Origin of the sequence: Butyricicoccus faecihominis (assembly GCF_024462775.1) — a bacterium.
Lineage (GTDB): Bacteria > Bacillota > Clostridia > Oscillospirales > Butyricicoccaceae > Agathobaculum > Agathobaculum faecihominis_A.
Genome location: NZ_JANGCE010000032.1, coordinates 1 through 40,626 on the forward strand (window position 1 = coordinate 1; position 40,626 = coordinate 40,626).

48 protein-coding genes and 1 other RNA gene are annotated in these 40,626 nt (G+C 56.5%); 42 read left to right on the plus strand and 7 right to left on the minus strand.

Features of this window, described 5'->3' with window-relative positions:
• Positions 1-282: 282 nt before the first annotated feature.
• On the minus strand, positions 283-1,095 hold the full coding sequence (locus NE562_RS14255; protein WP_280963102.1) for an alpha/beta fold hydrolase: 813 nt from the start codon (positions 1,093-1,095) through the stop codon (positions 283-285).
• 113 nt (positions 1,096-1,208) lie between these two features.
• On the opposite strand from NE562_RS14255, the gene NE562_RS14260 reads away from it, so the two are divergent.
• Positions 1,209-1,790 (plus strand): sugar O-acetyltransferase, encoded by a 582-nt coding sequence (locus NE562_RS14260; protein WP_280963103.1) that lies wholly within the window; start codon positions 1,209-1,211, stop codon positions 1,788-1,790.
• A 7-nt stretch (positions 1,791-1,797) separates the two neighbouring features.
• Here NE562_RS14260 and NE562_RS14265 read toward each other — a convergent pair whose 3' ends face one another.
• A complete protein-coding gene (locus NE562_RS14265) occupies positions 1,798-1,974 on the minus strand; it encodes a DUF6472 family protein (RefSeq protein WP_280963104.1) in 177 nt (58 codons plus the stop codon).
• Between the two features lie 81 nt (positions 1,975-2,055).
• On the opposite strand from NE562_RS14265, the gene NE562_RS14270 reads away from it, so the two are divergent.
• The 7 genes from NE562_RS14270 (at position 2,056) to NE562_RS14300 (ending at position 6,128) form a co-directional block, all read left to right on the plus strand.
• Positions 2,056-2,271 (plus strand): hypothetical protein, encoded by a 216-nt coding sequence (locus NE562_RS14270; protein ID WP_280963105.1) that lies wholly within the window; start codon positions 2,056-2,058, stop codon positions 2,269-2,271.
• Between the two features lie 299 nt (positions 2,272-2,570).
• Positions 2,571-3,056 (plus strand): hypothetical protein, encoded by a 486-nt coding sequence (locus tag NE562_RS14275; protein WP_280963106.1) that lies wholly within the window; start codon positions 2,571-2,573, stop codon positions 3,054-3,056.
• A gap of 219 nt (positions 3,057-3,275) precedes the next feature.
• Entirely contained in the window at positions 3,276-3,785 is a 510-nt protein-coding gene (locus NE562_RS14280; RefSeq protein ID WP_280963107.1) for a helix-turn-helix domain-containing protein, read from the plus strand.
• Between the two features lie 179 nt (positions 3,786-3,964).
• Entirely contained in the window at positions 3,965-4,258 is a 294-nt protein-coding gene (locus NE562_RS14285) for an ArsR/SmtB family transcription factor (RefSeq protein ID WP_280963108.1), read from the plus strand.
• On the plus strand, positions 4,258-5,256 hold the full coding sequence (locus NE562_RS14290; protein WP_280963109.1) for a permease: 999 nt from the start codon (positions 4,258-4,260) through the stop codon (positions 5,254-5,256). The genes NE562_RS14285 and NE562_RS14290 overlap by 1 nt, the downstream gene beginning before the upstream one ends.
• Before the next feature lie 22 nt (positions 5,257-5,278).
• The gene (locus NE562_RS14295) at positions 5,279-5,620 is read left to right on the plus strand and encodes a thioredoxin family protein (protein ID WP_280963110.1); all 342 of its coding nucleotides are present in this window, start codon (positions 5,279-5,281) and stop codon (positions 5,618-5,620) included.
• A 25-nt stretch (positions 5,621-5,645) separates the two neighbouring features.
• A complete protein-coding gene (locus tag NE562_RS14300; protein ID WP_280963111.1) occupies positions 5,646-6,128 on the plus strand; it encodes a hypothetical protein in 483 nt (160 codons plus the stop codon).
• 802 nt (positions 6,129-6,930) lie between these two features.
• On the opposite strand, the gene NE562_RS14305 is transcribed toward NE562_RS14300, so the two are convergent.
• Positions 6,931-7,227 carry a helix-turn-helix domain-containing protein gene (locus NE562_RS14305; RefSeq protein WP_280963112.1) on the minus strand — a complete coding sequence of 99 codons (297 nt, stop codon included), beginning with the start codon at positions 7,225-7,227 and terminating at the stop codon, positions 6,931-6,933.
• 131 nt (positions 7,228-7,358) lie between these two features.
• The gene (locus tag NE562_RS14310) at positions 7,359-7,655 is read right to left on the minus strand and encodes a helix-turn-helix domain-containing protein (RefSeq protein WP_280963113.1); all 297 of its coding nucleotides are present in this window, start codon (positions 7,653-7,655) and stop codon (positions 7,359-7,361) included.
• Positions 7,656-7,888: 233 nt separating this feature from the next.
• Between NE562_RS14310 and NE562_RS14315 the strand changes: the two genes are divergently transcribed.
• A complete protein-coding gene (locus NE562_RS14315) occupies positions 7,889-8,914 on the plus strand; it encodes a hypothetical protein (protein WP_280963114.1) in 1,026 nt (341 codons plus the stop codon).
• A 177-nt stretch (positions 8,915-9,091) separates the two neighbouring features.
• Positions 9,092-9,979: a fumarylacetoacetate hydrolase family protein gene (locus tag NE562_RS14320; protein ID WP_280963147.1), complete on the plus strand. Its 888-nt coding sequence runs from the start codon at positions 9,092-9,094 to the stop codon at positions 9,977-9,979.
• A gap of 63 nt (positions 9,980-10,042) precedes the next feature.
• Here the strand turns inward: NE562_RS14320 and trxB are convergent, their stop codons facing one another.
• Positions 10,043-10,954 (minus strand): thioredoxin-disulfide reductase, encoded by a 912-nt coding sequence (trxB, locus tag NE562_RS14325; RefSeq protein WP_330646025.1) that lies wholly within the window; start codon positions 10,952-10,954, stop codon positions 10,043-10,045.
• Positions 10,955-11,161: 207 nt separating this feature from the next.
• Between trxB and smpB the strand changes: the two genes are divergently transcribed.
• From smpB to NE562_RS14340, 3 genes are all read left to right on the plus strand, one after another.
• The gene (smpB, locus tag NE562_RS14330; protein WP_280963115.1) at positions 11,162-11,629 is read left to right on the plus strand and encodes an SsrA-binding protein SmpB; all 468 of its coding nucleotides are present in this window, start codon (positions 11,162-11,164) and stop codon (positions 11,627-11,629) included.
• A 52-nt stretch (positions 11,630-11,681) separates the two neighbouring features.
• Positions 11,682-12,040: a transfer-messenger RNA gene (gene ssrA / locus NE562_RS14335) on the plus strand.
• A 265-nt stretch (positions 12,041-12,305) separates the two neighbouring features.
• Positions 12,306-13,013: a DUF6291 domain-containing protein gene (locus NE562_RS14340; RefSeq protein WP_280963116.1), complete on the plus strand. Its 708-nt coding sequence runs from the start codon at positions 12,306-12,308 to the stop codon at positions 13,011-13,013.
• A gap of 543 nt (positions 13,014-13,556) precedes the next feature.
• On the opposite strand, the gene NE562_RS14345 is transcribed toward NE562_RS14340, so the two are convergent.
• A complete protein-coding gene (locus NE562_RS14345; protein ID WP_280963117.1) occupies positions 13,557-14,054 on the minus strand; it encodes a hypothetical protein in 498 nt (165 codons plus the stop codon).
• A gap of 679 nt (positions 14,055-14,733) precedes the next feature.
• Between NE562_RS14345 and NE562_RS14350 the strand changes: the two genes are divergently transcribed.
• From NE562_RS14350 to NE562_RS14480, 27 genes are all read left to right on the plus strand, one after another.
• The gene (locus NE562_RS14350) at positions 14,734-15,141 is read left to right on the plus strand and encodes a hypothetical protein (RefSeq protein ID WP_280963118.1); all 408 of its coding nucleotides are present in this window, start codon (positions 14,734-14,736) and stop codon (positions 15,139-15,141) included.
• A gap of 166 nt (positions 15,142-15,307) precedes the next feature.
• Complete coding sequence (locus NE562_RS14355; RefSeq protein WP_280963119.1) at positions 15,308-15,793, plus strand: hypothetical protein; 486 nt, start codon at positions 15,308-15,310, stop codon at positions 15,791-15,793.
• Between the two features lie 107 nt (positions 15,794-15,900).
• Complete coding sequence (locus NE562_RS14360; protein WP_280963149.1) at positions 15,901-16,389, plus strand: terminase small subunit; 489 nt, start codon at positions 15,901-15,903, stop codon at positions 16,387-16,389.
• Positions 16,373-17,542 (plus strand): PBSX family phage terminase large subunit, encoded by a 1,170-nt coding sequence (locus NE562_RS14365; RefSeq protein WP_280963120.1) that lies wholly within the window; start codon positions 16,373-16,375, stop codon positions 17,540-17,542. Before NE562_RS14360 ends, NE562_RS14365 begins: the two co-directional genes overlap by 17 nt.
• 2 nt (positions 17,543-17,544) lie before the next feature.
• Positions 17,545-18,918, plus strand: coding sequence for a phage capsid protein (locus NE562_RS14370; protein WP_280963121.1), 1,374 nt, complete (start codon positions 17,545-17,547; stop codon positions 18,916-18,918).
• 92 nt (positions 18,919-19,010) lie between these two features.
• Positions 19,011-19,589, plus strand: coding sequence for a phage scaffolding protein (locus NE562_RS14375; RefSeq protein ID WP_280963122.1), 579 nt, complete (start codon positions 19,011-19,013; stop codon positions 19,587-19,589).
• Between the two features lie 3 nt (positions 19,590-19,592).
• Positions 19,593-20,465, plus strand: a complete 873-nt coding sequence (locus NE562_RS14380) for a hypothetical protein (RefSeq protein ID WP_280963123.1) — start codon at positions 19,593-19,595, stop codon at positions 20,463-20,465.
• A 155-nt stretch (positions 20,466-20,620) separates the two neighbouring features.
• Positions 20,621-20,971: a hypothetical protein gene (locus NE562_RS14385; RefSeq protein WP_280963124.1), complete on the plus strand. Its 351-nt coding sequence runs from the start codon at positions 20,621-20,623 to the stop codon at positions 20,969-20,971.
• Positions 20,965-21,297, plus strand: a complete 333-nt coding sequence (locus tag NE562_RS14390; RefSeq protein WP_280963125.1) for a DUF6751 family protein — start codon at positions 20,965-20,967, stop codon at positions 21,295-21,297. Before NE562_RS14385 ends, NE562_RS14390 begins: the two co-directional genes overlap by 7 nt.
• A gap of 55 nt (positions 21,298-21,352) precedes the next feature.
• Positions 21,353-21,778, plus strand: coding sequence for a chloramphenicol resistance protein (locus tag NE562_RS14395; protein ID WP_280963126.1), 426 nt, complete (start codon positions 21,353-21,355; stop codon positions 21,776-21,778).
• 3 nt (positions 21,779-21,781) lie between these two features.
• Positions 21,782-22,288: a hypothetical protein gene (locus NE562_RS14400; RefSeq protein ID WP_280963127.1), complete on the plus strand. Its 507-nt coding sequence runs from the start codon at positions 21,782-21,784 to the stop codon at positions 22,286-22,288.
• A 102-nt stretch (positions 22,289-22,390) separates the two neighbouring features.
• Entirely contained in the window at positions 22,391-22,846 is a 456-nt protein-coding gene (locus NE562_RS14405) for a hypothetical protein (protein ID WP_280963128.1), read from the plus strand.
• Positions 22,843-23,436: a bacteriophage Gp15 family protein gene (locus tag NE562_RS14410; protein WP_280963129.1), complete on the plus strand. Its 594-nt coding sequence runs from the start codon at positions 22,843-22,845 to the stop codon at positions 23,434-23,436. The genes NE562_RS14405 and NE562_RS14410 overlap by 4 nt, the downstream gene beginning before the upstream one ends.
• Positions 23,437-24,541: 1,105 nt before the next feature.
• Positions 24,542-28,060: a hypothetical protein gene (locus NE562_RS14415; RefSeq protein WP_280963130.1), complete on the plus strand. Its 3,519-nt coding sequence runs from the start codon at positions 24,542-24,544 to the stop codon at positions 28,058-28,060.
• Positions 28,057-28,431, plus strand: a complete 375-nt coding sequence (locus NE562_RS14420; RefSeq protein ID WP_280963131.1) for a hypothetical protein — start codon at positions 28,057-28,059, stop codon at positions 28,429-28,431. The genes NE562_RS14415 and NE562_RS14420 overlap by 4 nt, the downstream gene beginning before the upstream one ends.
• Positions 28,428-30,110 carry a hypothetical protein gene (locus NE562_RS14425; protein ID WP_280963132.1) on the plus strand — a complete coding sequence of 561 codons (1,683 nt, stop codon included), beginning with the start codon at positions 28,428-28,430 and terminating at the stop codon, positions 30,108-30,110. The genes NE562_RS14420 and NE562_RS14425 overlap by 4 nt, the downstream gene beginning before the upstream one ends.
• Positions 30,103-30,612, plus strand: a complete 510-nt coding sequence (locus NE562_RS14430) for a hypothetical protein (protein WP_280963133.1) — start codon at positions 30,103-30,105, stop codon at positions 30,610-30,612. The genes NE562_RS14425 and NE562_RS14430 overlap by 8 nt, the downstream gene beginning before the upstream one ends.
• Complete coding sequence (locus NE562_RS14435; RefSeq protein ID WP_280963134.1) at positions 30,609-31,979, plus strand: hypothetical protein; 1,371 nt, start codon at positions 30,609-30,611, stop codon at positions 31,977-31,979. The genes NE562_RS14430 and NE562_RS14435 overlap by 4 nt, the downstream gene beginning before the upstream one ends.
• 11 nt (positions 31,980-31,990) lie before the next feature.
• Entirely contained in the window at positions 31,991-33,217 is a 1,227-nt protein-coding gene (locus NE562_RS14440; RefSeq protein ID WP_280963135.1) for a hypothetical protein, read from the plus strand.
• 9 nt (positions 33,218-33,226) lie between these two features.
• On the plus strand, positions 33,227-34,045 hold the full coding sequence (locus NE562_RS14445) for a hypothetical protein (RefSeq protein WP_280963136.1): 819 nt from the start codon (positions 33,227-33,229) through the stop codon (positions 34,043-34,045).
• A 12-nt stretch (positions 34,046-34,057) separates the two neighbouring features.
• A complete protein-coding gene (locus NE562_RS14450; RefSeq protein ID WP_280963137.1) occupies positions 34,058-34,843 on the plus strand; it encodes a hypothetical protein in 786 nt (261 codons plus the stop codon).
• Positions 34,844-34,854: 11 nt separating this feature from the next.
• Positions 34,855-35,001, plus strand: coding sequence for a hypothetical protein (locus NE562_RS14455; RefSeq protein ID WP_280963138.1), 147 nt, complete (start codon positions 34,855-34,857; stop codon positions 34,999-35,001).
• Between the two features lie 139 nt (positions 35,002-35,140).
• Positions 35,141-35,392: an S-layer homology domain-containing protein gene (locus NE562_RS14460; RefSeq protein ID WP_280963139.1), complete on the plus strand. Its 252-nt coding sequence runs from the start codon at positions 35,141-35,143 to the stop codon at positions 35,390-35,392.
• The gene (locus tag NE562_RS14465; protein WP_280963140.1) at positions 35,392-35,838 is read left to right on the plus strand and encodes a phage holin family protein; all 447 of its coding nucleotides are present in this window, start codon (positions 35,392-35,394) and stop codon (positions 35,836-35,838) included. Before NE562_RS14460 ends, NE562_RS14465 begins: the two co-directional genes overlap by 1 nt.
• Positions 35,825-36,523: a peptidoglycan recognition family protein gene (locus NE562_RS14470; RefSeq protein ID WP_280963141.1), complete on the plus strand. Its 699-nt coding sequence runs from the start codon at positions 35,825-35,827 to the stop codon at positions 36,521-36,523. Before NE562_RS14465 ends, NE562_RS14470 begins: the two co-directional genes overlap by 14 nt.
• A gap of 208 nt (positions 36,524-36,731) precedes the next feature.
• Entirely contained in the window at positions 36,732-37,064 is a 333-nt protein-coding gene (locus NE562_RS14475; protein WP_280963142.1) for a helix-turn-helix domain-containing protein, read from the plus strand.
• Between the two features lie 390 nt (positions 37,065-37,454).
• Complete coding sequence (locus NE562_RS14480) at positions 37,455-38,162, plus strand: DUF6291 domain-containing protein (RefSeq protein WP_280963143.1); 708 nt, start codon at positions 37,455-37,457, stop codon at positions 38,160-38,162.
• Between the two features lie 113 nt (positions 38,163-38,275).
• On the opposite strand, the gene NE562_RS14485 is transcribed toward NE562_RS14480, so the two are convergent.
• Positions 38,276-38,488 carry a cold-shock protein gene (locus NE562_RS14485; RefSeq protein ID WP_280963144.1) on the minus strand — a complete coding sequence of 71 codons (213 nt, stop codon included), beginning with the start codon at positions 38,486-38,488 and terminating at the stop codon, positions 38,276-38,278.
• Between the two features lie 891 nt (positions 38,489-39,379).
• On the opposite strand from NE562_RS14485, the gene NE562_RS14490 reads away from it, so the two are divergent.
• Positions 39,380-39,697 (plus strand): helix-turn-helix domain-containing protein, encoded by a 318-nt coding sequence (locus NE562_RS14490; protein WP_280963145.1) that lies wholly within the window; start codon positions 39,380-39,382, stop codon positions 39,695-39,697.
• 625 nt (positions 39,698-40,322) lie between these two features.
• The gene (locus tag NE562_RS14495; protein WP_280963146.1) at positions 40,323-40,532 is read left to right on the plus strand and encodes a hypothetical protein; all 210 of its coding nucleotides are present in this window, start codon (positions 40,323-40,325) and stop codon (positions 40,530-40,532) included.
• The last annotated feature ends 94 nt before the right edge of the window (positions 40,533-40,626 follow it).

The window sequence follows — 40,626 nt, forward strand, 5'->3', positions numbered from 1 at the left end:
CAGTCACGGCTTCGCCGTGCCAGCTTCCCCTCGTCGGGGGAAGCCCAAAGAGCGCGCTATGCATACGTTGCTTAAGTTTACGCATATGCCCTCGTTGGGGGGAGCCCAAAGGGTGCTTGCCGACCTTTTGTTATATAAACCATTTGCCATGGAGCCGTACCGGGTGCCATGGGATTCAGTGGATAGGCGATCGCCCATGTTGTAGGGCGGCGTGACCCACGCCGCCGTACGCGGCTACCGCGTTTGCTGTGCGCAGTTTGGGCGGGCGGTGAAAGGGGCGGTTCAGTTCATCAGCCCGTCGAGGAAGTACTTGTTGAACAGTTCAAGCTGGTCGTACATGATGCCGTGGCCCGAGCAGTCCAGCGTGTACAGGCGCGAGCCGGGAATGGCTTCGTGCTGGTACGCGGCAAGCTCGCTGGAAACGACCACGTCCTTGTCGCCGTGGATGATGGTGGTCGGCACATGTACGCAGTCCAGATCGCGGCGGCCGTCCTCGTCGCGCAGCGCGAAGGCGCTTTGCACCGTGCCCACGCCCGACGCGGAAAGCGCGATCTGCTCAAACCAATCTTTTACCGAATCCGGGTGCGGGCTGGCGAACAGCTGCTCGTGGCTGAACCGGCAGGCGAGCTGGGGCCGGTCGGTCTGCGCCAGCTCGATCAGTTCGTCCACCGCCTCGCGCGTCATGCCGTAGGGGAAGCCGGGGCGCTCGGTCCAGCTCGGCGCGGCGGCGGCAAGCAGCAGCAAACGGCATACGCCGTACCCACGGAATTTGCGCATGTAACGCAGCACGATCGCGCCGCCCATGGAAAAGCCGACCAGCGCGAAGCAGCACAGGCCGAGCGCGCGGACGACGCAGTACAGATCGGCCGCCATCTGATCGTAGCAGTAGCCGTGCGCGGGCGCGTCCGATTCGCCGAAGCCGCGCAGGTCGATGGCGATCACGCGGTAATCGTGCCGGGTGAGCAGTTCGATCTGGTATTCGTAAATTTTGTGGGAAAGCGGCCAGCCGTGAACGAGCACGGCCGTGCGCCGTCCGCAGGGGTTGTATTCAAAAACGGCGATTTTTACGCCGTCCGTCGATCTGACATAAAACATAGGGGGTTCCTCCTTTTTGCGTTTCCCTTCATACTATGCACCCGCGGCAAAAGGCTTGCATCGCCGGGCGGGGCGTGGTATTATCGTTGCAACGGCCAAAAGGAGGAATTTTTATGACGGAAAAAGAAAAAGCAGCCCTAGGGCTGCTTTATGACGCGAATTACGATCCGCAAATACTGGCGGACCGCGCACGCGCGCAGGATATATGCCTTGATTATAACCAAACGCGCACCGCGCAGGCGGGGGAGCGCCTTCGTATTTTGCAAGCGCTGCTCGCGCGCTGCGACGAGCATATTATCATCGAGCCGCCGTTTTTCGTGGATTACGGCTACAATATGCGGGTGGGCAAGCATTTTTACGCCAACCACAACCTGACCGTGCTGGACGGCGCGCCCGTTACCTTTGGCGACCATGTGTACCTCTCGCCGAACTGCGGGTTTTACACGGCGGGCCACCCGCTGGACGCCGCCGAGCGCAACGCCGGGCTGGAATACGCCAAGCCCATCACCGTGGGCAATAACGTTTGGATCGGCGCGCACGTTTGCGTGCTGCCCGGCGTGACGATCGGGGATGGCAGCGTGATCGGCGCGGGCAGCGTGGTCAACCGGGATATTCCCGCCGGGGTGCTCGCCGCGGGCAACCCCTGCCGCGTGCTCCGCGAAATCGAGCCCAAGCCCCGCCGCGTCATTCTGTAACGCCGCGTCAGTTTTGGCGGCGCACGATCGCGTAATCGTCGTCCGACCGGTAATAGGGGCAGGCCTTCACATGGCCCGCTTGCAGGCGGTATAGCTCGTCCTGATCGATATAGGCCTCGCAGAAATACGCGTCCGCTTCGTCGTCATAGACGTTCAGGGCGCAGGTATCACAGTTTTGTTCCATAGGAAAATCACCTCGCTCCTATTGTAGCACAGAGCGGCGTCCGGGGCAAATGCATAGAATGCCCACGGAGGTGAGAAACGAATGGATCTAAGAAACGGCCGCGTGACCGTGGGCGAGCTGATGCAAAACGCGCGCGTGCGCGCGCTGCTGATGCAGGAATTTCCCATCCTGCGCGACGCGAACGTGCGCCGCCGGGTGTACGGCATGCCGCTTTACCGCATTTTGCAGATGGGGCGGCGGTTTGTGCCGCAAAGCCGTATCGACGGCCTGCTGCGGCAGGTGCGGGACATGAAATAAGAAAATTAAGCCTGAATGGGGCGCTTTTTGACCGTTTTCAGCCGATGCGTCGGCGTGTCGACCGGTCGGGAAGCGCCCTTGTTGCCGTTCGAGCGCCGCTGTATTTCATCAAGGCGCCGATGAAATACGCGGAACTGCTTGACAGACGGAGCGCTTTTCAGTTAGTGTATAGAAAAGCGCGGATCATGCGCGTTCGCGCACGCGGGCAAAGGGAATGGAGGGAAACCGATATACTGGTGGTTTCCCCCGAACCGGATAAGACGTACCCGACAAATCGGAATTTGAGGGAGAAATAGATAATGGCAAAAGAAAAGGGTTCATTCAAGGAGTTTCTTTCGGCAGTTGCGCCAGAATATCAGGCGTTTGTCGAGAAACTGAATAACCAACTTATGCAGCAGGGCTGTGATCTCGTAATCAAAGAAGCGAAAAGCGGTTATGCTGCGTCCTATCAACTGAAGAAGAAAACAGTAATGAATTGGGTATTTCGCAAGTCGGGCATTCTGGCACGGATTTACGGCGACAATGCGAGCAGATATGAGGATATCATCGCTTCCCTGCCCGCCGATATGCAAAAGAAAATGACTGCTTCCCGTGACTGCAAGAGGCTTATTGATCCGAATGCTTGCAGCGCTACCTGTGTGAAAGGTATTGTTTATACCTTGAATGGCAACACGCATAAAAAATGCCGGAATGATGGAATGTTCTTCCTGCTGACGAATGAAACAGCGGAGCATATAGCAAAATTGGTTTGTGCAGAGGTGAATGTGCGTAAGGCGGATTCATAGTAGCGAATGAGAAGTTGTATGGAGGGGATGGGGGGAAGCAAGATACTGTAATGAAATCGGGTTACCAAGCGCGCCTTTTGGGGAAAAGGCGTACTCGATAAATCGAAAATTGTCTTTCATGACGGCCACAAAGCGTGAATGTTAATATGCGTTGCTTGTAGCAACGGGCGGTTTCTCATACAATAGGGACAACAACTGAAAGAAAGGAGGTTATCCCGCATGTTAAGCGAAAACATAAAAGCACTCAGAAAGTCAAAAGGACTTTCGCAAGAAGAGCTTGCGATTAAGCTGAATGTGGTACGGCAAACAATCTCTAAATGGGAGCAAGGCTTGTCAGTTCCTGATTCTGATATGTTAATTGCCCTATCAGAGGCGCTTGAAACATCCGCAAGCACGTTACTTGGAGAAACTGTTACCGAGTCGAAGGTTGACGACATAAAAATGCTTTCCGAAAAACTGGAGATTATAAACTTACAGCTTGCGCGAAGGAAAACCACAAGAAGAAAAATCCTTCATGGGCTGCTGATCTCTTTGTGTATTGTCATAGGAATCCTCGCTGCGGCCTTATTCGTATGCAAGAGTCCTTACTTGGGTTGGAATTATCATGACCCTGAAACCGCCATTGTCGGAGTAGCTTTTCACGCATTTGAATGGCTGTTTGTCAGGTTAGCGCCGATTGTCCTGATAGGGGCGATCGTTGGAATTTTCTTGACACGGAAAAAAGCATAAAACAGCTCTACTTTGCAGTTACAGTAGTGGGAGAAGGCGCGCTTGACAAATAGGCGTTCTCCTAACATGAAAACGGGGTCAATGATGAATTGGCTCCTGTTTTTTTCTCAACGCATTGACATTTATCTATGTATTGCATATAATAACACATAGACGATTGTGAATGCGAGGTGTTGCTTATGAATACGATCGACGTAGCGTTACTTTGCAAGGCGCTGGGAGATTCCAACCGACTGCAAATTGTACAAATGCTATCTGATGGCGAAAAATGCGCTTGCAAGCTGTTGGAACAATTTGAAATTACACAGCCGACTCTTTCCCACCACATGAAAATTCTATGTGAGTGCGCGCTTGTGGAGGTGCGGAAAGAGGGCAAGTGGAACTTCTACTCCTTGAATTGTGAAACTCTGGCCGAGTTTAAGCAATTTATTGAAAGTTTATCCTGCTCTCAGGTAAACGGAGGGTGCTGCTGATGATTTGGGATTTCATTCAAAATCAAATTCTGGGTATGAAATGGCTTAATGAGCTAATAGGTATGGGCCTTTCTAAACTGGGGTTGGATATGAGTGGCCGCATAAGCGGCAGTATTCAGTTTTTTCTTTACGACACAGTAAAGATTACCATTCTGCTCTGCTTTCTGATTTTCTTAATCAGCTACATCCAGAGCTACTTCCCCCCGGAGCGGAGTAAGATGATTCTCGGACGGTTTCACGGCATGGGGGCAAACTGCGTTTCGGCCCTGCTGGGAACGGTAACGCCGTTTTGTTCGTGTTCATCCATCCCTCTTTTTATCGGTTTTACCAGTGCGGGCTTGCCGCTGGGCGTGACATTCTCGTTCTTGATTTCCTCTCCCATGGTGGATCTGGGGAGCCTTGTTCTGCTCATGAGTATTTTCGGATCAAAGGTCGCCATCATTTATGTGTTGGTGGGGCTGGTTATCGCTGTGGTAGGCGGAACCGTCATTGAGAAGCTGCACATGGAAAAATATGTGGAGAGCTTTATCCTCACAGCGGGCAACGTGGACATTGAATCTCCTGACTTGACGAAGAAAGAACGGCTTGTTTATGCTAAAGAGCAAATGCTCGCCACCCTCAAAAAGGTGTTTCCCTATATTCTCGTGGGCGTTGGTATAGGCGCATTGATTCACAACTGGATTCCTGAACACTGGATCGAGGCCGCATTGGGCAGCGACAATCCCTTAGGCGTTATACTCGCCACACTGGTTGGAATCCCTATGTACGCCGATATTTTTGGCACCATCCCCATTGCCGAGGCCCTGCTTTTTAAGGGCGCGCAGCTCGGCACGATCCTAGCTTTTATGATGGCTGTCACCACGCTGAGTTTGCCGTCCATGATTATGCTGAAAAAGGCTGTGAAGCCAAAGCTGCTGGGACTGTTTATGGGCATTTGCGCCGTTGGCATTATTCTGGTTGGCTATTTCTTTAACGCAATTCAAGCGTTTATACTATAAACTTAAAAAGGAGCGTTTGACGATGGGACTGTTTAGAAAAAAGAAAGAAGAAACCACTTCTTGCTGCTGTGGGGGAAGCTACACCCCCGAAAACATGGAGAAAGCGGAAACCGCTAAGAGCGAAGGCGCATCCGTAAAAATTCTCGGTTCCGGCTGTGCGAAGTGTAACCAGTTGGAAGGCGCGACCCGTGAGGCCCTTGCCCAGCTTGGCATGGACTGTGTCATTGACCATGTAACGGACTTCGCGCAGATTGCCGGATATGGCGTAATGACCACTCCGGCGCTGGTGATGGATGGCAAAGTAGTGTCCTACGGTAAAGTTCTCAAAGCTGAAGAAATAGTGAAAATTTTGCGTAAGGCGTGAGGAATAGGAGCGGAGGAATTAACAAATGCAGGACTTTTTAAAAACGTTGACAAGCGAACATAGGAACGCGGCGCTGCCTGAGGAATATGATTATTTCGGGAAGCTGGTCGGCAGTTGGAAGATCGACTATATTGACAACAGCAATGGTCGATCGATTAAGGGCGAATGGCATTTTTCATGGGTGCTGGAAGGCATGGCGATTCAGGATATTATCATTTTGCCCGATTTTGAACGCGGAACGACGCTTCGCCTCTATAATCCCGGCACGCATGCGTGGGATATCGCCTATGGCTTTACTGGAAAGATCATACGGCTGGAAGCAAGGAAGCAAGACGGCTTGATCGTGCTCACGAACATCGAAAATGAACGGCGTAAATGGGTCTTTGCCAAAATTGAGGAAAACTATTTTCACTGGCAGGATGTAACGGTTCAAGACGACGGCGCATGGCACGTCGATTATGATCTATATGCCGAGCGTATGGTTGGAGGCTCGCTTTGCTCGCAATAAAAAGCGCGGCGGTAGCCGCGAGGGGTGATGCGCCGCCCGGCGCGGGGGACGGTGCGCCGCCCGGCGCGGGGGCAAAAGGGCAAGGAACACCTAGCGGTTTTCCTCGCCCTCTTGACTTCTACTCTTTTCCCTAACCCTGTCCGGGGGCGGCGCTTGCCGCCCTTTTGTTATATCAACAATTTGCCGTGAAGTCGTATCGGGTGCCAAGGGATTCGTCGGTGGCTCGCTTTGCTCGCAATAAAAAGCGCCGCGGTAGCCGCGAGGGACGATGCGCCGCCCGGCGCGGGGGCCAAGGGGAGGGGAACACCTTACGGTTTTCCCTTCCCCTTGGAACTCCATTCCTTTCCCTTGCTCCTGACTTGGGCGGCGCTTGCCGCCCTTTTGTTATATCAACAATTTGCCATGGAGCCGTATCGGGTGCCAAGGGATTCAGTGGACGGGTTGCTTCGCTCGGCCGGACCGGCCTGCTTTGCGCGCCCACATATCCCGGCGCTTCGTTTGATCGGTGGTTCGCTTCGCTCACAATTTCATGCGCGGCGGTAGCCGCGTACGGCGGCGTGAGTCGCCAAGTTTGTAGGGCGCGACGCCCTCGGCGCGCCGAGAGCGAAGCACCGGGATAAGTGATAGCATCAAACAGGCCGGTACGGCCGAGCGAAGGGACATGGTTTTTCAGCAAGTGTTACGTCCCTTCGAGACGGCGCGCCGAGGGCGTCGCGCCCTACTTGCTCGGTGAATCCCTCTATAAAACGAGGGCTACGACGAAACGCGTTTCGTCGTAGCCCCTTTTGGCGTTATTAAAATATCACTTGATGAATGTATCGTCAATAATTCTTAAAATATCATCAATAGCCTTTTCTTGTTTTTTATTCTTCGCGTCAATGACAATGACTTTTCGATTCTCCAAGCCTAAGAGGTAGTCGGTCGTAACTCTAAAAAGCAATGCCAATTCCTTTAATACTTCTGATGGAGGCATTGCTATATTATTTTCGTAACCACTGACACTAGCGCCGGATACGCCTATTCTTTTTCCAACTTGATCCTGCGTCAAATGGTATGAATCGCGTAGCTTACGCAATCGTTCACCCATATCATAGACCAAAGTAAATTCCTCCCTGTGGAGTATTATACTTATAGTCTACAGCATGCAAGTCTTATAAGATTTGAGAAATTAAAGATTTATTCAAATTATACTTGATTTTTGGTAGAGAAATGGTAATATATAAATGGAAATTACTTTATAAAAGCTTTTTTAATAATATCTATGATCTCTTCTATCGCTTTCTCTTGTTCAGCGGTTTTGGTTTCCACAATAACGGCTTTTCGATCTTCCAAGCCTAAAAGGTAATCTGTAGTAACACCGTAGAGTAAAGCCAAGCGTTTCAAAATATCAAGTGGGGGCATAGCTATATTATTTTCATATCCGCTAATGCTGGCACCTGTAAGTTCAAGCCTTTTTCCTACTTGATCTTGTGTTAAATTCTTATTTTCGCGCAATTCTTTTAGGCGTTTTCCAAAATCATAGATCAAATCTATTTCCCCTTTGTGGAGTATATAACAATATCATACTGCCAACTTGTCTTATAATATTTGATATTTTAAACAAAAAATAAAATAATATTAGAAAAACGCGGATATATGTTAGAGAATATTTGTAATAACCAAAACGAAAAGTGAGGGAATGACCAATGACAACATGTACTTTCCTCTGTGATGATCCTGTAATAGACACGTATTTTTATACGCGCTTGCAACAAGCCGTATTGGAGATCGCAGAGGTTCACGATGATATCAATTTCCTGTTCCCTTCTGAAACGGGCGAATGCATGTTATTATGCCTGTGTGCTGTGGTGGAAGCTAAAATGGCCTATCCTCATAAATGTATCGAAATAACAACCGTGGCAAATAAATGGCGGCAGAAACGATCGGTGGATGAGGATTGGTATTTTCCGGATTGTATCGTCGACCATCTGGTTGTATCCTCCGCTTTAATGGCATGTGAAAACAATCGTAAATATATACGGCTGCGCAATCGTATAGACCGCTGGGTGATTGACCGCTCCGACTATGCGATTTGCTATCACTATACCGATCTCGCCTCTGACAACCAATTATATCGATACGCCCATCTTTCAAAAGCAAAGCTAATTGATCTTGTACAACAAGATACCTTGCGCTTCATACAAAACTGTATTCCCTGCCTGACGCCTGCGCAACAGCAGCTAAAACAACAGCGCGATTGCGGTGCAACCCTTTTGGAACTTGCGAATTGCTATAGCCGGTCCACAACAACGATAGGATTACGCCTGAACAAAATCGCGCACGCGCTAACGGGCTATGCAAAATCAAGGGTAATGGAGCGCAGTAGGATAGACGTGGTGTCGCAGCCGGTTATTTGCAGTTTGTTTTTAGATCATACGGTGATTACCGATGAAATATTGTATCATCTAAAACAATTTGTGGGGTTTATCTTACAGCGCTGCAATAGTGCGCTGTTTTTGGTAGATCAGGCAATGGCTGTTTCGGAGCCGGTGGCAATTTTGTCACGCCTCATCAAAAGACATCGATACGCGAAAATGAAGCCGGCGCACATAAGCGTATTTGGCAGGCCGATTCTATGGTCTGAAATACTCGCGGTATCAGATTTTGTAATCTATAACACAGAGCAGCAGGAACGACTGATTACGTTGCACCAAGAATCGATCGCGCTGGAAAGGCAAAACATCGTGCCACGGCTGAAGGCGTTCAACATAAGCGGCCCCGCGCCCCACATGATAAGTATAGAGTAGGGGGGACGACCGCCCTTTCCCAACGAGCCGCATAAAAAACAAGTTAAGTTTTGCAAAGGGCGCTTTTAAGAAAGCGTCCTTTGTGCTATGATAAGGTCGATTGATAAAACGCGGAAAACGGCGGGGGAGCAAACGCTCCGCGCCCGTTTCCGTAACAGCAGAAAGGAAACGGTAACTATGAAGCTTTACACCTATCAAACAGAGGAGGGGAGGGATCAGCTCGGCGTGGGCTATGCCCAGTGGCCCGGGCTGCTTTGGCCGGTGGAGGCGTTCGGCTTTTCCTTCACCGATATGCTCGACCTGATCCGCCGCATCACGCCCGCGAAGCTGGAACGCTTGCGCGACCCTGAAACGGCGACCGGCGCGCCGCGCCGCATCGACACCGTGCGCCTGCGCGCGCCCATTCCGCGCCCGGAGCAGGATTTGATGTGCCTTGGCATCAACTACGCCGACCACGCGGTGGAATCCGCCCGCTTTCATGAGGACGCGTTTTTGGTCGACCGGAAAAAGCCGACCTATTTCGGCAAGCGCGTTTTCGAGGCCACCGGCGACGGCGACCCCATCCCCGCCTACGAAGAACTGGTGGACAGCCTTGACTACGAAGCAGAGCTGGGCGTGGTCATCGGGCGGGACGCGAAAAACGTTTCGATAAAGGACGCGCCCGACTATATTTTCGGCTACACGGTTGTAAACGACGTGTCCGCCCGCAATTTGCAGACCACCTATAACCAGTGGTATTTCGGCAAAAGTCTGGACGGCTTCACGCCCATGGGGCCGTGCATCCTGACGGCGGACGAAGTCGCGTTCCCGCCCGCGCTGGCGATTTCCAGCACGGTAAACGGCGAAATACGGCAAAGCAGCAACACGGACCACCTGATCCACGGCGTGGACGAGGTGATCGCGGAGCTGTCCTCCGGCATGACGCTCCGGGCGGGCGCGGTCATTGCCACCGGCACGCCCGCGGGCGTGGGCATGGGCTTTACGCCGCCGCGCTTTTTGAAAAAGGGCGATACCGTTGTCTGCGAAATCGGGGAGATCGGTTCGCTGACAAACCGCGTGGAATAAAAAAGCGCCGCAAGGCGCGGCAAAAGAGCGAGGAACGCCGTTGTACGTTCCTCGCTCTAATATTTATTGCGCGTTGATATAATTCGCCGCTTGATAGGCGGCCACCGCGCCGTCCGAAGCGGCGGTGACGATTTGGCGCAGCGGCTTCTGCCGCCCGTCGCCCGCGGCGAACACGCCGGATAGGTTGGTATGGCAATCCTCCCCGGCGACGATATAGCCCGCCTCGTCCACCGTTACCTGACCCGCGATCAGCGCGCTGTCCGGCTCGTAGCCGATGGCGATGAATACCCCGGCGGCGGGGATGCGCGCGGTCTGCCCGGATGCTAGATTCGTGATCTCGACGGCCTCCACATGGCTTTCGCCCAAAATGCGGGTGACGGCGCTCGAATACCGCACGTCTACATTATCGCGCGCGAGCACCGCGTCGGAAAGCTGCTTTTCGCCGCGGAAGCGGTCGCGCCGGTGGACCAGCGTCACCTTTTCGCACAGGTTGGAGAGGAACAGCGCGTCCTCCAGCGCCGTGTTGCCGCCGCCGACCAGCACCACCTGCTTGCCTCGGAAAAACGCGCCGTCGCAGGTGGCGCAGTAGGAAACGCCTTTGCCCGCAAGCTCGGCTTCGCCCGGGCATCCAAGCTCCCGCCGCTTGACGCCGCCGGCCAGTATGACCGTGCGGCCCTCGTATGGGCCTTGCTCGGTCGAAAGAATTTTCACCGTGCCCGAAAGCTGCGCGCGCCGCACCTCTTCATTTTTGAACGCCGCGCCGAGCGATACCGCCTGTTCGTACAGCCGCTGCGAAAATTCAGGGCCGGAAATAGAGGCGATCGCCGGATAATTCTCTATTTCAGGCGTGATGATGGTCTGCCCACCGGCAAACCCCTTGTCGAATACGGTGGCGGTCAGGCCCGCGCGCCGTGCGTAAATGGCGGCGGTCAGCCCGGCGGGGCCCGCGCCTAGGATCAATACATCGGTCATCATGCACACACTTCCTTCTTTGCGTTACGGTTAGTATATGTCCGTCCGCCGTGCGCCATGCGGACCGGTTTGTGGACCCAGTATAGGCTATTTTTAAACAAAGCGCAAGAGTATTTCGGCATTTTTACGCGAAATTTGTAACACAGATGACGCTTTACATTATCGCCCGCCCGTGGTATTATAAAATGTACCACGGAAAAGGAGGCTGCCATGGCTGAAAAACAGGGCACAAAGCAAGTCACCGCCAATAAAAAAGCATGGCACGACTACTTTGTGGAGGAAAAATACGAGGCGGGCATCGAACTGGCGGGAACAGAGGTAAAATCCATCCGCCAAGGACAGGTGAACCTCAAGGACTCGTACTGCTCCTTTAAAGAGGGCGAACTGTTCGTGCGCGGCATGCACATCAGCCCCTACGAAAAGGGCAATATCTTTAATAAGGATCCCCTGCGCGTGCGGCGTTTACTCATGCACAAGCGGGAAATCGCGGGTCTGTACGGCCGCACCAAGCAGGAAGGGTACACCCTTATTCCGCTTGCCGTGTATTTTAAAAATTCGCGCGTCAAGATTCAGCTCGGCCTATGCCGCGGCAAAAAGACGTACGACAAGCGCGACAGCATTGCCGCGCGCGACGCAAAGCGCGAGATCGACCGCGCGATGAAGATGAGAAATCGTTGATCAAAGAAAAATCACCTGCGCTCCGCGCAAACCGGTTTGCCCCACTTTATATGGGGCCGTAACGGGTTCGACGGGGGTGTTGAAGCAGGGATAGCGGGCCGCAGCGGGGCGCTGCGTAAAAAGCTCCAATTTAATTTTTATAAATTAAACAACAACAATTCTAAACTTCTGGCTGCCTAATTAAGGCTTAGCCCGTCAGCCCCGGGAGGACCACGGCCCGGGTGTCTGGCGTCGATTAGTGGTGAACGTGTACGGGGTAAGAGTTGCCCCCGTCATGTAAAATGACTCTACTGAACCTGTCAGCCTGTTTGTCGGCGGACAGCAGAGGGAATGCCAAACGACAAACTGCGCCCGGAGAAGTCACTGTGAATGCGCTTTCGGACAGGGGTTCAACTCCCCTCGGCTCCACCAAATGGCGAGCTGTACGAACACCCGCCAGCTATTTATATGGTTGGCGGTGTGTTTGTACTGGTTTGCTCACTATCATCTAAAAAGTAAAAAAGGCTACCGTTGAGAGTTTCTCAATGGTAGCCTTTTTTTCGTTATTATCTAACAGAATACGTGATTGCGTAAATTTACGTTGACAAGTAAAAAATGTTGTCGTACAATAGAGATATAAATACTTGATAAAGTAATTTCGGCCGGTTTTACTGGCAATAGAAACGAGGGAGACATAATGGCGGGACGCAAGGCATTTATGCTGTATTTCGATTACCGGGAGCATTTGGAGCTGCTGACCGACGCGGAGCGCGGCGCGCTGCTGACGGCGCTTTTTGAGTACGCGGAGCATGGCAGGGAGAGCGAACTTGCCGGGGCGGCCAAGATGGCGTTTTCCTTCATTCGGGCGCAGCTCGACCGCGATGCGGACAAGTACAGCGAGCGGTGCGAACGAAACCGGGAAAACGGAGCCAAGGGCGGCAGGCCGCCGCACGGCGACGGCAAGCCGGAGAAACCCAAAACAAACGAACGCTTTTCCGAGGAACCCCAAAAACCTGATACAGAGAAAGAGACAGATACAGAAAAAGAAACAGAAAATAAGAATCCCCTTACCCCCTTGGAAGATCGCTCGCCAGCGCTTTTGGAGGCGGCGAACGAGTGGCTGCGCTACAAGCGGGAGCGCAAGGAGGACTACAAGCCGACCGGCCTAAAATCGCTGGTGACCAGCATCCAAACGCACGCGGAGCAGTACGGCAACGAGGCGGTGGCCGCGCTGATCCGCGAGTGCATGGCGGCGGGCTGGAAGGGGATCATCTGGGACCGGCTGGACCAGCGCGGCAGGGACCAGCCCGGCGCGCCGCCGCACAAAACGGCCCAACTGGCCGACTGGGAGAACGAGTGGGCGGCGCGGGTCAAGGCGCACAGGCGGGAGGCGGGCCATGACTGACACGCTATGCGGGCGCCGCGGCCCATGCGCTGCGATCGGAAGGTAAGACCTATGCCGAGATCGCCTGCGCGCTGGGCCGCACGACGCAGTCCGTGGCGTCAAAGCTCAAGCAGGAGAGGACCGGTTTTTCGTGGACAAGAAGAACCCGAGGATCGAGGTGCAGATCTGGGAGTGCGAGGAATGAACAATCCGTGTGAAACCTGCAAAGGCTTAAATCGATGCGATAGCATCATACAGTCTGTGTGCCCAGCATATCGGCACTACCGGTGGGGGATGGGCGATGGCTACCAGAATGGAGAGAAAACAATGGAAACGATAATCTGTAAAAAGGGCCGGTACATGCAACCCTGCTACTGCACCGTCGGACGAAACATATTTTACTGCTGCCATCTGGCCGCAAAATCCAAATATGGACCAGATCGTATCATTACACGGAGCCGGGAGTAAAAGATCCCGACGAAGACGGCTCCGCAGTGGTGTCCACTAAAGCAGAAACAGTCTGAATAAAACAAAACCGCCCCGGTTATGGGGCGGGAGAGGATGTTACAGAAGGTCAGAGGATGGCAGTACAAGCTGGCGAAGGATATTGACTTCAAGCTCTAAAAGAAAATCGTCGGTTCCTTTTAAGCGGGATGTCTTGTAAATGGAGTAGGCATACCACAATAGTGTACCCACGATAATGAGGGAAAAGAGTATCACACTACAAAAATTAATGACCTGCACCAAAATGCTGTTATGTGTGCTTCCGGTATTCATTATTTGATCGCTGACTGTCCATAGAGCAGTCGACAACAAGCCGGAAAGAGCGCCGATGAAAAACGGGAGAAGAAACTCGCTCGTTACATGAGACGTTTGCTCAAGTTTACTGAGACGCTGAAACAAAAGATCGACATCAGGATAGGTGGCGTATAAGTCATAAAGCTTGCGGGATGCAAGTGCAAGATACTCTTTGTGATTGGACGCTTGTGCCTTTGCATCCTGCTTTCTCCAACGGGCGCGAAGAGCGAGCACGTCCAGTTTGAATTGATTCTGTTTATTCATCAGCGCACCTGCTTTAACTCAGTATATGTTAATTCTATCAATAAGAATGAATATTGTCAAAAGCAAAGGAAGTGATGAATACGCCTGAGAATGGATAGGGAGAGGAGCCGTTGGATGCCTATTACGAAACAGTGCCCGTTTTATCGGGCAGACCAACTGCCGCAGAGCTGTAGCACATGGCGCGGCTTGCATGACAGGTACTACCGCCGCAAGCAGGAAGGGGGAGTGAAATGAACATGATAACAGTCAGATGGTTTGATGGCTACCTAGAAGAATTTGCAGCATCAGAAGTGCGCTTTGGGTGTGACCTCCTTTGGATGCGGCTTGTAAACGGTCAGAACCGCCACATACCTCTGCGTCAGGTTCGATGGTTTGGTATGAGCAAAGAGAGCCATTAAAGCAATGCGGCGTTACCGGAACAATACAATAAACCCGCCCCGGTTAGGGGGCGGGAGGATCACACGTCGTTGTTTTTGACCGAATGCTTCTTGGCGTTGCGGTTTTGGTTTTGGTTTTCACGTGTGATGGGCGTCTGGCCGTTGCACTTTTCCATGCGGGCTTTTTTATTGTCGGGTTGGCTATCCTTTGGCATAGTTTTCACCTCGGCCGTAGTTTGTCCGCGGGCGGTGTTTCGTATGCAAGAGGCCGGGATAGGGTAAAAGGAAAGGAAGTTGATATCTTGAGCAGATACCGTGAGGATTGGTGGGAATATACAAAGCGCATCATACGGTCTTACCCGGCGCTGAAACGCAAGGCCGAGAGCGTCGGCGCGCAGAGCGTCACTGCTGCTTATGGGCTGTCCGGCGGGCATGGCAGCGGCGGCATCGGGCGGCCGGTGGAGCGTGCGGTCGTTGACCGGCTGACGGACAAGGAGCAGCGGCGGTATGACGCGGTGAGCGCCGCGATTGCCGAGACCGAGCGTATGAATCATGGACGGCACCGGTTGGAGCTGATACGACGGGTGTATTGGGACCAGTCGCACACGCTGTGTGGGGCGGCGCTGTGCGTGCCGATTAGTGAGCGGACGGCCCATACATGGAGCTCGGAGTTTATCCGATGCGTAGAAAAATTTTTGGACTTGCCATAAAGTTTGCCTAACGCGACCCTATGCAAGGGGTTATACTGGTACCATGGATTGATGGACAAAGGAACCGTAACCGGGAAAGCAGCTTCGGAGACGGGGCTGCTTTTGTTGTTGTAACATCTGCCATTCTACGGTATTATGGAGAAAATAGGATTGCGGAGTGGTAGTCATGATGTGGCGCGAGAGGATCAAAATCCGATTATCAGAATTTCATTACGAAAAAGAGCGAGAAGCGTGCGAGAAGCTCTGCAAAAGTAAATCAAAACGCGATCTGGAAAAATACTTATTTGAGCAGGAAGAAAAATTGCACTGCTTGGAACACGGATTTGCTGGACAAGTGTTTGCTATCGTGTTGTCCGGGATAGCGCTTGAAATTGCGCTACTGAATATACCTGCGGCGCTAATGTCGTTTCAGGCGAGCCTTCCGGATGCATGGGAAAACGAAGAAAACGTAAACCAAATGGCCAATCAATTACAATCTATAGCGGATAATTATCATGTGCTCATTATCATGATAACAGCGATACTTTTGATAATTGGCTTATGGGCCATTGTGAACGTTTTGGACTATTGCAAAAGTCATAGCAGATGCAAGCTGGCGATCCTATGCGCAAAGGAACGGCTTGAAAAGAAAAGTAAACGCGGATCTCATTAAAAATGACAATGGACAAGTTCTAGCACAAAGGAAATATGGTAAAGAGGATACAACCGTCCGCGGATTCCGTGGGCGGTTTTGTTATGCCTGAAAGGGGGTGAGGGTTTATCACCAAGAAGCAGCAGCTATTTGTCGATGAATATCTCATCGACCTGAATGCGACGCAGGCGGCTATCAGGGCGGGGTATTCGACAGACGGTGCGGGGCAGCAAGGGTACGCGTTATTGAAGAACCCAAATATTCGCGCGCGTGTAGACAAGGCGATCGCTGAACGAAGCCGCCGGACGGGCGTCAATGCCGACCGCGTCGTGCGGGAGCTGGCGCGGCTGGCCTTCGTCGACCCGACGCAGCTTGTGGATTTCAAAAGCGGCAAGGTGTTGCCGGATGCAAGCGAGGACGACCGGGCGGCGCTGGCCGGGATCAAGATCAAAAAGATGGATACCGGCGTCGAACGTGAGGTCAAGCTCGCGGATAAGATCAAGGCCCTCGAGCTGCTCGGCAAGCATGTCGGGCTGTTCAATAAGGGCGCGGACACCGACGCGCTGGAAAAGCTCGACAGGATATTGGAGGGGATCGACGATGCGGCTCAGTCCTAAACAAAAAGAATACTGGACGCACGCGACGCACCGCTGGAACGTCAAGGAGGGCGCGACGCGCTCGGGTAAAACGTATCTGGATTATTTCATGATTCCCAAGCGCATCCGGGCTTGCCATAACGGCGGACTGATCGTCATGCTGGGCAACACGCAGGGCACGCTGCGGCGCAACCTGCTCGATCCCATGCGCGAGATATGGACAGACCGGCTTGTAGGCTCCACGATCAGCGACAACACCGTGCAGCTTTTTGGTAAGACGGTTTATGTGCTGGGCGCGGATAAGGTCAATCAGGTATCGAAGATTCAGGGCGCGGGCATCGAGTATTGCTATGGCGACGAGGTGACGACGTGGCACGAGGATGTGTTCTCGATGCTGAAATCTCGACTGTCGTACCCCAACAGCACCTTCGACGGGACGTGCAACCCGGACGCGCCCACGCACTGGTTTCTGGATTTCCTCAAGGGCGACAGCGACATCTATCGGCAGAGCTACACGCTGGACGATAATCCCTTCCTTGACTCGCGTGTTGCTGCCGAGATTAGGCGGGATTATGCCGGTACGGTCTACTATGACCGCTTTGTGCTTGGGCGCTGGGTGCGCGCGGAAGGACTTGTCTATCCGGCGTTTAATGCGGACGAGCATATCGCGCGCACGTTGCCGACTGACGGCTTGTGGTACATAAGCTGTGACTACGGCACCATGAACCCGTTTTCGGCGGGGCTTTGGTGCGTGACGCCGGAGCGGGCCGTGCGCGTGGCCGAGTATTACTACGACGGCCGCAAGGAAAAACGGCAGCAAACCGACGAAGAATACTATGCCGCGCTGGAAAAGCTCGCGGGTGACCGGGTGATACAGGATATTGTCGTCGACCCATCCGCGGCCAGCTTTATCGAGACGATCAGGCGGCACGGGCGCTTCCGGGTGCAAAAGGCGAATAACAGCGTGCTGGACGGCATACGGCACACGGCGCGCCTGCTCGCGGCCGGCAAGGTGCAGGTGGCCGAAAACTGCGCGGACAGCATCCGCGAGTTTGGGGCGTATGCGTGGGATGACAAGGCCGGAGAGGATCAAGTAATCAAGGAGAACGATCACGCGATGGACGATATGCGGTATTTCTGCATGACGATCCTGCGCGGCGTTTACAGGTGGTAGAGATGAGATTTTTAGATTGGATAAGGCAGGTGGTAGCGAAAGTGTTCGGCAAACAGGATATCAATAAGGCGGTCGGCATCGACGTTGCGGTCAGCCAGACGATGGCCGAAGCAATCGATCTTTGGGACCGGCTGTACTGCAACAAACCACCGTGGAAGTCGGAAACGACGATCCCGCTCGGCCTGCCCGCCGCGGTGGCCGGAGAGCTGGCGCGGCTGGTGACGCTGGAGATGGACGCGAAGATCACGGGCGGCGCGCGGGCGGAATGGCTCGCGGCGCAGCGGGCGCCGTTTTTGACGGGGCTGCAAGCCAAGGTGGAGCAGGGCGCGGCGCTGGGCGGGATGGCGTTCAAGCCGTATCTTTCCGCGGGCGGCCTCGCGATCGACTGCACCCCGGCGGACCGCTTTTTCCCAACCGGCTTTGACGGCTCGGGGCGCGTGATGGGCGGCGTGTTCGTCGACCGGTTCACGCAGGGCAAACGCTATTACACAAGGCTGGAAACGCACAGCCTTGGCGACGACGGGTTATACAGGATACGAAATCAGGCGTATGGATCGGATAATCCCGACGCGCTGGGTCAGCCTGTGGCGCTTGGCGCGGTGCAGCCTTGGGCGGCGCTGGATGAGGAAGTGACGCTGGCGAATATCAAACGGCCGCTGTTCGGCTACTTCCGCGTGCCGCTTGCGAATACAGTGGACCGGGGCAGCCCGCTGGGCGTGTCGGTGTACGCGCGCGCAGTAGAGCTGTTCCGGCAGGCGGACGAGCAATGGGCGCGGCTGATGTGGGAGTTTCGGGGCACGGAGCTGGCGGTCGATATCTCGGCGCGCGCGTTCCGGGCCGACCCGCAGACCGGCAGGCCGCTCATCCCGCAGGCGTGGAAGCGGCTGTTCCGCGCGCATGAGCTGGGCGAAACGGAAAAGCCCTTGTACGAAGTGTTCTCGCCCGCGATCCGGGAAGAGCCGCTGTACCGTGGCTTTCAGGACATTCTGCGGCGCATCGAGTTCCAGTGCTGTCTGGCGTACGGCACGCTGTCCGATCCGCAGACGGTGGAAAAGACCGCCGAGGAGATCAGGAGCGGCAAGCAGCGCAGCTACGCGACCGTGGCTTCGATGCAGCGGGCGCTTGAGGCCGCGCTGGATGATCTGACCTACGCCATGGACGTATGGGCGACGGTGGCGAAGCTCGCGCCCACGGGCAAGTACGAGACGGCCTACATGTGGGACGACAGCGTCATCACGGACACGGACAAGGAATTTGCGCAGCGGATGCAGCTCGCGCAGGCCGACATGCTGCGGCCCGAGATCGTGCTGGCGTGGTACTTTAATTGCAGCGAGGAGGAGGCCGCGAAGATGCTGCCCGCGCGGCGGGCGTTTTGAACCATCTATTTTTGACCGCGCCGAGGTCGTAAAACTACGGCGCCGCAGGGGAGGCGACCCCCGGAAGCAAAGCGGAGCGGAGAAAGGAAGCTATGAAACGCGAATTTATCACGAACCTGCTGCCCGATATTGACAAGGCGGTGCTCGACCAGATCATGGCCGAACACGGCAAAGACATCGAGGGGCAAAAAAAACTTGTGGCCAGTCTGACCACCGAGCGCGACACGCTGCATACCCAGCTTGAGCAGGCGGGTGAAACGATCAAGGGCTTTGAAAAGCTCGACGTGGACGGTATCAAGATCAAGGCGGCGGAATGGGAAACCAAGTACAACACCGACACGCAGGCGCTAAAAGACCAGCTTGCGGCTAAGGAGTACGAATATTCCGTGAACGGCGCGGTGGCCGGCCTGAAGTTTACCAGCGAATCGGCGCGCAAGGCCTTCGTGGCCGATCTGACGGGCAAGAAACTGCCGGTGCAGGAGGGCAAGCTGCTCGGCCTTGAGGACTTCGTGAAGGGCTACAAGGAGAGCGACCCGAACGCATTCGCACCAGAGGACGACGGCGAACCCGCCCCGCACGTTGTCAGTAAAACAAGCGGCGGCAATACGGGCGGCGCGGGCGCTGTGCTGCGCGCGGCGTTTGGGCTGCCCACGAGTGAAAAGGAGTTATAAATTATGGCAAACGCGATTGAACTGGCAAAGGCCTATGTGCCGCTGCTGGACGAGGTTTACAAGCTTGCGTCCCTTACGTCCGAGCTGGACGGCGCGCCCGAGCTGGCGACGCAGGGCGCGAACGCGAACGAGTTAATCATCCCGATGCTGGACATGCAGGGCCTTGGCGATTATTCGCGCAACGACGGCTACGTCAAGGGCGATGTGACGCTGAAAAACGAAACGATCAAGTGCAACTTTGACCGCGGCCGCATGTTCACCGTCGATTCGATGGACGATCTGGAAACGGCGGGTATTGCCTTTGGCCGTCTGGCGGGCGAGTTCATCCGCACCAAGGTGGTGCCGGAGCTGGACGCGTTCCGCTTTGCGTGCTACGCGGGCAAAGCGGGCATTACCAAGGTAAGCGGTACGCTGGCGGACGGCGCGGCGGTCATCGCGGCGCTGCGCGCGGCGACCACGGCCATGGACGAAGCCGAGGTGCCGATCGAAGAGCGCTACCTGTACATCACGCCCACGCTGCACGGTCTGGTGCAGGACATGGACACGACCAAGAGCCGCGAGGTGTTCCAGCGCTTCGCCGCGATCAAGGACGTGCCGCAGAACCGTTTTTATACGGCGATCGAGCAGCGCTCCGGCAAGGCCGGCGAGGAGGCGGGCGGCTACGCCAAGGCCGCGGGCGGCGCGGAAATCAACTTTATGGTCATCCACAAGCCCGCCGTGATCCAGTTCCCCAAGCATATCGCGCCGAAGATTATCACGCCCGACGTCAATCAGGACAGCGACGCTTATAAGTTCGGGTACCGCAACGTCGGCATCGCGGACACCTACGCGAACAAGGTAGCGGGCATTTACCTGCACCATAAGGCGACGGCGTAGAAAGGAGAAGCGCCATGGGTAAAGTAATCGGTTTGACGTTCCCCGGAAAAGGGAATAAGCGGGACGGCAATAAGCCGCCCGAGCGAGAGAAACCGGAAGGCACAAAAGCCGAGGATGACCCCCCTAAGGGTTGACGAGAAAGGAGAGGCCGCGCGATGGTCTATGCGGATTACGGCTACTATACGGACAGTTACGGCGGCACGCTGATCGCGGAGAGCGCCTTTGCGCGGCTGGCTTGTCTGGCATCGGCCTACATTGACAGCTTGACGTTTGGTAACGCGGCCAAGGATACGGAGCACGCGGAGCAGATCAAGACCGCGTGCTGCGCGCTGGCCGAGGAATACGGGCGGCAGGATAGTGGCGGCGAGGTGGCGAGCGTGAACAATGACGGGTACAGCGAAAGCTACGTCGCTTCCGGCAAGACGCCGGATCAGCGGCTGCGGGATACCGCTATGCTGATTCTAGCCCCCACGGGCTTGCTGTATGGAGGTGCGTACCCATGCTGATGTGCAGCGAGACCGTGACGCTGGTGCGGCTGGACGAGAACGACGAATATCAATGCACGGTGATCGAGGGCGCGAGCTGGTATGGCAAAGCGCAGATCACCCAGCAGCAGGACGGCTTTGTGGGCGGTATGGTGGTCAAGGTACGCATCCCGGAAGAACATATGCCGGACGGCGTAACGCCGGGGGCAAAGGACGTGCTGGCGCGCGGCCGGGTGGAAACCGTAAACACGCTGCAAGACCTCAAACGCGTCGAGCACTTCAAGATCATGGCCGTGGGCGACAACCGGCGCGGACGCAACCCGCATTGGGCGGTGAGCGGCGCGTGATTTCCGAGCGGGCCGTAAAAGCGCGCTTGACCCACTACATAGGAGGTAGCCTAAAATGAGCATTACAGAAGCGGTGCGGCAGTTCGTCCGCACCTATCCGCCGCTCGCGGACAACAGAATTAATGTGGACTACCTACCCGACGAGGTGGGCAGCTATTCGATCGGCGTAACGCCGTGCAAGGAGTGGGTCAAGCGGTATGTGGACGGGTCGGGGACAAAGCAGTTCCTGTTCGTCCTGACCTCCCGCGAGGCGTTTGGCGAGCAAGTGCGGCAGCAGCTTGACAACCTTGGCTTTTACGAGGCGTTCTCGGACTGGCTCGACCGGCAGACGGCGGCGCGGACGCTGCCCGCGCTGGGACCCGGACGCACGCCGCTGGCGGCCGAAGCGACGACCAGCGGCTATGCGTTCATCCCCGGCACGGAGACCGCGCGTTATCAGATTCAATGCAGATTGACCTATACACAAGAAAAGGAGAGTTAAAATATGGCAGATACCGTAATGAGATATCAGGTGGCCGACTATCTCGGCATCGAGAGCGGCGACGCAACCACCTATGCCCTGATGGGCGTGGGCTTTAACACGCTCGACGAGAACCCCTCCGCGCAGGCGGACAGCAAGACCTATATCAGCCAGAAGGCGCAGTCGAACCAGATCAAGGGCTATCAGCCGTCCTTCCCGTTCGATACCGATCTGGTAAAGGACGAGGAAGCGGTCATGGCGCTGTACGCGGTGGGCCGCAACCAGCTTACCGGCACGGCTGCGGAAAAGGACTATGTGCGCGTCGAGCTGTTCGAGCCAGTGGCGAGCAAGGAAAACACCTTCAAGGCGCGCAAATTCCGCGTGGCCGTGCAGGTGGAGAACGTGACCGGCGAGGGCGGCGGCGCGATGAAGTGCACCGGAAACCTGCTGGGCGTGGGCGATTTCGTGGACGGCGAGTTCAATACGCAGGCCAAAACGTTTACCGAGGCGGGCGCGCCCGCAAACCCTTAAACGCGGCCCTTTTAGGGCTGGAAAGCGAGCCGCAAGAAGAATCCCCCGTGGATGAAACCACGGGGGACAATGGAACAGCCGAAACGATGGAGGATGAAGCAAATGGCGAAGTTTGAATTTCAGGAGCACGGTTATCCGCTGGAGCTGGATATCGCGGGCCATGCGTTTACGCTGAACGTGACCCGGGAGACCGCGAAAAAGCTGGAGGCCTACGGGAAAGAGGCCCAGCGCATGGGCGCGGAACTGACAGGCGCCCCGCATGGCGTGGAACAGGCTTGGCGGTTTATGCAAAGCACGTTGGACGGGCTGCTGGGCGAAGGCGCCACCGACGCGATTTTTGGAGACCGTGATCGCGACCTGATGGATATCGTGGACGTGATGTCGTACATCTGCGGCGAGATCGAGCAGGCCGCGCAAAAGCAGACCGTGCGAAAAATGGCGTCTGCACCCGCTATGGAGCTGCCGCAAGCAAAGCAGCAGACCGTGGAGCAGGCGCTTCGCATCATGCAGGCGCCCGAGGTCGTGGCGGCGATCAGCAAGGCGATGGAACAGGCATGAGCCTGCTGACCGAACGCCCGCCGTGCATGGTGGAGATCCGCGGCGCGGATGTGCCGGTAAACGCGGATTACCGCGTGGTACTGCGCATAGACGAGTTGGCCGGGCAAGGAACCGGAGACGCGGAGAGGGGCCTTATGGCGCTGCGGCTTTTCTACGGGGCGATCCCGGCGGATATGGAGGCCGCGACCGAGCGCATGCTCTGGTTCATGCGGTGCGGCGAAACGGAAAAGCCGGGCGGGGACGGAAAACCATCCAAACCCGACTTCTCTTTTTCGTTCGACGCGCCGCTGATCTACGCGGCGTTTCTCGACCAGTACGGGATCGACCTTGTGAACGTGGAGTTTTTGCACTGGTGGACGTTCCGCTCGCTGCTGAACGGGCTGCGCGGAGATCACCGCTTTTGCGAGGTGCGGCGCTGCCGGGCGATCGACCTGTCGAGCGTCAAGGACAAGGAGCAGCGCAAGTATTACCGCGAGATGAAGAAGCTGTACGCGCTGCCGCTGCCCGAAAACGAGCGGGAGCAGCTCGACGCGATCACCGACGCGCTGCTGCACGGCGGGGACGTGGCGGGGCTGTTGGGCCGAGATTGACAAGTGGGCGCGCCGATGGTATACTGAAAACACAAAGGGACACTGTCGGCAGACGGTTAGCCCTGAAAGTTAAAGGTTCATAAGAAATGACCGCTTACTTTGCAGGTAGGGCGGTCATTTCGCGTATATGGTCAGTATGTAAAGCAAAACTGCTGTGCATACAAAAAGCCGAAAAGCTTTGTCCACAATCGCGTCACCCCCTTTCATCAAGGGAGTGGCTAACCGCCTGCCGTCTGTGACAGTGCCCAAGGACAGTATAGCATATATCGACAAGGGCGGCAACGGCAAACGACGGCACTGACGGATTGCGGTACGGCGCTGGTTGGCGCGGGCGTTCACGCGCTGCTGCACGGCGGGGACGTGGCGGGGCTGCTGGGCCGAGATTGACAAGCGGGCGCCGCAATGGTATACTGAAAACACAAAGGGACACTGTCGGCAGACGGTTAGCCCTCAAATGTCTTTAGTCGAAATGACCGCTAACTTTTGCAGGGTTGGGCGGTCATTTTGCATTTATCGTAAGTATGTAGAGCGAAAACGCTATGCACACCAGAAACCGGAAAAGTTTCATCCGCAAATGCTATCACCCCCTTTCATCAAGGGAGTGGCCAACCGCCTGCCGTCTGTGACAGTGCCCAAGGACAGTATACCATATTTCGACAAGGGCGGCAACGGCAAACGACGGCACTGACGGATTGCGGTACGGCGCTGGTTGGCGCGGGCGTTCACGCGCTGCCGCGCGGCGGGAATGTGGCGAGAGCTGCTGGGCCGAGATTGACAAGCGGTCGCGCCGATGGTATACTGAATATACAAAGGGACACTGTCGGCAGACGGTTGACCCGAATCAATTACTTACAAAGTAACCGCTTCATTTGGTCGTGAGGGCGGTTACTTTGCATTTATGGTCAAAATATGTAGCAAGACTGCTGCACATAAGAAAACCCGAAAGAGTTTTCTGCCCATAAGCACCACCTCCCTTGCAGGAGAGTGGCCAACCGCCTGCCGTCTGTGACAGTGCCCAAAAATAGTATAGCATAACCAATAAAATACGACAACCACCTTACAAAAGTAGGGTGGTTTTTTGATACCCAAAACGAGGTGAACAGCATTGGCAAACGATGGTTCGGTAGAAATTAAAATAATCGGTGACGACAGTGACCTGAAAAAGAAGCTCGGCGGTATCGGCGCGGCGGCGCAAAAGGCGGCAGGGACGATTGAGAAAGCCTTTCAGGCCGTCGCATCGTTCGATAAGCTGGTAAAGGGCATTCAGGAGGCGTCGTGCGCAGTAGAGCTGTTTAACATGCGGCAATCGGCCTCCGCGGTGCAGTCGGGCGTCACGGCCGGCGCGCTGACGGCACAGGAAGCTATTGTCGGCGTGCTGACCGGACAGATCGGGCTTGCCACCGCCGCGCAGGCGGCGTGGAATACGGTGATCGCCGCGAACCCGGTCGGCGCTGTAGTCGTTGCCGTTACCCTGTTGACGACCGGACTGGCGGCGCTATACGCGGCGACCGATACGGAGACGCAAGCGGAAAAGGCGGCGCGTGAGGAACGGGAGAAGCTGATCCAGTCGATCGACGACCGGACAGAGGCAACAAAAGAGCTGCAATCCGCTGCACAGGATCAGCTGAACGCCAGCTTGTCCGAGATCGACATTACCGCAGCGCAGGTGCGGGAGTTTGAGGGCCTGATCGACGCTAACGGCCGCGTAAAAAGCGGCTATGAGGGCCGCGCGGCCGTTCTGGAAAAGCTGATAAACGAAGCGATCCCCGGCGCGATATCCAAGACCGAGGACGAGACCGGGACCTATTATGAGCTTTCGGACGCGATCGAGGAAACGATCCGCATGAAACGCGCGCAGGCGGTCTTAGACGCAAATCAAGAACAGTATAATGCTGCGCAGGCGGGCATTGTCGACGCGGAAAAGGAACGGTACCAGATTCAGCAAAAGCGCAATGACGCGCTGGAAAAGCAAAAGCAGATCGAAAGCGAGATCGAGGCGTTCAAAAGCGCTTCCACATTCAACGAAGCTGATTACGAGCAGATGAAGCTGGCGCTGGAAGAGCAGAAGCAACTGGTTTCCGATCTGGACGGTGAGTACGCGAAAGCGGACGGCACGGTAAGCGGCTACTACAAAACGATCTCGAACTACGAGGGTGTTTTAGCGGCCATGGAGCAGGGCGGCGAAGCGCTGGAACAGGCGCTGAACAAGGTACAGTACTCCTTTAAGACGGCGGGAACTGCCACCGTGGGCGAGCTGCAAGCCCAAGCGGACGAACTGGGCGGGATCTATCAGGATATGTTTGCGAGATACCGGTCCGGCGAAAGCGATATCACGGAAGCCCAAGTAAACAATATGCGGGCCATGTGGGAATCGGCCGGCACGGAGCTGAAAACCGCGCAGGAAAACTTGATGACCGAGTGGTCCGCAAGCATAGCGGCGGGCCAGCCGCAGGTCGACGCAGCGGTCCAGTTGGTCGCGCAGGGGGTCGTTTCGGCAGCGGACGTCACGGCGCAGATGCAGGAAAAGGGCTACACGGTCACCGCTGAGTTTGCAAGCGGCATTGCCGCGGCGGAAGCCTTGGCAAGCGGCAACGCGGCGCAGGTGGAGGCCATGTGCGAGGCGGCGCTGGACGGCGACACCACGACATATGGCTATGACTTTATGCAGGGCTTTTTGGAGGCTATTCTCGCCAGCAATCCGTCCGAAGAGGTGCGCGCCATGGTGCAGGCCGCGCTGGACGCGATCCCGGAGACACAGCAAAGCCATTCCCCCAGCGCGCTGACAATGGAGCAGGGCGGATATTTTGCGGAGGGCTATGCCGAGGGGATTGCAAACGGCGCGGGCGCGGCGGAAACGGCGGCGGGCAGTATGGCCGGGCAGGCCATTGCAAAGCTGCTCGGCATCGCGCCGCAGGCGCAGGAGGGCGGCGCGCAGGCGGCGACGCAGTACAGCACGGGTATGCGTTCCGGTGTGGCTGGCGCGGTGGAGGCCGCGATCCTTTTGGCGACCGGCGCGAGCGGCGCGGCAAAGGGCAAGGCCGGTGAGTTTAGCACGGTCGGCGGCGAGCTGTCGGCAAGCCTGAAAAGCGGCATTGATGGCGGCGCGCAGGCAGTCAGCACGGCGATGGACACGGTGGCCGCGGGTGCGAAGGGTTCCGCCGCCAAAGTGGCAAGCACTTTTCGTGCGGTCGGCGTAAACATGGCGCAAGGCCTGATGAACGGCATTTCCAGCATGGCGCGCAGCGTGGCGAACGCGGCGGCTTCGCTGGCGAAAAACGCGCTGGACGCGGCGAAACATGCGGTGGGCATTCAGTCGCCGTCGCGCGATTTCCGCGAAAAGGTCGGCCGCATGATGGGCATGGGCATGGCGCTCGGCATCGGGGACAGCGAGGACACAGTTAGGAGCAACGTGGCGCTGCTGTCCCGGCACGCGCTGGAGGATGCGCGGGAGCACGCGAAGAGCTTTCAGGACATCGGCGGCCTGTACGTGGAAAACCTGACCTATGGCGTACAGAAGGGACGGGACGCGGCGCTTGACAAGTTCGAGCGCTGGCTCGACGCGGATGTGGAGAAATTGGGGGCCCGCGACGACGCGACCGACGAGCAGAAGAAATCCTACGAGGACGCGGCCCGCGAGGTCATGACGGCCTACAAGGACGCGCTGAACGACGGCTACGACGAGGCGCTTTCCACGGTCAAGACGCGCGTAAACGAGCTGACGGCGGAATTTCAGGCGGCGCACGACGATCTGGTGCGGCAGCAGGAGAGCATGCAAAAGAAGCTTTCCGGCTTTGGCGACCTGTTCACGATCGGCAAGAACGGCGATCTGTCCCTCGGCAAGATCGAGGACAATATCAAAGCGGTCAAGCGGTACGACGACGCGCTGACCGAACTTGCGGGCCTTGGTGTGTCGGACGAGTTCATGCAGCAGGTGACGGCGCTCGGCGTGGAAGAGGGCGCCAAGTTCGCGGAAAAGCTGATAGCGCTGCCGCCCGAAGCGTTGAAACAATATACCGACGCTTGGCAGGAGCAGCAGGACCTCGCAAAGGAGGTTGCGGAAAAGTTCTACGCGGATCAGCTCGAAACGCTGGAAAACGATTTTACCGGCAAGCTGGACGAGACGCTGGAAAGCGTGCCGGACCTGCTGACCGATATTGGCAAGGACAGCATTCAGGGCATGATCGACGGCATGTACTCCAAATCCGGCATGCTGTCCGCGGCGGCGAGCGAGATCGTCAGCAGGGCGATCAGCGCGATGCGCCGGGCGGCGGACGTGAACAGCCCCTCAAAAAAGACGCGCGATCTGGTGGGGCGGCCGCTGGCCGAGGGCGTGGCGGTCGGCTTTGACAAGCAGATGGGCGACGTGTACCGGCAGATCAGCCGCACGCTGGATGGCGAAGTACTGAAGCTGTCTGCGGATGTAAGGGTGCAGGCCGAACGGCAGGCGGCAAAGGCCGGCCCCGCGCCGGTGCAGACGGTGTACAAGACGACGCACACCGTCGCGACGCCGGTGATCGAGTTCAAGGGCGAGCTGGCACAGCTCGGCCGGCTGCTGACGCCGGTCGTCCGCATGGAGGAAAAGCGAAAGGGCGGCAGCATGGCAAAGGGAGGCGCATACGCATGATACAGATCGACGGCACAAAATTCCCCGGCGTGGGCATTGCGGATTTGCAACGCGGGGAGCAGCGGGATTACAAATACAACCTGACCGCCGAGGACGGGACAAGGCGCGCCGAGGTGCGCGCCCGTTACCGGGTCTATACCGCGACGCTGGGCAGCATTTCGCAGGACGACTACGACCGGCTGCGCCGCGCGCTGGCGACCGATCTGCCCAGTGTTTTTGTCACGCTGCCGGACGGTCAGGCCGATGTGACGATGGAGGCGCGGGTGGAGCTGGGCGACGACGCGCTGCTGTTTATCGACGGCGGCACGCGCCGCTGGGACGGCCTGACGCTGACCATCACGGGCGTAACGCCGCTGGAGGAAGGCCGATGAAGACCGAGACCCTGATCCATTACGAATTGGTAGACCCGACGGCTGCCGCGGACGGCGCGCCGCGCGCGGACGACAAACAGCCATGGGTAGACCTTGCCGAGCTGCACGACCACGCGGAGGCGCGCGTGCCGACGCGGTGGGGCACGCTGGAGCAGAACGAGTTCCTGCTCGACGGCCAATACCGGCTGTTTGCCGACGACCCGGCCGCCGAGGACATGGGCCTGTGGTCGCTCTCGCAGAGCGATGATAAAGGGCGGTTCAGTCAGCCGCCGGCGCTTACCGTCGGTTTCTCAAACCCGCATACCTCGCTTGGGCTGACGCTGGTGTTTTCAGACACGACAGGGGACTGGTGCAGCGCGCTTTCGGTGCAGTGGTTCGACGAAGCGGGCGGGCTGCTGGCGGCGCAGGACTTCGCGCCGACGGGGCCTGTCTACTTTTGCGACAGGCTGGTGCAGAACTATTACGGGCTGGCGCTGACCTTCCGCGCGACCAACAAGCCCTACCGTTATTTGAAGCTGTTCAAGCTGATCTACGGCATGGTGGAGGAGCTGACGGGCGACCGCATCACCGAGGCTTCGCTTTTAGAGGAAGCCGACCCGGCTGGTATGACAGTGAGCGTCAATACCTTCCGTTTCGGCTTTTACGCGGACCGGCGCTTTGACCTGCTGGACATGTCGGGCGTGTATTCTGTGTTCCAGCAGCAGCAGCGCGTGACCGTGCGGCAAAAGGTGGACGGCGCGCTGCGCGAAATGGGCACGTTCTATACCGATACGCCCGAGGTAGAGGACCAGCGGGCCGTGTCGATCGACTGCATCGACCTGATCGGCGTGATCGGTCAGACGGACTACATGGGCGGCCTTTGGCTGGACGGCATTGCGGCGGGCGAGCTGCTGGGCGAGATCATGCGTTCGGCGGGCGTTACAGATTACGAGATCGACCCGGCGCTGGCGGGGACCGTGGTCAAGGGGTATTTGCCGGTCTGCTCGCACCGGGAGGCGGTGCAGCAGCTCGCGTTCGCGATCGGCGCAATGGTGCGCTGCGCGCGGAGCGACAAGGTGCGGCTGGTGCCTGTGCCCACGGCGGCGTTCACGGTCATTGCGCCGCGCGACAAGGTGGCGGGGCACCGGCAGACGCAGCGGCGCTATGTTTCGGGCGTGGAGGTGTACACGCACCACTATGCGCTGACCGGCCTTTCCAAGGACCGGGACGAGCTTTTCCGGGCCGTGTGCAAGGCAGGGGAAGAGCGGGTGATGTTTGGGTCGCCGTCCACAAGCCTGTCCTGCGAGGGCGCGGAGATCGTGGAGAGCGGCGTGAACTACGCGCGGCTGCGCGTCCATGAGGAGGGCGAGGTCGTGCTGACCGGCAAGAGCTACGAGGACCAGATGAGCCTTGGCGGCAGCGTGTACGCGGCGCGTCTGCCCGCGGGCGCGCGGGCGAACGTACAGAGCTTTGAGGACTGCACGCTGACGGCGGACCCGCAGGCGGTCGCGCAGCGGCTGTACGACTATTACCAGCGGCGCGTTGAGGACCGGGGCGATCTGTTCCCGGTGGCGGCCGCCGCGGGCGATGCGGTGGAGCTGCAAACAAAGGGCGGCATGACGCTCACCGGCACGGTGGAGAGCATGGATATCGATCTGACGGGCGGCGGTATCGCAAAGGCGGTGATCGCGGGTGGATGATCTGAAATACAACCGCAGCCGCGAGATCGTCGAGCGAGCGGCGGCGGGCGACGACAGCGACCTGTATGTGGCCAAGGACCTGCGCGGCGTGGCGGCGCGCGACGGGGCGCGGCTGGTTTGGCCGGCCGACCTGTCGGACGCTTACCTGAACGCCGCCGACCTAAACCGTATCGAGGGGGCCACGGGCACGGCGCGGGCGCGGCTGCTGGAAAACGGCTACGCGCCGGATACCGAAAGCATCCGCGCGGACTGGACGCGCACGGCGTTCCCGACGCGCGAACAGTTTGACCGGATACGGCGCAACGTGGATAAGCTGCAAGAAAGCTATTATCCCCTGCCCGGCTGGCGGGCGATCGACTTTACGGAAACACTGGATTACAACCAGTCGAACGCGATCGAATGGGACCTGCATTTGCTGCTGCTGACGATCGACGGCATGGTTGAGGCGGCGGAGCTGCGGCAGGCAAATTCGTTCGCAATGGAAGCAGGAGGGATTTTATGAAAGACAGGATACCCGCGCCCGGCAAGGCGAACCGGGTGCGGATTACGCAGGACGACGGGCAGGCGGTGGAGGGCACGCTGTCCTATGTGGACGACGCAATCCAAGCGGGCAGCCGCTACACCAAGCAGAACGTACTGCCGGACGACGTTTGCGACGCGCTGAACATCGACCGGGGCGGCGCGGAGCCGAAGGACGCCTTTAACGCCTGCTGGGCGGTGGGCGATATCAAGACCACCACAAGAGCGTCGCTCGGCGCGAACTGGCACGCGTGCGACGGGAGCAATTTTGTCGCGGCGGAGCTACCAGAACTGGGCGCGATTATCGGGCCGTCGATCGAGCGAGGGTTTAAGCGGTTCGCACCGTTTGATAGCGTCTATACGCCGACCGCTGCGCAGGTCGTTAACGGTTACTATGTGGCGCTGGGCGGTCAGAATAATAATAGTGGTGTGGGCGTGATCGGCTATACAGATAGCCTTACAAAGCCGTGGGCCTCGGCGGCGCTGCCAACGATCGGCGGAGGACAAGCGCAATGGATGGATATCATTTATGACGGGCGGCAATATGTAGCGCTATGTGAGTATCGCTCACAAAATTCTGCGGGCGGCGCATCGGCATATATTGCCTACGCGCCTCAGCTATGGGGGCCGTGGGTGCTTATTGAAACGCCTGCCTATGGTGACAATTTTTCTAAAAAGCTGCTTTATAGCGATGGGGAATATTGCTTTGCGTTTCGGAGAAATACAGACCTTAACGCGGCGATCTGCCGCTCTTCTGCAGTTGACAGTGGGTGGGATACACATAGGGTGGGTTCCAAGCTGCGCTCGGTTTATGCAGCAGTGTATTTCGGCGGGTGCTATGTGGCGGTGGGATACTTTAAAGACGGTGATAGTGAGGGATTTTACACATATTCGCGCGATTTGACTAACTGGACTGAGGTAACGGTTGATAGACGATTAGAGCATATCGCGGTGGGAAATGGGTATCTGGTCATGGGAGACAGCGCCGGTAAGATACGGTACGCTACCAGCCCTGTGGGGAGCTTTGAAGTAAAACAGGTGCTGACCGGTGCGATCAAAGGGCTGTCGTATGCGGGAAAGTTTGTAGCGATTGGGACAAGCGGCTCCGTGTTTGAGGCCGCGGAAGCCGCCACGCCTAACGGAACATGGAATAAGTATACGTGGAACGCGGATGGCGTATGGATACATTCGCCCGCGACCTGTGTCGCTGCATCAAACAACGGCCTTATAATGGCATACGCGCCGGGTGACACAGAAACGATGACTGTATTTGGATATTCCGATGATCTGCGCAGCTATCCCAAAATTGATTTAGGCGCGCCGACTAAGTCGTTTATCCGTATTCGGTAGGAGGAATCCAGATGGATGTAGTAATTTCAAAGTACTTTAAAACAGCCGAGGAATTAGAGGGCGCGCTCCAGACTGCGGCCAAGGCACCGGAATATGTGCAGGCCGCGCAGCAGAGCGCAGGCAATGCGGCGACATCTGCAACGCAGGCTGCAAGCACGGCGGCGCAGATCGTGACCGAGGAGGACGCGCGGCAGCGGGCGGAAGCGGCGCGCATGTCGGCCGAAGCGGAACGGGCAGCCGGTGAGAGCGAGCGCAACACCGGAGAAACCAGCCGCACTTCGGCGGAAAGCGCACGGGTTCTGGCGGAAGAGGGCCGGGGCAATGCGGAAAGCTGGCGCGTTCATGCGGAGGATTTGCGAGAAGCTGCGGAAACCGAGCGGCAAAAGACCTTTGGAAGCGTGCTTGACCAAGCGGCAGCCGCAAAGGACGCGGCCAAGGCCAGCGAAACGGCGGCAGCCGAAAGCGCGGAAGCGGCGAAAGCGAGTGAAAATACCGCTGCTGCTGCGCGGCAAGCGGCGGAGGGAGCCAAAACTGGAGCCGAAACAGCGCAAACAGGCGCAGAAAATGCCAAGGCCAGCGCGGAAACCGCAAAAGCAGATGCGGAGACGGCGAGAGCTGGCGCGGAAGCCGCACGAACAGCGTCGCAGGCGAGCGAAACAGCCGCCAAGGCAAGCAAGGTAGCGGCGGCAGAAAGCGAAACGAAGGCCGGGGCCAGTAAGGCGGCAGCTCAAGCAGCGCAGCAGGCGGCGGAAACCGCAAAGGCTGACGCGGTAGCGGCAAGCACGGCAGCGGCGGCCAGCGAAACCACAGTTACGGAAAGCGCCGCGGCGGCAGAAACGGCCCAAACGGGGGCGGAAGCGGCGCAAGTCGCTGCGGAGGCCGCCAAGACAGGCGCGCAGGCATCGCAGGAAGCGGCGGCGGGTAGCGCGGCCACGGCCAAGACCGAGGCCGATCGCGCCAAAACGGAAGCCGACCGGGCGGCGGAGATCGCGACCGGGGATTTTATCCCGACCGCGCAGAAGGGCGCGGCGAATGGCGTAGCGACGTTGGATAGTGACGGGAAGGTTCCTGCCGAGCAGCTTCCGCAGATGAATTACGATCCTGCCGGGGCCGCGCAGGTGGTGCAAGGCAACCTGCAAACGCATATCGCGGACAAGGGCAACCCGCACGGGATCACTGCTGAGCAGGTCGGCGCGATACCGGTAGATGGCAATATCGATTGCGGCGCGTGGACATAGGAGGGCAATATGGCAAATATATTCCAGATCAAACGCGGCGCGCACGGCGGCACGACGCTGGCGGACGGCGAGCTGGGACTTAAAACAGACGAGGGCAAGTTGTATATCGGCAATGGCGGCGCAAATGTAGGCGTTGTCATGGACGAGGAGCTGGTCGCGGTAAAGGCCGAACTGAATGGTGCGATAGCGGGAACGGCTCCGGCGAACCATACGCACACAGCGGCAGAGGTGGGCGCTAGGCCGAGCACGTGGGTGCCGAACAAATGGGATGTTGGGCTGGGGAACGTTGATAACACATCCGATGGGCAGAAAAGCGTTAATTATGCCAATACGTCTGGCAACACGAACGCGGTTGGCGGGCGGGCGTCAAGTACAGTCTTATCCGAAATCGACAACCTAAAAACGTCTGTCGCTAATGGGAAAGCCCAGATCGCCAGTGCGATTAGCGACAAGGGGGTCAGCACTGGCGCGGGAGCGGATTTTGGGACGATGGCGAATAATATTCGGGCGATCAAAACGTCGGCTTCTTGGTCGGCGATGGGAGGATTTTCAGTCAAAAACGGCGGCACGACTGTAGATATTTCTAAATATCAGTATGTGGTGATCATCGGAAGCACAAGCGGCGTCAGTTCCAGTGATACCTATCCGGGTGTGTTGATAGACGTACAAAATGGTCAGGCGTTTAATTTCAACGAAAGAGTTATGGATCCCAGAACCGGTCCATACTGCGGCGGCAGCATCGATGTATATCGAGGGGGTACCTTTAACGCAGCAGCAAAAACGCTGACAGCAAACAGAGCAACAATGTCCTGCGTTGGCATTTATTGAGGAGATGATAATATGAGGACGATACAGATCAAACGTGGAACAGCGGCAAATACACCGACGTTGGTTGACGGCGAACTGGGGTTACAGACAGACGCGGGGAAGCTGCTGGTTGGTAATAGCGGCGCAAACCTGCCGGTAACAATGGATGCTGATCTGGACGCGGTCAAAACCGAGATCGGCGGTGCGATTGCGGGAAGAGCGCTCGCGAACCATACCCACACCGCCGAGCAGGTTGGTGCGCGGCCCAGTACGTGGACGCCGTCAAAAGCAGACATCGGGCTCGGCAACGTAGACAACACCGGCGACGGTCAAAAATCTGTAAACTATGCCGGTACAGCGGGCAACACCAGCGCTGTCGGCGGCCGGGCAGCGGGTACGGTACTGGCGGAGATTGACGGCGCGAAAACATCGGTCGCCAACGGCAAAGCGCAGGTGGCAAGCGCGATTTCGGACAAGGGCGTTGGCACAAGCGCGGGCGCGGATTACGGCACGATGGCCAACAATATCCGCGCGATCAAGACATGGACAAAATGGTCGAAAGTAGAGGGCTTCACGGCAGAGAAAAACAGCACAGTCGATATCTCAAGATACCTTTTCGTATTTGTGTCTGGCGAATGTGATGTGCTGATAGATGTACAAAATGGGCAGGCAATCACATTTGACACACGCTATGGCGAGCCGTTAGACGGCCCGATCCATGGCGGGGACGTTGCGGCTGGATACGGTTGCACCTGCCATTTGAACGCGAAATCGATCACGGCGACAACCGCTACAATAGACTGGCTCGGTGTATATTAAAGGAGAAGCACATGGACGACAACAAGCGATTTTTAGATCACCTTGGCGTGACGGCATGGCACGCGGCGGGGTGGACCGGCTCGCGGGGCCTGACCGCAACTGGCGAGGAGCTGGGAGCAGCAACCATGCGAAAAGCACGGAAGAGGTATTCCGGCTGATTGCGCCGGATCGTAAGCTGATCTTCCTACCCACGGGGACGAGCTATAGCGGCGGCAAGTATTACCACAAGCTGCTGACCGATGCGGCGCCGGAGATCATCGCGCAGGGCGTGGATACGCTGTCGACAACACCTGCAATGTGGCCGATATCGACGCGGGGCTTGCGCCGATCGCTGACTGGTGCAGCCTGTTCTTCGCCGCGGGCAATGACGGAGACAAAAAGGCAAGCCGTATCATCGGGGCCCGCTATGTGTGGGGCGTGGCTTACTGCGCGGCAAACGGCATTATGCAGGGCGACGCGGATGGGGCTTTTCGGCCGGGCGATACAGTAACGCGCGCGGAGCTGGCGACGGTGATCGCTCGACTGGAGGCAAGAAAGGAGCATACATAATGGAACAGATCATGAATGTAAAAAACAGCGTGCTGGCCGTGCTGGCTTTGGCCGGCGGCGCGCTGGCAAAGTTATTTGGAGGGTGGGACGCGACCTTGCAGGTCTTAGTGGGCCTGATGGCCGCGGATTATATCACCGGCGTTTTGGTGGCGCTGCTGTGGCAAAAATCAAACAAATCTGAAACCGGCGCGCTGGATAGCAAGGCCGGATTTCGTGGCATCTGCAAAAAGGGCATGATTTTGCTGTTGGTGTGGCTGGGCGTCATGCTCGACCGCGCGACCGGCGCCGACGTGTTTCGGACGATGATCGTACTGTTTTTCATCGGCAACGAAGGGCTTTCAATGCTGGAGAACTTGGGGCTGATGGGGGTAAAATATCCGGCGTTTTTGCAGAAGGCGCTGGAAGCGATGAAACAGAAGGGCGATGAAGGCAATGCGGATCATTGAATGCAACCTGCCCCACACGGGGCCGTACACGCGACGCAGCAAAACGACGGCGGTCGTGTTGCATCACGCGGAAGCGTCCAGCGCGACGGTGTGGGATATCAATAGCTGGCACCTAAAGAACGGCTGGAACGGCATTGGATACCACTATTACATACGCAAGGACGGCAGCGTCTACCGTGGCCGCCCGGATTGGGCGCTGGGATCACATGCGAAGGGGGCCAATGATTACAGCATTGGCGTGTGCTGCGAGGGCGCGTACATGACCGAGACCATGCCGGCGGCACAGCTCGCAGCGGTAAAGGAGCTGCTGCGGGACATTATGCGGAATTGGGGCAAGCTGCGGCTGCTGCGGCATAAGGATGTATATTCAACTGATTGTCCGGGGGCGCGGTTTCCGTGGGCGGAGGTGCAGGAATATGAAAAGGAGGACGATAAGATGGATGAAAAAACGATGCGCGAGATCGCGCGGGACGAAACGCTGAAAGTGCTGGCCGAGCAGCGGCACAAGAGCGTGGACGAGTTTACTGGCCGTATTCACACAGAGCTGCAGGCGTTGGCTGCGACCGGCACGCTCAAAGGCAAAGGCGGCAGCGAAGCCTACAAGGGGATCGACATGACAGAGGACATGGCGCGCGTGCTGACCCTCGCAAAGGACTATACAGATAAGGTGTTTGATAGCGAATAGATATGGCAAGGCCCCGGCTGCTCCTTGATTGGAGTGGCCGGGGCCATTTTTTCTATTAGTCCATAAATCGTAGGCATTTAGCTACCTCGAAAAATTCGACATAATACGGTAAAATACTCCATAAACGGCGGGTATAGTAAGCCTTGAGATAATCGTTACATTCTACTGGTATCTCTGCACATAAAATAGCCCGTAAGGAGTGTTTCCTATGGACCTTGGAGAAATAATCAGGCGTTACCGGAATCAAATGGATTGGACACAAGCCGAACTTGGAGATAGAGCGAAAATAGATTCCGCGCAAGTCGGTAGGTTTGAACGTGGCCAAGCAGTGCCAAAGCTCCATACGCTGTACAATATCGCAGATGCGTTTAATGTGGAGGTCAGCGAGTTATTAGATGACGTACCACGATCATGGAAAAAAGCACGTGTTTTGAATAGGTGTGATGCATTTCGGGGTGAATTGCAAAGAGTATTTGACGAATCAAACTATGTTGTGAAAAACTTTGATGATCTGGTGCGGTTTATCAAGCGCCATTTTTAATAACGCTCTGTTCTTATCGGTCGGGGCCGCCGCATTTGAACAAATGCAACACAATATGCAACACGTTACGATTAAAGCAAGCTATACCGTAATAAGGAACGGATTCAACTCCCCTCGGTTCCACCAATGGCGAGCTGTACGAACACCCGCCAGCCATTTATATGGTTGGCGGTGTGTTTGTACTGGTTTGCTCGCTATCATCTAAAAAGTAAAAAAGGGCTACCGTTGAGAGTTTCTCAATGGTAGCCCTTTTTTCGTTATCATCTAACAGAATACGTGATTGCGTAAAATTACGTTGACAAGTAAAATGCATTGTCGTACAATAGAGATACAAATACTTCTTAGAGTAATTTGGCCGGTTTTACTGGCAATAGAAACGAGGGAGACATAATGGCGGGACGCAAGGCATTTATGCTATATTTCGATTACCGGGAGCATTTGGAGCTGCTGACCGACGCGGAACGCGGCGCGCTGCTGACGGCGCTGTTTGAGTACGCGGAGTATGGCCGGGAGGGCGAGCTTGCCGGGGCGGCTAAAATGGCGTTTTCCTTCATTCGGGCGCAGCTCGACCGCGATGCGGACAAGTACAGCGAGCGGTGCGAACGAAACCGGGAAAACGGAGCCAAGGGCGGCAGGCCGCCGCACGGCGACGGCAAGCCGGAGAAACCCAAAACAAGCGAACGGTTTTCCGCGAAGCCCAAAAAACCTGATACAGAGAAAGAGACAGATACAGATACAGAAAAAGAAACAGATATTAAAAACCCTCTTACCCCCTTAGAAGCCCGTTCGCCAGCGCTTTTGGAGGCGGCGAACGAGTGGCTGCGCTACAAGCGGGAGCGCAAGGAGACCTACAAGCCGACCGGCTTAAAATCGCTGGTGGCCAGCATCCGCAAGCACGCGGAGCAGTACGGCGACGAGGCGGTGGCCGCGCTGATCGGCGAGTGCATGGCGGCGGGCTGGAAGGGGATCATCTGGGACCGGCTGGACAAGTGCGGCAGGGATCAGCTCGGCGCGCCGCCGCACAAAACGGCCCAACTGGCCGACTGGGAGAACGAGTGGGCGGCGCGGGTCAAGGCGCACAGGCGGGAGGCGGGATAAGACTGACACGCTATGCGGGCGCCGCGCCAACCGCTGTAAGCACGCGGAAAGGGAGACCGGCATGATAAAACAAAACCGCCCCGGTTAGGGGGCGGTCATGGCAAATATTTTGCTTAGGCGAGGCAGACATTGACAGCGCGCATCTTGCTGCTGTTCTTGGGATCAACCTCGGACTCGAACGAAACGCGCTGGCCTTCATTCAGGGACTTGTAGCCTTCGGACTGGATGGCGGAGAAGTGAACGAACACATCGTCGCTGCCGTCGTCGTTCTGGATGAAGCCAAAGCCCTTTTCTGCATTAAACCATTTTACGATACCGTTACTCATAAACGTGTACCTCCTAAATTATGTTATTCAAAATTGTGCAAATAAAAAAACTACAGCATGTTAAGTCAAAAGAAAAATTGACTTACACCTGTAGCATCAATTAGTACATTTAGAATACTTGTTCAGTATACACCATAAAACTTCAAATAGCAAGGTTTATTTTCGCCATTTGTTTGGAGGGGGTAGGAGTACCATGGTTATTGGACAAGTAAATAAAAAGGGATGAAGGAAGCAGCCCCGATGAAATACGCGGAGAAGTATGGCGTGAGGCAAGCGAGCAACGCAGGCCGCATCACCCCCGAACGACATACACCGGAGGAACTAAAGCCCATCCGTCCCTATACGCCTCGACATAACCGAAAGGTCGGGCGTGGTCGTCGCGAGGCTCAGAGGCACGTTTCGACGGGGTCGGCGTTGTATAGGTGGTCGGGCTTGAGATGCTCAAGCCCGTGGGCGAGGGCGGCTTGCGGCTTGGCCGCGCAGATGCGGGAATTGATGTAGATGTCACGTCCAAAACGAAAAGGAAGCCGGCTAAAATAAAAAGTACCGCCCAAAAGCGCGCATATAATAGGATTTTGCCGCGAAAAGAAACTATAAGAGAGATAACGACGTGTTTGTCAGATACGCGCCGTTCCCGGTTTCAACGGAAGCGGTAGTCATACCGAATGACGATGCCACCTTTGCAGCATTACGGTTATGCGGGCGCGGCGAAGTATGATCGGGAAAGAGACAAAGGGGTATAAATAGTCAGGTATGGAACTACCTCGCAGAATTTTACAAAATAATGTAAAATGGCTCCTATAAATACGGCGGGCATGGTAAAATAATAGTAGTGTTTCTTCGCGTGCAACGCCGCCCACAAGGAGCTTACTATTTATGAACCTAGGGGACATGATTAGATCTTACAGAACCGAGCGGGGCTGGTCGCAAGCAGAGCTTGGCGACAGGTCCAAAGTAGATCCCGCCCAGATCGGTAGGTTTGAGCGTGGTGTGGCGGAGCCGGAACTGAAAACATTGCGCAATATCGCGGACGCGTTCAATCTGGAATGCAGCGAGCTGTTGGACGACGCCCCCAAATCGTGCAGGCGGCAGCAAATAAATGAAGCAAGCGAAAAATTTGCGGACACATTGGAGCGGCATACCGGTGATTCGAGCTATATGGTCAAGGAATTTAATCAGCTTATGAGAGTTGTGAAAGAAAACCTATAAAGATTCCCGCAATGTCATTTAGTTAAGGGAAACTTATAGGAAAAAACAAGGGATTCACCGAGCTAGTAGGGCGCGAGAAGGTGAATTGGCCGAAGGCCAAGAGAAGCTGGTCTGGACCACGCCCTCGGCGCGCCGTCTCGAAGGGACGTAACACTTCATGAGAAACCATGTCCCTTCGCTCGGCCGTATCGGCCTGTTTGATGCTCTCACTTATCCCGGTGCTTCGCTCTCGGCGCGCCGAGGGCGTCGCGCCCTACTTGCGTTACCTTAGCTAAATGACATAGAAGATCCCCCCGGCTTCCTTGGAATGGGAAGCCGGGGGATCTTTTATGTTCAGGCGCATGCAGTCTCGTACAAGAGGGCGCAAAAGACAGCGGGCATACACGCATGCGACCGGATGAGCAAGGCGCGATTTCTTTCGTGCATTTCATCAAAACAAACCGCGGCATTTTTGTAAAACTGCACATAAATACGCGAACGAGTAATTTTACGTTGACAAGTATAAAATGATGTACTATAATAGGTACATAAGATACTTGATAAAGTAATTTGCGAGCCGGTTCGATTGGGGCGGCAAGCCTTGCGCGGTGCCAACATAGAATAGCCGCATGGAGGTGACGGGGAAATGGAGCTGCGTTGGGAACCGGCGACCGAGCCCGCGGCGCGGGCCGATCAGGACAGGATCAACCGTTTTTACGACATGGCGGAAGGCCAAGCCGCGATAGAAATGTTTTTGGAGGACTATAAAAAGCTGTTTCCGCAAGAGATCCGCGCGTTTTTGCTGGATCTTTCATTAGCGGTGCAGGATGAAGCGCTGAACCCGGAAGAACCGTAGAATAGGGAAAACGAGCGAAAAAAAGCCGCCCCCTATTGAGCATAAGCGTAAACTTAAGCAGCGCGTGCATTTGGGCTTCCCCCGGCGAGGGGAA

Excerpts from the sequence above, each read along its gene's own strand:
- NE562_RS14255 (WP_280963102.1), bottom strand. The coding sequence starts at position 1,095 with ATGTTTTATGTCAGATCGACGGACGGCGTAAAAATCGCCGTTTTTGAA.
- NE562_RS14260 (WP_280963103.1), top strand. The coding sequence starts at position 1,209 with ATGACGGAAAAAGAAAAAGCAGCCCTAGGGCTGCTTTATGACGCGAAT.
- NE562_RS14265 (WP_280963104.1), bottom strand. The coding sequence starts at position 1,974 with ATGGAACAAAACTGTGATACCTGCGCCCTGAACGTCTATGACGACGAA.
- NE562_RS14270 (WP_280963105.1), top strand. The coding sequence starts at position 2,056 with ATGGATCTAAGAAACGGCCGCGTGACCGTGGGCGAGCTGATGCAAAAC.
- NE562_RS14275 (WP_280963106.1), top strand. The coding sequence starts at position 2,571 with ATGGCAAAAGAAAAGGGTTCATTCAAGGAGTTTCTTTCGGCAGTTGCG.
- NE562_RS14280 (WP_280963107.1), top strand. The coding sequence starts at position 3,276 with ATGTTAAGCGAAAACATAAAAGCACTCAGAAAGTCAAAAGGACTTTCG.
- NE562_RS14285 (WP_280963108.1), top strand. The coding sequence starts at position 3,965 with ATGAATACGATCGACGTAGCGTTACTTTGCAAGGCGCTGGGAGATTCC.
- NE562_RS14290 (WP_280963109.1), top strand. The coding sequence starts at position 4,258 with ATGATTTGGGATTTCATTCAAAATCAAATTCTGGGTATGAAATGGCTT.
- NE562_RS14295 (WP_280963110.1), top strand. The coding sequence starts at position 5,279 with ATGGGACTGTTTAGAAAAAAGAAAGAAGAAACCACTTCTTGCTGCTGT.
- NE562_RS14300 (WP_280963111.1), top strand. The coding sequence starts at position 5,646 with ATGCAGGACTTTTTAAAAACGTTGACAAGCGAACATAGGAACGCGGCG.
- NE562_RS14320 (WP_280963147.1), top strand. The coding sequence starts at position 9,092 with ATGAAGCTTTACACCTATCAAACAGAGGAGGGGAGGGATCAGCTCGGC.
- trxB (WP_330646025.1), bottom strand. The coding sequence starts at position 10,954 with ATGATGACCGATGTATTGATCCTAGGCGCGGGCCCCGCCGGGCTGACC.
- smpB (WP_280963115.1), top strand. The coding sequence starts at position 11,162 with ATGGCTGAAAAACAGGGCACAAAGCAAGTCACCGCCAATAAAAAAGCA.
- NE562_RS14340 (WP_280963116.1), top strand. The coding sequence starts at position 12,306 with ATGGCGGGACGCAAGGCATTTATGCTGTATTTCGATTACCGGGAGCAT.
- NE562_RS14345 (WP_280963117.1), bottom strand. The coding sequence starts at position 14,054 with ATGAATAAACAGAATCAATTCAAACTGGACGTGCTCGCTCTTCGCGCC.
- NE562_RS14355 (WP_280963119.1), top strand. The coding sequence starts at position 15,308 with ATGATGTGGCGCGAGAGGATCAAAATCCGATTATCAGAATTTCATTAC.
- NE562_RS14365 (WP_280963120.1), top strand. The coding sequence starts at position 16,373 with ATGCGGCTCAGTCCTAAACAAAAAGAATACTGGACGCACGCGACGCAC.
- NE562_RS14370 (WP_280963121.1), top strand. The coding sequence starts at position 17,545 with ATGAGATTTTTAGATTGGATAAGGCAGGTGGTAGCGAAAGTGTTCGGC.
- NE562_RS14375 (WP_280963122.1), top strand. The coding sequence starts at position 19,011 with ATGAAACGCGAATTTATCACGAACCTGCTGCCCGATATTGACAAGGCG.
- NE562_RS14380 (WP_280963123.1), top strand. The coding sequence starts at position 19,593 with ATGGCAAACGCGATTGAACTGGCAAAGGCCTATGTGCCGCTGCTGGAC.
- NE562_RS14385 (WP_280963124.1), top strand. The coding sequence starts at position 20,621 with ATGGTCTATGCGGATTACGGCTACTATACGGACAGTTACGGCGGCACG.
- NE562_RS14390 (WP_280963125.1), top strand. The coding sequence starts at position 20,965 with ATGCTGATGTGCAGCGAGACCGTGACGCTGGTGCGGCTGGACGAGAAC.
- NE562_RS14395 (WP_280963126.1), top strand. The coding sequence starts at position 21,353 with ATGAGCATTACAGAAGCGGTGCGGCAGTTCGTCCGCACCTATCCGCCG.
- NE562_RS14400 (WP_280963127.1), top strand. The coding sequence starts at position 21,782 with ATGGCAGATACCGTAATGAGATATCAGGTGGCCGACTATCTCGGCATC.
- NE562_RS14405 (WP_280963128.1), top strand. The coding sequence starts at position 22,391 with ATGGCGAAGTTTGAATTTCAGGAGCACGGTTATCCGCTGGAGCTGGAT.
- NE562_RS14410 (WP_280963129.1), top strand. The coding sequence starts at position 22,843 with ATGAGCCTGCTGACCGAACGCCCGCCGTGCATGGTGGAGATCCGCGGC.
- NE562_RS14420 (WP_280963131.1), top strand. The coding sequence starts at position 28,057 with ATGATACAGATCGACGGCACAAAATTCCCCGGCGTGGGCATTGCGGAT.
- NE562_RS14425 (WP_280963132.1), top strand. The coding sequence starts at position 28,428 with ATGAAGACCGAGACCCTGATCCATTACGAATTGGTAGACCCGACGGCT.
- NE562_RS14435 (WP_280963134.1), top strand. The coding sequence starts at position 30,609 with ATGAAAGACAGGATACCCGCGCCCGGCAAGGCGAACCGGGTGCGGATT.
- NE562_RS14440 (WP_280963135.1), top strand. The coding sequence starts at position 31,991 with ATGGATGTAGTAATTTCAAAGTACTTTAAAACAGCCGAGGAATTAGAG.
- NE562_RS14445 (WP_280963136.1), top strand. The coding sequence starts at position 33,227 with ATGGCAAATATATTCCAGATCAAACGCGGCGCGCACGGCGGCACGACG.
- NE562_RS14450 (WP_280963137.1), top strand. The coding sequence starts at position 34,058 with ATGAGGACGATACAGATCAAACGTGGAACAGCGGCAAATACACCGACG.
- NE562_RS14455 (WP_280963138.1), top strand. The coding sequence starts at position 34,855 with ATGGACGACAACAAGCGATTTTTAGATCACCTTGGCGTGACGGCATGG.
- NE562_RS14465 (WP_280963140.1), top strand. The coding sequence starts at position 35,392 with ATGGAACAGATCATGAATGTAAAAAACAGCGTGCTGGCCGTGCTGGCT.
- NE562_RS14470 (WP_280963141.1), top strand. The coding sequence starts at position 35,825 with ATGCGGATCATTGAATGCAACCTGCCCCACACGGGGCCGTACACGCGA.
- NE562_RS14475 (WP_280963142.1), top strand. The coding sequence starts at position 36,732 with ATGGACCTTGGAGAAATAATCAGGCGTTACCGGAATCAAATGGATTGG.
- NE562_RS14480 (WP_280963143.1), top strand. The coding sequence starts at position 37,455 with ATGGCGGGACGCAAGGCATTTATGCTATATTTCGATTACCGGGAGCAT.
- NE562_RS14485 (WP_280963144.1), bottom strand. The coding sequence starts at position 38,488 with ATGAGTAACGGTATCGTAAAATGGTTTAATGCAGAAAAGGGCTTTGGC.
- NE562_RS14490 (WP_280963145.1), top strand. The coding sequence starts at position 39,380 with ATGATTAGATCTTACAGAACCGAGCGGGGCTGGTCGCAAGCAGAGCTT.
- NE562_RS14495 (WP_280963146.1), top strand. The coding sequence starts at position 40,323 with ATGGAGCTGCGTTGGGAACCGGCGACCGAGCCCGCGGCGCGGGCCGAT.